This is a genomic window from Halarchaeum rubridurum, assembly GCF_014647115.1.
Lineage (GTDB): Archaea > Halobacteriota > Halobacteria > Halobacteriales > Halobacteriaceae > Halarchaeum > Halarchaeum rubridurum.
This window is the reverse complement of the sequence record NZ_BMOO01000002.1, coordinates 57,241-113,618: the sequence shown is the minus strand read 5'-3', so window position 1 is coordinate 113,618 and position 56,378 is coordinate 57,241. Positions and strand designations below refer to the sequence as shown.

General features: G+C 70.9%; 49 protein-coding genes (2 of these 49 only partly in view). 20 read left to right on the top strand and 29 right to left on the bottom strand.

Annotated elements, in window-relative coordinates:
- Positions 1-1,485, top strand: the 3' portion of a protein-coding gene (locus IEX84_RS04070; RefSeq protein ID WP_188870101.1) for a spermidine synthase. Its footprint begins 138 nt before the window's first position; only the last 1,485 of its 1,623 coding nucleotides appear in the window; the start codon falls outside the window, past its left edge; the stop codon is at positions 1,483-1,485.
- 15 nt (positions 1,486-1,500) lie between these two features.
- On the opposite strand, the gene IEX84_RS04065 is transcribed toward IEX84_RS04070, so the two are convergent.
- A complete protein-coding gene (locus IEX84_RS04065; RefSeq protein ID WP_188870099.1) occupies positions 1,501-2,391 on the bottom strand; it encodes a glycosyltransferase in 891 nt (296 codons plus the stop codon).
- 408 nt (positions 2,392-2,799) lie between these two features.
- On the opposite strand from IEX84_RS04065, the gene IEX84_RS04060 reads away from it, so the two are divergent.
- The 4 genes from IEX84_RS04060 to IEX84_RS04045 are packed head-to-tail and all read left to right on the top strand — an operon-like array spanning position 2,800 to position 5,376.
- A complete protein-coding gene (locus tag IEX84_RS04060; RefSeq protein ID WP_188870097.1) occupies positions 2,800-3,456 on the top strand; it encodes an energy-coupling factor ABC transporter permease in 657 nt (218 codons plus the stop codon).
- Positions 3,453-3,755, top strand: a complete 303-nt coding sequence (locus IEX84_RS04055) for a PDGLE domain-containing protein (RefSeq protein ID WP_188870095.1) — start codon at positions 3,453-3,455, stop codon at positions 3,753-3,755. The genes IEX84_RS04060 and IEX84_RS04055 overlap by 4 nt, the downstream gene beginning before the upstream one ends.
- Positions 3,752-4,564 carry a cobalt ECF transporter T component CbiQ gene (gene cbiQ / locus IEX84_RS04050; RefSeq protein ID WP_188870093.1) on the top strand — a complete coding sequence of 271 codons (813 nt, stop codon included), beginning with the start codon at positions 3,752-3,754 and terminating at the stop codon, positions 4,562-4,564. The genes IEX84_RS04055 and cbiQ overlap by 4 nt, the downstream gene beginning before the upstream one ends.
- A complete protein-coding gene (locus tag IEX84_RS04045; RefSeq protein WP_188870092.1) occupies positions 4,552-5,376 on the top strand; it encodes an energy-coupling factor ABC transporter ATP-binding protein in 825 nt (274 codons plus the stop codon). Before cbiQ ends, IEX84_RS04045 begins: the two co-directional genes overlap by 13 nt.
- Here the strand turns inward: IEX84_RS04045 and IEX84_RS04040 are convergent.
- Positions 5,361-6,236, bottom strand: a complete 876-nt coding sequence (locus tag IEX84_RS04040; protein WP_188870091.1) for a DUF3267 domain-containing protein — start codon at positions 6,234-6,236, stop codon at positions 5,361-5,363. The genes IEX84_RS04045 and IEX84_RS04040 overlap by 16 nt on opposite strands.
- An 85-nt stretch (positions 6,237-6,321) precedes the next feature.
- On the opposite strand from IEX84_RS04040, the gene IEX84_RS04035 reads away from it, so the two are divergent.
- From IEX84_RS04035 to IEX84_RS04020, 4 genes are all read left to right on the top strand, one after another.
- Positions 6,322-7,014, top strand: a complete 693-nt coding sequence (locus IEX84_RS04035; protein ID WP_188870089.1) for a PAS domain-containing protein — start codon at positions 6,322-6,324, stop codon at positions 7,012-7,014.
- Positions 6,998-7,768 carry a sensor histidine kinase gene (locus tag IEX84_RS04030; protein ID WP_188870087.1) on the top strand — a complete coding sequence of 257 codons (771 nt, stop codon included), beginning with the start codon at positions 6,998-7,000 and terminating at the stop codon, positions 7,766-7,768. The genes IEX84_RS04035 and IEX84_RS04030 overlap by 17 nt, the downstream gene beginning before the upstream one ends.
- An 85-nt stretch (positions 7,769-7,853) precedes the next feature.
- Positions 7,854-8,681: a histidine kinase gene (locus IEX84_RS04025; RefSeq protein WP_188870085.1), complete on the top strand. Its 828-nt coding sequence runs from the start codon at positions 7,854-7,856 to the stop codon at positions 8,679-8,681.
- 69 nt (positions 8,682-8,750) lie between these two features.
- A complete protein-coding gene (locus IEX84_RS04020; RefSeq protein ID WP_188870083.1) occupies positions 8,751-9,191 on the top strand; it encodes an HTH domain-containing protein in 441 nt (146 codons plus the stop codon).
- On the opposite strand, the gene malQ is transcribed toward IEX84_RS04020, so the two are convergent.
- The gene (gene malQ, locus IEX84_RS04015) at positions 9,188-10,693 is read right to left on the bottom strand and encodes a 4-alpha-glucanotransferase (protein ID WP_188870081.1); all 1,506 of its coding nucleotides are present in this window, start codon (positions 10,691-10,693) and stop codon (positions 9,188-9,190) included. The two genes, IEX84_RS04020 and malQ, sit on opposite strands and share 4 nt — an antisense overlap.
- A gap of 46 nt (positions 10,694-10,739) precedes the next feature.
- Here malQ and IEX84_RS04010 point away from each other — a divergent pair, with 46 nt between their 5' ends.
- Positions 10,740-11,786 (top strand): glycosyltransferase family 4 protein, encoded by a 1,047-nt coding sequence (locus IEX84_RS04010; protein WP_188870079.1) that lies wholly within the window; start codon positions 10,740-10,742, stop codon positions 11,784-11,786.
- Here the strand turns inward: IEX84_RS04010 and IEX84_RS04005 are convergent.
- Positions 11,783-12,265 (bottom strand): DUF7510 family protein, encoded by a 483-nt coding sequence (locus IEX84_RS04005; protein WP_188870077.1) that lies wholly within the window; start codon positions 12,263-12,265, stop codon positions 11,783-11,785. The two genes, IEX84_RS04010 and IEX84_RS04005, sit on opposite strands and share 4 nt — an antisense overlap.
- Before the next feature lie 100 nt (positions 12,266-12,365).
- On the opposite strand from IEX84_RS04005, the gene malA reads away from it, so the two are divergent.
- Positions 12,366-14,405, top strand: coding sequence for an alpha-amylase MalA (malA, locus tag IEX84_RS04000; RefSeq protein ID WP_188870075.1), 2,040 nt, complete (start codon positions 12,366-12,368; stop codon positions 14,403-14,405).
- A gap of 52 nt (positions 14,406-14,457) precedes the next feature.
- Complete coding sequence (locus tag IEX84_RS03995) at positions 14,458-18,993, top strand: glycoside hydrolase family 15 protein (protein WP_188870073.1); 4,536 nt, start codon at positions 14,458-14,460, stop codon at positions 18,991-18,993.
- Between the two features lie 46 nt (positions 18,994-19,039).
- Here the strand turns inward: IEX84_RS03995 and IEX84_RS03990 are convergent, their stop codons facing one another.
- From IEX84_RS03990 to IEX84_RS03960, 7 genes are all read right to left on the bottom strand, one after another.
- Positions 19,040-19,396, bottom strand: a complete 357-nt coding sequence (locus tag IEX84_RS03990; protein ID WP_188870071.1) for a DsrE family protein — start codon at positions 19,394-19,396, stop codon at positions 19,040-19,042.
- Between the two features lie 55 nt (positions 19,397-19,451).
- On the bottom strand, positions 19,452-19,604 hold the full coding sequence (locus IEX84_RS03985) for a hypothetical protein (protein ID WP_188870933.1): 153 nt from the start codon (positions 19,602-19,604) through the stop codon (positions 19,452-19,454).
- Positions 19,605-20,936, bottom strand: a complete 1,332-nt coding sequence (locus tag IEX84_RS03980; RefSeq protein WP_188870069.1) for an MFS transporter — start codon at positions 20,934-20,936, stop codon at positions 19,605-19,607. It lies immediately after the preceding gene.
- 3 nt (positions 20,937-20,939) lie between these two features.
- Positions 20,940-21,197 (bottom strand): hypothetical protein, encoded by a 258-nt coding sequence (locus IEX84_RS03975; RefSeq protein WP_188870067.1) that lies wholly within the window; start codon positions 21,195-21,197, stop codon positions 20,940-20,942.
- Positions 21,190-22,962 (bottom strand): nitrite/sulfite reductase, encoded by a 1,773-nt coding sequence (locus IEX84_RS03970; protein WP_188870065.1) that lies wholly within the window; start codon positions 22,960-22,962, stop codon positions 21,190-21,192. The genes IEX84_RS03975 and IEX84_RS03970 overlap by 8 nt, the downstream gene beginning before the upstream one ends.
- Positions 22,963-23,229: 267 nt before the next feature.
- Positions 23,230-25,305, bottom strand: coding sequence for an assimilatory nitrate reductase NasA (nasA, locus tag IEX84_RS03965; protein ID WP_188870063.1), 2,076 nt, complete (start codon positions 25,303-25,305; stop codon positions 23,230-23,232).
- A gap of 177 nt (positions 25,306-25,482) precedes the next feature.
- Positions 25,483-27,411, bottom strand: a complete 1,929-nt coding sequence (locus IEX84_RS03960) for a PAS domain S-box protein (RefSeq protein ID WP_188870061.1) — start codon at positions 27,409-27,411, stop codon at positions 25,483-25,485.
- Between the two features lie 323 nt (positions 27,412-27,734).
- On the opposite strand from IEX84_RS03960, the gene IEX84_RS03955 reads away from it, so the two are divergent.
- Entirely contained in the window at positions 27,735-28,514 is a 780-nt protein-coding gene (locus IEX84_RS03955; RefSeq protein WP_188870059.1) for a phytanoyl-CoA dioxygenase family protein, read from the top strand.
- A complete protein-coding gene (locus IEX84_RS03950; RefSeq protein WP_188870057.1) occupies positions 28,515-29,843 on the top strand; it encodes a divalent metal cation transporter in 1,329 nt (442 codons plus the stop codon).
- 4 nt (positions 29,844-29,847) lie between these two features.
- On the opposite strand, the gene IEX84_RS03945 is transcribed toward IEX84_RS03950, so the two are convergent.
- The gene (locus tag IEX84_RS03945; protein ID WP_188870055.1) at positions 29,848-30,354 is read right to left on the bottom strand and encodes a hypothetical protein; all 507 of its coding nucleotides are present in this window, start codon (positions 30,352-30,354) and stop codon (positions 29,848-29,850) included.
- 38 nt (positions 30,355-30,392) lie between these two features.
- Positions 30,393-31,496 carry a Gfo/Idh/MocA family protein gene (locus tag IEX84_RS03940; RefSeq protein WP_188870053.1) on the bottom strand — a complete coding sequence of 368 codons (1,104 nt, stop codon included), beginning with the start codon at positions 31,494-31,496 and terminating at the stop codon, positions 30,393-30,395.
- A 158-nt stretch (positions 31,497-31,654) separates the two neighbouring features.
- Here IEX84_RS03940 and IEX84_RS03935 point away from each other — a divergent pair, with 158 nt between their 5' ends.
- A complete protein-coding gene (locus IEX84_RS03935) occupies positions 31,655-32,659 on the top strand; it encodes a zinc-binding dehydrogenase (protein ID WP_188870051.1) in 1,005 nt (334 codons plus the stop codon).
- Positions 32,660-32,761: 102 nt separating this feature from the next.
- Here IEX84_RS03935 and IEX84_RS03930 read toward each other — a convergent pair whose 3' ends face one another.
- From IEX84_RS03930 to IEX84_RS03915, 4 genes are all read right to left on the bottom strand, one after another.
- Positions 32,762-33,379 (bottom strand): trimeric intracellular cation channel family protein, encoded by a 618-nt coding sequence (locus tag IEX84_RS03930; RefSeq protein WP_188870898.1) that lies wholly within the window; start codon positions 33,377-33,379, stop codon positions 32,762-32,764.
- 147 nt (positions 33,380-33,526) lie between these two features.
- Positions 33,527-34,642 (bottom strand): molybdopterin-guanine dinucleotide biosynthesis protein B, encoded by a 1,116-nt coding sequence (gene mobB, locus IEX84_RS03925; protein WP_188870049.1) that lies wholly within the window; start codon positions 34,640-34,642, stop codon positions 33,527-33,529.
- A 136-nt stretch (positions 34,643-34,778) separates the two neighbouring features.
- A complete protein-coding gene (locus IEX84_RS03920) occupies positions 34,779-35,717 on the bottom strand; it encodes a nucleoside hydrolase (RefSeq protein WP_188870047.1) in 939 nt (312 codons plus the stop codon).
- Between the two features lie 78 nt (positions 35,718-35,795).
- Positions 35,796-36,215 (bottom strand): CopG family ribbon-helix-helix protein, encoded by a 420-nt coding sequence (locus tag IEX84_RS03915; protein WP_188870045.1) that lies wholly within the window; start codon positions 36,213-36,215, stop codon positions 35,796-35,798.
- Positions 36,216-36,408: 193 nt separating this feature from the next.
- Between IEX84_RS03915 and IEX84_RS03910 the strand changes: the two genes are divergently transcribed.
- Positions 36,409-37,689, top strand: a complete 1,281-nt coding sequence (locus IEX84_RS03910) for an MFS transporter (RefSeq protein WP_188870043.1) — start codon at positions 36,409-36,411, stop codon at positions 37,687-37,689.
- A gap of 104 nt (positions 37,690-37,793) precedes the next feature.
- On the opposite strand, the gene IEX84_RS03905 is transcribed toward IEX84_RS03910, so the two are convergent.
- Both IEX84_RS03905 and aglF read right to left on the bottom strand, forming a co-directional pair.
- On the bottom strand, positions 37,794-38,003 hold the full coding sequence (locus IEX84_RS03905; protein ID WP_188870041.1) for a hypothetical protein: 210 nt from the start codon (positions 38,001-38,003) through the stop codon (positions 37,794-37,796).
- An 82-nt stretch (positions 38,004-38,085) separates the two neighbouring features.
- Entirely contained in the window at positions 38,086-38,820 is a 735-nt protein-coding gene (gene aglF / locus IEX84_RS03900) for a UTP--glucose-1-phosphate uridylyltransferase AglF (RefSeq protein ID WP_188870039.1), read from the bottom strand.
- Between the two features lie 118 nt (positions 38,821-38,938).
- Between aglF and aglM the strand changes: the two genes are divergently transcribed.
- Positions 38,939-40,246, top strand: coding sequence for a UDP-glucose 6-dehydrogenase AglM (aglM, locus tag IEX84_RS03895; RefSeq protein ID WP_188870037.1), 1,308 nt, complete (start codon positions 38,939-38,941; stop codon positions 40,244-40,246).
- 304 nt (positions 40,247-40,550) lie between these two features.
- Here aglM and IEX84_RS03890 read toward each other — a convergent pair whose 3' ends face one another.
- Both IEX84_RS03890 and IEX84_RS03885 read right to left on the bottom strand, forming a co-directional pair.
- The gene (locus tag IEX84_RS03890; RefSeq protein ID WP_188870035.1) at positions 40,551-40,901 is read right to left on the bottom strand and encodes a VOC family protein; all 351 of its coding nucleotides are present in this window, start codon (positions 40,899-40,901) and stop codon (positions 40,551-40,553) included.
- Positions 40,902-40,954: 53 nt separating this feature from the next.
- Positions 40,955-42,472 (bottom strand): aldehyde dehydrogenase family protein, encoded by a 1,518-nt coding sequence (locus IEX84_RS03885; protein WP_188870033.1) that lies wholly within the window; start codon positions 42,470-42,472, stop codon positions 40,955-40,957.
- 137 nt (positions 42,473-42,609) lie between these two features.
- Here IEX84_RS03885 and IEX84_RS03880 point away from each other — a divergent pair, with 137 nt between their 5' ends.
- The gene (locus IEX84_RS03880) at positions 42,610-44,133 is read left to right on the top strand and encodes a GMC family oxidoreductase (RefSeq protein ID WP_188870031.1); all 1,524 of its coding nucleotides are present in this window, start codon (positions 42,610-42,612) and stop codon (positions 44,131-44,133) included.
- A gap of 164 nt (positions 44,134-44,297) precedes the next feature.
- Here IEX84_RS03880 and IEX84_RS03875 read toward each other — a convergent pair whose 3' ends face one another.
- The 6 genes from IEX84_RS03875 to IEX84_RS03850 form a co-directional block, all read right to left on the bottom strand.
- Complete coding sequence (locus tag IEX84_RS03875; protein WP_188870029.1) at positions 44,298-45,281, bottom strand: ABC transporter permease; 984 nt, start codon at positions 45,279-45,281, stop codon at positions 44,298-44,300.
- A complete protein-coding gene (locus tag IEX84_RS03870) occupies positions 45,278-47,374 on the bottom strand; it encodes a dipeptide ABC transporter ATP-binding protein (RefSeq protein ID WP_188870026.1) in 2,097 nt (698 codons plus the stop codon). Before IEX84_RS03870 ends, IEX84_RS03875 begins: the two co-directional genes overlap by 4 nt.
- An 8-nt stretch (positions 47,375-47,382) precedes the next feature.
- The gene (locus IEX84_RS03865; protein ID WP_188870024.1) at positions 47,383-48,327 is read right to left on the bottom strand and encodes an ABC transporter permease; all 945 of its coding nucleotides are present in this window, start codon (positions 48,325-48,327) and stop codon (positions 47,383-47,385) included.
- A gap of 115 nt (positions 48,328-48,442) precedes the next feature.
- The gene (locus IEX84_RS03860) at positions 48,443-49,117 is read right to left on the bottom strand and encodes a YbbN family protein (RefSeq protein WP_188870022.1); all 675 of its coding nucleotides are present in this window, start codon (positions 49,115-49,117) and stop codon (positions 48,443-48,445) included.
- A 110-nt stretch (positions 49,118-49,227) separates the two neighbouring features.
- Positions 49,228-51,021 carry an ABC transporter substrate-binding protein gene (locus IEX84_RS03855; RefSeq protein ID WP_188870020.1) on the bottom strand — a complete coding sequence of 598 codons (1,794 nt, stop codon included), beginning with the start codon at positions 51,019-51,021 and terminating at the stop codon, positions 49,228-49,230.
- A gap of 342 nt (positions 51,022-51,363) precedes the next feature.
- The gene (locus tag IEX84_RS03850; protein ID WP_188870018.1) at positions 51,364-52,695 is read right to left on the bottom strand and encodes a phenylacetate--CoA ligase family protein; all 1,332 of its coding nucleotides are present in this window, start codon (positions 52,693-52,695) and stop codon (positions 51,364-51,366) included.
- A gap of 222 nt (positions 52,696-52,917) precedes the next feature.
- Between IEX84_RS03850 and IEX84_RS03845 the strand changes: the two genes are divergently transcribed.
- Both IEX84_RS03845 and IEX84_RS03840 read left to right on the top strand, forming a co-directional pair.
- Positions 52,918-53,709: an IclR family transcriptional regulator gene (locus IEX84_RS03845; protein ID WP_188870016.1), complete on the top strand. Its 792-nt coding sequence runs from the start codon at positions 52,918-52,920 to the stop codon at positions 53,707-53,709.
- A 276-nt stretch (positions 53,710-53,985) separates the two neighbouring features.
- Entirely contained in the window at positions 53,986-55,017 is a 1,032-nt protein-coding gene (locus IEX84_RS03840) for a zinc-dependent alcohol dehydrogenase (protein ID WP_188870014.1), read from the top strand.
- Positions 55,018-55,026: 9 nt separating this feature from the next.
- Here IEX84_RS03840 and IEX84_RS03835 read toward each other — a convergent pair whose 3' ends face one another.
- Together IEX84_RS03835 and IEX84_RS03830 are read right to left on the bottom strand one after the other, a co-directional pair.
- Positions 55,027-55,278: a hypothetical protein gene (locus tag IEX84_RS03835; protein ID WP_188870012.1), complete on the bottom strand. Its 252-nt coding sequence runs from the start codon at positions 55,276-55,278 to the stop codon at positions 55,027-55,029.
- 83 nt (positions 55,279-55,361) lie between these two features.
- Positions 55,362-56,378, bottom strand: the 3' portion of a protein-coding gene (locus tag IEX84_RS03830) for a hypothetical protein (protein WP_188870010.1). It continues 66 nt past the right edge of the window; 1,017 of the gene's 1,083 nt are visible here — the last part of the coding sequence; its start codon lies beyond the right edge, outside the window — the gene reads right to left on this strand; the stop codon is at positions 55,362-55,364.

The window sequence follows — 56,378 nt, the reverse complement described above, 5'->3', positions numbered from 1 at the left end:
ATCATCGCCGTCTTCCTCGCCGCGCTGAGCGTTGGGTACCACTACGGCGGGAAGCGGGCCGCGGAGGAGGCGACGACCGGGCGGCTCGTCCGTCTGCTGCTCGGCTCCGCGGTGTACGTCGCGATCCTCATCGTCTTCGCCGATCAGCTGTTGGCGTCGGCGGCGGCGCTCCCGCTCCCCGCGCGCTTCGCGTCCCTCCCCGCCGTCGTCCTCCTGTTCGGGCCGCCGACGTACCTGCTCGGCTTCATCAGCCCGTACGCCGCGGAGCTCACCGACCGAGAGGGGATTGGGGCGGCCTCCGGGCGCGTCTACGCCCTTGGGACCATCGGGAGCATCGTCGGGGCGTTCGGCACGACCTTCTTCCTCATCCCCGCACTCCCCGTGTCGCGGATCGCCTTCGTGCTCGGGGCGACGCTGGTCGCGACGGCCGGCGTCCTCGCGTGGCCCGCGGACCGGCGGGCGACGCTCTCGACGCTCGCCGTCGCGCTCCTCCTCGTCGCCGCGACCGCGAGTGGCGCGCTCGGCTACACCGCGCGCGGCGACGTCGTCTACGAGACGAACACGGCGTATCAGGACCTCGCGGTCGTCGACGACGGCGACACGCGGACGCTCTACCTCGACGGCCAGCGTCACAGCGCGATGGACAAGAGCAACCCGACGCGGCACGTCTTCGAGTACACCCGCTACTTCCACATGCCCTACCTGGTCGCCGAGAATCCCGACGACATCGACCGCGTGCTGTTCGTCGGCGGCGGCGGATTCACCGGCCCGAAGCGCTTCGCCGCCGAGTACGACGCGAGCGTCGACGTCGTCGAGATCGACCCCGAGGTCGTCCGCGTCGCCGAGGAGTACTTCCGCGCGGACGAGTACGACATCACCACCCACGTCGGGGGCGGCCGCCAGTACCTCCAGGAGACCGACCGGACCTACGACCTGATCGTCCTCGACGCCTACAAGAAGGACAAGGTGCCGTTCCAACTGACGACCCGGGAGTTCATGGCGCTCGCGTCCGACCGGCTCTCGCCGAACGGGATGGTCGTCGCCAACGTCATCTCCGCGCCCACCGGCCCCGCTTCGCAGTTCTACCGCGCCGAGTACCGGACGATGAACGAGGTGTTCGGGCAGGTGTACAGCTTCCCGACCACCGACACGAACGTCGTACAGAACGTCGAGCTCGTCGCCACGAAGCGGGCGACCCGCGTGACGCAGGCCGAATTGCGCGAGCGGAACGCGGCGCGCGACATCGGGATCGACCTCGGCGCCGCCGTCGACCAGTACACCGTCGACGTCCCGACGGACGACGTGCCGACGCTCCGCGACGACCGGGCACCGGTCGACGCGCTCCTCGACCCGATGGTCGGCCAGCGCTACGTCATCGAGGAGACGGGGACCGTGCGGAACGCGACGAACGCGACGAATACGGCCGACGCGACGGCGGAAACGACCGCCACCGGAGCGACGCTCGCCGCGCGCGTCGCCCGCTGACCACGCGCTCCTCGCTCAGTCGGCGTCGTACCCCTCGGCGTGGGGCGTCTCGGCCCGCCGCTGTGCGAACGTCCCCGCGGTCCGCGCCCACTTCTGCAGGCACGCGATTCCGTACCAGACGAGGAGGTCGCGGCGCCGCGCCGCGGGCGCGTCGAGCGAGTCGCGGAACCGTCCCGGGTGGACCGGGAGGACGTTCCGCGGGTCGGCCAGCGGGCGGACGTCGAAGCGCTCGCCGTGGTAGTGGCGCAGCTGCTCGCGCCCGCGGCCGATCCGGTAGTTCTGCGAGAGCACGTCCCGCAGCGTCGAGCGCGCCGGGTGGTACATCGTGACGTCCGGCTCGTAGGCGAGCGCGAAGCCGGCCCGGCGCGCCCGGCGGCCGAACTCCAGGTCCCCGTTCGACACGAGGCGCGCATCGAAGTCGCCGACCTCGTCGAGGAGACGGCGGGTGACGACGAGACAGCACGTCGGGGCGAACCCGTGTTCCTCGACGTACTGCTCGATGGGGAAGCCGCTCGCCCGCCGGTAGCGCGCGACCGTCCCGTCCTCGGCGACGAGCTCGACGCGACAGCCCACGTAGTCCCGCTCCGCCGTCGCCCGCGTCACCCCGCGGACGTAGTCGCGCTCGACCCACATGTCCGCGTCGACGAAGGCGACCACGTCGCCCTCCGCGGCCTCGATACCGGCGTTGCGCGCGGCGTAGGAGCCCTGCACGTCGTCCTCGACGACGCGGCGCACGCGCGGCTCCGTGTCCGCGAATTCCGCGGCGAGCGCCGCCGTCTCGTCCGTCGAGCCGTTGTCCGCGACGACGACCTCGTAGTCGTCCGTGTCCTGCGCGAGGAGCGACTCGACCGTCGTTGAGAGCCCGTCGGGGTCGTTGTAGACGGGGACGACGACGCTCGTCGTCACCGGCACGCGACACCTCCGCGCCGATCCGCGCGTGCCGGCGCTCGCTCGCGCGCCCTCGGCGACGTCGAGGCTGTCACGGCTCGTCCGCGTGTCGCTCCCGGTCCGTCGCTCCGGCGGTCCTGAACGTGGCGCACGGGTGGTCGCCGAGGTGGAGGGGGCGGAGGCGAATGACCGTTTCGATGGCGTCGCCGCGGCCCACCCGACGCGCGCGACCGTCGCGGCCGTGACGTCGGAGCCGAGACGTCGAGGTGTGCGGTGAACTATCGGTCGCTTCGCGGCTCGAAAAGCCAACGTGTCGCGGTCGGAGGACCGTGGAGGAGCCGATTCGAGCCCCGAGTCCGCCGGGAGCATCCGGTATTACGAACGGCACGAAAAGTATTATTGTGCCGCTCGCACGTGGGGACACGTATGCACATCCCCGACGGTTTCCTCGACCCGCGGGTCGCGGGGCTCTTCTGGCTCGGCTCCGGGGTCGCCATCGGTCTCGCGGTCCGACGCGCGCGCGGCGAACTCGGCGACGAGCGGACGCCGCTGCTCGGCGTCGTCGCCGCCGGTATCTTCGCCGCGCAGATGTTGAACTGGCCGATACCGGGCGGCACGAGCGCGCACTTCGTCGGCGGCGCGTTCGCCGGCATCCTGCTCGGTCCCTCGCTCGGCGTCCTCGCCATGACCGCCGTCGTGACGATTCAGGCGTTCGTCTTCGGCGACGGCGGCATCGTCGCGCTCGGCGCGAACCTCTTCGCCATGGCCGTCGTCGACGTCCTCGTCGGCTACGCGCTCTTTCGCGCCTGCCGCGGCGTCCACGAGACCGGCGCGGCCGCAATCGCCGGCTGGGGGGCGATCACCGTCTCCGCGCTCGTCGTCGGCCTCGGCGTCGGCTTCTCCTCCGCGTTCGCCTACGCCGTCGGGACCACGGTACCCATCATGGTCGTCGGCCACGCCCTCCTCGGCCTCGTCGAGGGCGCGATAACCGCCGCCGTCTACGGCTACGTCGCGGACGCCCGCCCCGACCTCGTCCTCGGGCGCTCGGCCGACGAGGCGGCCGCCCCGGAGGTGGGCGCGTGAGCGCGCGCGTCCTCCCGACGCGCCCGTGGGTCCGGCGCGCGCTCCTCTGTCTCCTCGTGCTCGTCCTCTTCGCGCCCGTCTTCGGGTGGGCGTCCGGTGTCGTCGGCTACGCCGAACCGCTCGAAAACGCCGCGCACGCCGCGGGTGCGTCGGGGGCCGCGAGCGCTCCGAGCGGCCTCCTCTCCGGCTACGGCGTGGCCGGCCTCGACGGCCCGGTCGGCACCCTCGCGGCCGCCGCGCTCGGGACGCTCCTCACGCTCGGCGTCGCGCTCGGCGCGGGTCGCCTGCTCGAACGGTGAGCGGCGTCCTCGCCCGCACGGTCGAGACGATCACCGGCGCGCTCCGCGCCGTCTTCGCGGCCGAGCGGATCGCCGACGCGGACGGCTTCCTCCAGCGCCGCGACCCCCGCGTCGCGCTGTGCGCGCTGGCCGCGCTCGCGCTCGGCGTCGTCCTCACGCGGACGCTCGGCGTCGCGCTCTGCTTCGCGGCCCTGACCGCCGCGCTCGCCCGTCTCTCAGCCGTCCCGCTCCGTCGCCTGTTCGCTCGCTCCGCGGTCGTCCCGCTCGTCTCCGCGCTCGTCGTCCTCCCACAGGCCGTCCTCCTGCCCGGCGACGCACTCCTCCGGGTCGCGGGGCTGGCGGTCACCGACGCCGGCGTCGCCTACGTCCTCCTCTTCACCGTCCGCGTCGGCGTCGGCGTCGCGCTCCTCTCCCTGCTCGTGTTGACGACGCCGTTCTCCGCCGTCGTCGCCGCGCTTCGCGACCTGCGCGTCCCCGTCGCGCTCGTCTGGGTCGTCGCCGTCACCTACCGCTACCTCTTCCTCTTCTTCGACGAACTCCAGCGCCTCGTGCTCGCGCGCAACAGCCGCACGACGGGCGAAACGGGCCTTCGCGGGGGGTGGCGGGACGCGCGACGAATCGCCGGGACGTTCTTCCTGCGCACGCTCGACCGGGGCGAACGCGTCGGTCGCGGGATGCGTGCGCGCGGCGGCGCGCGCCCACCCTCGCCGTACGGGCGCTCGCGCCGCCTCGACGCCGGGGACTGCGCGCTCCTCGCGCTCGCGGGCGTCGCCGTCGTCGCGTCGGGGGTGATGCGGTGGAGCCCGTAATCGACGCACGCGGGCTGACCCACGCCTACCCCGACGGTACGACCGCGCTCCGCGACGTCGACGTGACGATTCGGCGCGGCGAGCGCGTCGCCGTCGTCGGCGCGAACGGCTCCGGCAAGAGCACGCTCCAGCTCGCGCTCGGCGGTCTCGTCGCCCCGAGCGCGGGCGAGGTGACGTACTTCGGCGAGACGACCGACGCCGAGGCCGTCCGCGAGCGCCTCGGCGTCCTCCTCCAGGACCCCGACGACTACCTGTTCAACACGACCGTCCGCGAGGACATCGAGTACGGCCCGGCGCAACTCGGCCTCCCGCGCGAGCGTGCGGAGCGACGCGTCGCGGCGCTCGCCGACGAACTCGGGCTCACCGACCTGCTCGAACGGCCGCCGTTTCGCCTCTCCGGCGGCGAGAAACAGCGCGCGGCGGTGGCGAGCGTCCTCGCCTTCGACCCGGACGTCCTCCTCCTCGACGAACCCTTCGGGGCGGTCGACGCGCACTACCGGGCGCGCATCCGCGACCTCGTGACGGCCCACGACGGCACCGTCGTCCTCTTCACGCCGTCGCTCGACGCCGTCCCCGAAATCGCGGAGCGCGTGGTCGTCGTCGACCGCGACGGCACGCTCGCCGCCGACGCGCCCGCCCGCGACGTCCTCACCGACCGCGACCTCCTGAGCGACGTCGGGCTCCGACCGCCGACGACCGTCCGGTTGTTCGCGGGGCTCGTCGACGACGACGCGATACCGCTCACCGTCGCGGCGGCGCGCGACCTGCTCGACGACGCGCGCTCCGCTCTCGACCCTCAGCGCCGCCGGTAGCTCCGAACGAGCGCGTACGCCACCCCGACCGCGGCACCGAGGGAGAGGACGCCGGGGCCGGCCGAGAGCGAGATTTCGTCCGCGGTGGCCGTGTACGTGAACAGGTGGGTGAGCGTCCCGGGCGTCCCGACCGTCAGCGACGCGACACCGAGGGCGTCAAGGGCGAGCGGACCGACGACCGCGGTGCAGAGGAGGAGCGCGACGGCCGCGACGGCGGCCCCCGCGAGGGCGTCCCAGACGGCCGCGGTCACGGAGAGCCGCCGCGGCCGGTCTCGCTCCCGGCCGACGATTCGGACGCCGTCGGCGTGGTCGACGAGTCGGACGGTCGCGGGGAAGCCGAGGAGCGTGAGCGCCATCCAGACGTCCGCGACCGCGCCGGCGGCGTTCGCGGCGAGCGGGACGACGAGCCACCCCCAGTCGAGGGCGAGCATCGCCGGCACGCCGACGGCCGTCAGGACGACGAGCGGCGTCAGGAGCACGACGACGAACTGGTCGCGCGTGAACTCGTGGTCGGTCGTCGCGTACGCGTACGGGAGGACGAAGTGGGCGACGCCGACGCCGTATCTCGGCTCGCCGCCGTAGTACCGGATGGCGAGCCCGTGGAGCCACTCGTGGGGGACGACGAAGACGACGCCGAGACAGAGGACGACGAGGACGTCGAGCGCGCTCGTCCACCACCCGACCCCGGGGGCGAAGCGGAGCGACACCGGGTGGCTCGTGACGGACTGGTAGAGGGCGCTCAGCCCCGCGGCGGCGACGAACAACCCGAGCGTGCCGAGACACGCCATCTGGACCGCGAGCGCGCGTGTCAGTTCGAGGTCCCCGAGGACCGCCTCGTCGGCGTGTGCCGGCGTCTCCATGGGCGTGCGTCCACCGGCGCGCGTATATAGATGGGCGGCCGCGTCGGCAAGAGGTATTAAGCCCGGACGGCTGCTACCCGTGGGTATGACGACGCCGACTCCCGGGGGAGGGGGCGACGGCGGCGAGTACGCCGCTCGCGCGCTCGACTCGCTCTCGACCGGGATAACCATCGTCGACGCCGACGGGACGACCGTCGTCGCCAACGGGGCGTGGCGGACGTTCCTCGACGAGACGGACATCGACCCGGCGGTCACGCGGTCCGCGGCGAACTACGTCCGGACGCTCCGGGCCGACGCCGTGTCACTCGACGACGTCGCCGACCCGACGACCCCGCTCGACCTCACGCTGACGCTCCCGTACCAGGAGAGCGCCGACGCGCGCTCGCACCGGCTCCGACTCTCGCCGTTCGTCTACGACGGCGAGGTGTTCGCCAGCCTGAGCGTCGCGGAGGAGGCGCGTGACCGACTGCCGGCGACGCCGCTCAAGACCGGGGCGGTCGACGCCGCGCCCGTCGGGATAACGATTTCCGACTACACCCGCCCGGACAACCCCCTCATCTACGCGAACGCCGCCTTCGAGCGCATCACCGGCTACGACGTCCTGGAGACGCTCGGGCGGAACTGTCGGTTCCTCCAGTCCGACGCCACGGACGAGGCCGCGGTGCGCGAGTTCCGCGACGCGATGGCCGCGAACGAGTCGGCGACGGTCGAACTCCGCAACGAGCGCGCGGACGGCGAGGCGTTCTGGAACGCCGTGACGATTGCCCCCCCTCCGTGACGCGAACGGCGCGGTCACGAACTGGGTCGGCTTCCAGCAGGACGTCACCGCCCGCAAGCGCGCCGAGGAGGCGCTCAGCACCGAGCGCGACCAGTACGAGCTCCTGAACCAGATCATCCGACACGACATCCGCAACGACATGGCGGTGATTCGCGGATGGGGCGACCAGTTGCGCGCGGACCTCGACGACGACCAGCGCGAGACGCTGCGGCGCGTGATGGACGCCGCCGTCCACACCCAGGAGCTCACCGAGGAGGTGCGCGACCTCACCGAGATTCTCGGGAGCGACGACCCGGCGCTCGAACCCATCGACCTCGGGGCGGTGCTCACGCGCGAGATCGAGCAGGTGCGCTCGACGTTCGAGTATCAGGCGGACACGCTGAGCGTCGACGGGCCGGGCGACCTGCCCGCGGACCTCGCGGTGCGCGGGACGCCGCTGCTCTCCTCCGTCTTCACGAACCTCCTCGACAACGCCGTCCTCCACAGCGACGGCGGCGCGGTCCACATCGACGTCTCCGTCGCGGTCGGCGCGGAGACGTGTACGGTCCGCATCGCGGACAACGGGCCGGGCATCCCGGACGCGCAAAAGCGCGCGGTCTTCGACCACGGCGAACAGGGCGAGCGGAGTTCGGGCACCGGGCTCGGGCTCTACCTCGTGGACGAACTCGTCACGCAGTTCGGCGGGCGCGTGTGGGTCGAGGACAACGACCCGCGCGGGACGGTCGTCTGCGTCGACCTCCAGCGAGTCCGATGACCACCGTCACGCCAGCGGCCGTGCGTGGACGTCGACGCCCGCACGGCCACCGACGCCGCCGCGGCCGCGGGATGCGGGGTGGCCGATGTCGCTGACGCGGTTCCTCGACCGTGTCCCGGACCGGGACCGGTCGCTCGTCGTCGCCAACCGGACGGGGCCGGCCGTCCTCCAGCGGATGTTGGAGACCGCGTTCGCGGAGCAGCCGGTCGACGTCGAGGAGACGGACGTACCGGACGTGGACGACGACGTCGTGTTGCTCGTGGAGGGCGACGAGGTGGTGGCGACGTCGCCCTTCTCGGCGCTCCAGGAGACGCTCCTGTTCGTCAACTCCGACCTCTATCGGACGGGGACGCAGGGAATCGAGACGCTGGACCTCCCGGACGTGTTGACGGGACTCGACGGCGTTCGCTTCTCGCTGCGCTCGTACCCGCAGTCGGACACCGAGAAACTGCTGTTGATAGTCATCTCGCGGTACATCGAGCGCGTCTCGTGGCAGGCGGACGGCGGGCGTCACCGGGCCTCCTTCCAGTCGCTCTCGCGCATCCGGGACGAGCGGGGGACGCGGGAGGTGTACGGGACGCTCGGCGACACCGGGACGGACGTCCACGTCTACGGGGTCCCGAACTGGGTGCCGCCGGCGTCCCTCGGCGTCACGATCCACGGCGGCTACACGGAGGACTTCACGGACTCGTGGTTCGTGCTCTTCCGGCCCGACGAGGACGCGCGGGCGGTCGGGGACGGTGGCGAGAACGGGGCCGGGACCGGTCCGGCGTCGAACACCCGAGCCGGGTCGTCGGTCGACCCCGTCGCGCTGCTCGCCATCGAGCAGGAGCGCGGCCTCTGGGACGGCTTCTGGACGTTCGACCCCGACCTCGTCGACGACATCGCGTCGTACATCGCCACGCGACTGTAGCCCACGCGCGTGGCAATTATTGCCTCCTTCGGGTATACTTGATACCACATGGCATAGATAGCCCGACGTATGCCGAGTGACGCGGAGGGCGACGAGACGCCGGTCAGATTGGTGCTGTACGTCCGCCGGCCGGTCGCCGGCGAGCGCACCGTGGCCATCGACCGCCTCAGCGCGCTCGCGGCCGCCGGCGCGATCGACGAGTTCGAAATCGAGACCGTCCGCCGCGAAGTGATGCTCTCCGAGGCCGGCGACGACGACACCGCGGCCCTCCGGGCGCTCGCCACGTGGTCGGCCGGCGACGTCCGCTCGACCCTCGCCGTCGAGACCCGTGCCTCGCGGTTGGGGCGGAGCGTCCGCACGCTCGTGCTCCCGGAACTCACGCTCGCGGTGTACGAGGGCGACGACCTCGCGTGGGTGTTCCCCTGCACGGACGGGACGCGGACGTGGACCGTCTCGGACTGCTTCGACGGCTACGAGACGACCGGCGCGGTCCCCGAGGAAATCGCTTAGGCGCGCCCGCTCGCCGCCGTCGTCGCGCGCAGTCGCTCGGCGAGCGCGTCGTCGAGCGCCGCGGGGTCGAAACGCCAGCGCCAGTTGCCGGCCGTCGTCCCCGGCGTGTTCAGTCGCGCCTCGCTGCCCGCCCCGAGGAGGTCGGGCACGGTCGTCACCGCGAGCACCGCCTCGGACTCCCAGACGCCGTCGACGACGTCCCACGCGACGCCGTCGCCGCTGACGCCGAGCGCGTACTCCATGCAGGCGCGCTGGGTGTCGTCGAGTCCGTCGTAGTAGCCGGTGATCGTGTCGGTGTCGTGCGTCGACGTGTAGGCGACGCAGTCGCGGGGGTAATCGTGGGGTTTGTGGCGGTGGTGGTCGGCGCACCAGTCGGCGTACTGCGCGACGCGCATCCCCGGGAAGCCAAAGCGCTCGCGCAGCGACTCCAGTTCGGCGTCGAGGAAGCCGAGGTCCTCCACGACGAACGGGAGGCCGCCGACCGCGTCCCGAACCGTCTCGAAGAAGTCGACGCCGGGGCCCACACGCCACTCGCCCGCCGCGGGGTCCTCGGCGTCCGCGGGAATCGCCCAGAACGACTCGAAGGCCTTGAAGTGGTCGAGGCGCGCGACGTCGACGCGTTCGAGCAGGCGACCCAGGCGTGCGCGCCACCAGCCGTAGTCGTCGGCGGCGAGCGCGTCCCAGTCGTAGACCGGCATCCCCCAGCGTTGGCCGTCGTCACCGGGGTTCGGCGGGACGCCCGCGACCGCGCTCGGGCGGCCGTCCGCGAGCGCGAACGCCTCGGGGTTCGCCCAGACGTCCGCGGAGTCGAGCGCGGGGTACATCGGCACGTCGCCGAGGAGCGTCACGCCGCGGTCGTCCGCGGCGGCGCGGAGCGCGCGCCACTGCTCGTCGAAGCGCCACTGAACGAAGGCGTGATAGCGGACCGCCTCGGCGTGCTCGTCGCGGGCCCGCGCGAGGGCGTCGGGGTCGCGCTCGCGGAGGCCGGTCGGCCACGCGGTCCACGGCGCGCCGTCGTGTTCGGCCTTGAGCGCCGCGAAGAGCGCGTAGTCGGCGAGCCAGTCCGATTCGCGCTCGCGGAACGCGTCGAACCCCGGCGACCCCGCCTCGTCGAAGCGCTCGAACGCCCGTCGAAGGCGCTCGCGTTTGTACGGCGCGACGACGTCGTAGGCGACCGTCGCGTCGTCGCAGCCCTCGGGCGGTTCGACCTCCGCTGTGGTGAGCCAGCCGCGCTCGTGGAGCGCGTCGAGGTCGAGGAGCAGGGGGTTGCCGGCGAACGCCGAGGGCGAACTGTACGGCGAGTGGCCGTGCGCGCCCGACGTCGGCCCGACGGGGCAGAACTGCCAGACGGACTGGTCGGCCCGCTCCAGGAAGGCGAGGAAGTCGCGCGCACCGGCCCCGAGGTCGCCGATTCCGTGTCGTCCCGGGAGCGAGGTGACGTGACAGAACACGCCGCTCGCCCGCTCGAAATCCATGCGAACGTTTTTGCGGCCCCCCCGCATCAACGTTACCGACCGTGACGAAACGAGAGCCGAGGGGCGAGCCGCCGTGGCGCTGACGGTCGCGATGCTCGGGTGGGGGTTCCCGCCGCGCGTCACCGGCGGACTCGACACCGTCGTCGGGGAGTTGTACGGGGAGTTCGCGGCGCGCGACGATGTCGACGTCGAACTCGTCCTCCCCGCGGAGTACGCCCCGGACGACGACCCGCACGTCCACGGCGTCCCGACGGGCGACGGCGACATCATCACCCGTATCGGCCGCCTCTCGGCGGCGTTCGTCGACGTCGCGGCCGACGCGGACGTCGTCCACACGCACGACTGGTTCGGCTACAGCCCGGGCGCGCGCGCCAGCGCGGCCCACGACGTCCCGTGGATGACGACGTTCCACTCGCTCTCCGCGGACCGGAACCTGAACCCGCCGACCCGCGAGGTCCGCACGGAACAGCGGATCGCCGACACGGCCGACCGACTCGTGGCCGTGAGCGAACTGACCGCGCGGCGGCTCGTCGAGCGCTACGGCGGCGACCCCGCGGTCGTCCACAACGGCTTCAAGCGCGTCCACCCGACGGGCCGCGACGTGACGGCCGAACTCGGTATCGACGGCGAGATGCTCTTCTTCGTCGGCCGCCACACCCACCAGAAGGGAATCGCGTACCTCCTCTACGCGACCGCGAAACTCCGACGACCCGACCTGACGCTCGTCGTCGGCGGGAGCGGCCACCTCACCGCCCAGCTCGAACGGTTCGCCGAACTGCTCGGCATCAAGGACCGCGTCGAGTTCGTCGGCTACGTCCCCGACGAGGAGCTCGCGGACTACTACGCGAGCGCGGACCTGTTCGTCTCGGCGTCGCTCGCGGAGCCGTTCGGGATGACGGTCGTCGAGGCGCTCTCCGTCGGGACGCGGGTCGTGACGACGGAGTGCGGGGCGGCGGAGCTCCTGCCGGACGACTGCCTCGTCGTCGTCGAACCGGAGTCCGACTCCATCGCGGACGGCGTGGACCGCGCGCTGGCGATGACGGGCGAGCCGACGTACGAGAACCGTCCGTGGACGGCGGTCGCGGACGAGTACGCCGCCCTCTACCGCGACCTCGTCTAGTCGCGCGCGCCGAGGACGCGCACGTCGTGGACGGGTTCGGGGTGGACGACGCGGAACCCCGTCGGCGTCGAGGTGACGCCGAGCACGCGCGTGTCCGACTCCGGGCCGTGCGGGTCGGTGGTGTCCCCGTCGCCCCCGTCGGCGTCCGCGCCGCCCCCGCCGTAGGCGCTCGTTTCGCTCCCGCCACCGTAGGCGCTTTCTCCGCGTCCGGACGCGTCGCTCCGTCCGTCGCCCGTGTCGCCACCGCCGCCGTACGCCGTCGGCTCCGCCCCCGCGTCGCGCCCGCCGTCGTACGGGCTGGCGACGGACGGCGACTCGCTCCGGGGCGCGTCCGCGAAGTCCTCCGGCGGGAGATAGATGCGCTCGCCCGACGCGGAGACGACGATGACGGCCGCGTCGCGCGTCCCCGTGACGGTTACGGTCGTCCGGTCGTCCGCGACCGCGACGTCGATGGCCGTCTCCCCGCTCTCGTCTGCCATACGATACCACGGGCGGCCGCGGGCTAAGGCGTTGCGGTGGTCGCGGGGCCGAATCGACACCTCCCTTCAAAAGGGTCGGCGTCGTACGCACGACCCAGCGATGCATCATCCGGGCCCTCCGCGGTTCGTGTCCGTCGGCGACCGCGTGGAACTGGCGCCGCGCGACCCCGACCCCGCGGCGACGTACGCGTGGCGGGTCGAGCGCGCGCCGCCGGGGGCCGAGGCGACCGTCGACGACCGGCCGGTCCAATGGTTCCGCCCGGACGTCCCGGGGCGATACGTGCTAGCACTCAGCGCACCAGACGGCGTCCACCGACAGACCGTCCGCTGCTTCGACGCCGGGTCGAGTGGTGACGGCGAGCGCGACCGCGACGCCGGCGCGAGCGGCGGCGTCCTCGACGTCGCGGGCGACGACGGGGGAACGAGCGGCTACGGGCACGACGCGGCCGGCGCGAGCGGCGGTGGCGAGCACGGCGACGGCCACGGCCGGCCCCGCATCCGTCTCGACGGGCGCGTCACGGACGACGCCGTCGTCATCGAGGCGGACGCGCGCCCGCACCCGGGGGACGACGCGCCGCCGTCGTCGCTCGACGTCACCTTCGCGTTCGACGACCGCGACGACCTCCGGGCGGCCGACACGAGCGTCGCGGGCCACCGGCTCCGCGTCCCGCGCGAGCGTCTCCCGGAGCGCGCGCGCATCCACGCGGTCGCGGTCTCCCCGGAGAGGTACAGCGTCCCGGACGCGGTCGAAATCGTGCGTGACGGCGCGGGCGGCGTCGCGGTCCGCCGGCCGTACGACCCGCCCGCGTGGGCGACCGACGCGGTCTACTACGAGGTGTACCTGCGGACGTTCGCGCCGGAGGCCGAACACGGCGGGACGTTCCGCGCGCTCGCGGACCGACTCGACCACCTCGACTCGCTCGGCGTCGACGTGCTGTGGCTGACGCCGGTGCTCGCCGCAGACCACGCCCCCCACGGCTACAACATCACGGACTTCTTCTCGCTCGCCGCGGACCTCGGTGACCGCGCGGACTACCGCCGGCTCGTCGAGGCCGCGCACGAGCGGGGGATGCGCGTGCTCTTCGACCTCGTGTTGAACCACTCGGCGCGCGCCCACCCCTACTTCCGGGACGCCTACCGGAACCCCGCGAGCGACTACCGGGACTGGTACGAGTGGCAGCCCTCGGGCGAACCCGGGACGTACTTCGACTGGGAGCACATCGCCAACTTCGACTTCGAGACGCTCGACGTCCGGCGGCACCTCCTCGACGCCGTGGACGCGTGGGCGCCGCTCGTCGACGGCTTCCGCTGCGACATGGCGTGGGCGGTCCCGGACGGCTTCTGGCGCGAGGTCCACGACCGCGTGAAGGCCCGGGACGCCGACTTCCTCCTGCTCGACGAGACCATCCCGTACATCCCGGAGTTCCAGGCGGGGCTCTTCGACGTCCACTTCGACTCGACGACGTACGCGGCGCTGCGGAGCGTCGGCACCGGGTGGGCCCCCGCGGAGGCGCTCCTCGACGCCGTCGCCGAGCGCGCGGACGTCGGCTTCCCCGACCACGCGCGCTTCCTCCTCTACGCGGAGAACCACGACGAGACGCGCTACCTGGTCGAGTGCGGCCGCCCGGCGGCGCTCGCGGCCGCGGGCGCGCTCTGCACGCTCCCGGGCGCGCCGCTCGTCTACGCCGGCCAGGAGCTCGGCCAGCTCGGCCGCCGGGACGCCCTCGTCTGGGCGGCCGCGGACGACGCGCTCGCCGACCACTACCGGCGGCTCCTCGCCCTCCGGCGGGCGATGCCGGCGCTCGCGGCCGACGCGGCCCTCGAACGGATCGACTACGCGGTGCGCGAGGGCGAGCCGGAGCGCGTCGTCGCCTACGGCCGGGTGAACCGAGATGGGGACGGAGACGGGGCCGGGGCCGGGGACGGGAGTTCCGGTCCGTCCGGCGACGACCCGGGCGATGCGAGCGCGGCCGTCGTCGTCTGCAACTTCGCGGAGGGGTCGGCGACGGTCGACCTCGGCGTCTCGGCGGGAACGCGCGACGCCGCGACGGGCGAGTCGGTGGCGGCCGACGGCGGCGTCCGCGTCGACTCGGTCGCGGTCCTCCCGGCGCCACCGGCCGCGTTCGACGACGGGGCCTGACGCCCCACCGAACGGGAGAACTATTTAGGTCGGACGCGTGGGTGATAGTCACATGCGGTTGACAACGGCGCTGAACGAGTACAAGCGCCACCACGACGGGCGGTTCCCCGAGGAGGCGCGGACGACGACGGGGGCGTTCTCCGGACACGGGGACCGGCTCGTCCACGTCTCGCCGTCGGGTGCGCTCCGGGACTACTCGGAGGCGCTCTCCGGGCTCCACGGTATCGACCGCTCCCGGTTCGGAATCGAGACGGCCGACCGGACGTACTGGTTCGACGACCTCGACGTCCTGCGCCAGCACTACTACCGCGGGACGCGACTCGTCGAGACGGAGTTCGACGCGGACGGATTCACCGTCCACCAGTTCGACCTCACGCTCGGCCGGGCGCACGTCACGCACGTCGAACTCCGCGGCGTCGTGCCCGCCGAGAGCCGCCTCGTCGCCTTCCTGACCGCGGCTCCCGAGGGCCGCGAGGGCCGCGTCGGCGCGCTCGTCCACGAGGCGGGCGGCCCCGACGACTCGCAGGCGCTCGAAGTGTTCCACCGGCGCGAACACGACTACGTGACGGCCTCGACGGGGCTCCAGGACGTCCGCGGGCAGCGCCCGGAGCGCTTCGCGGAGATACTCGACGACGCGCCCGTCTCCTTCCCCCGGGGCGGCGTCGAGCCGTACGACGAGACGCGTTTGAGCGGCAGCTTCGTCGTCACCGCGCCCTTCGAGCGCGAGGGCCGGGGCGTCCGGACGACGCTCGTCACGCAGCTTTCCGACCACGACGACATCGACCGGGAGACGGCGCTCGCGGACCTGCGGGCGTGCGCGACGAACCACGAGAGCGCGTCGAGCCTCCGCGAGGCCGCGCTCGCCCGGACGCCGATCACGGTCCCCGAACACGTCCCGCGCGCGGCGTCGGTGCGCGCGGACCTGCGCGTCGTCGACCTCCTCGAAGGGCCCTCGGGCGGCCGCATCGCCGGCCCCGAGTTCGACCCCTTCTACGCGAACAGCGGCGGATACGGCTACGTCTGGTTCCGCGACGACGCGGAGGTGTCGCGTCGTCTGCTCGACGCGGGTGACCGCCTCGACATCGAGACGGGCGCGGACCCCGTCCAGTCCGCGCTCCTCTACTGCGAGACGCAACTCGACGACGGCACGTGGCCCCATCGCGTGTGGGCGACCGACGGCTCGCTCGCGCCCGGGTGGGCGAACGCGAAGGTCGAACGCAAGCGCCGCTCGCACGAGTACCAGGCCGACCAGACGGCGACCGTGGCGGCGTTCCTGGCGACGGTGCTCACCGAGCGCGGCGACGCGCTCGACGGGCCGGTGGCGGCGGCGATCCGCGAGTCGCTCGCGGCCGCGCTCGACGCGCTCGACGCGGGGCTCGCCGACAACGGGCTGCCGGAGCGCTGTCAGAACGCGTGGGAGAACGCCGTCGGGCAGTTCGCACACACCGCGGCGACGTTCGCGGAGGCGTACGCGGCCATCGCGGCCGCGCCCGTCCCGGACGACGTGGCGGCGCGCGCCCGCGAGGGGGCGACGACGGTCCTCGACGGCCTCGACCTGCTGTGGGACCCAGAGCGCGAGCGCTACGGGATGCGACTCGTCGACGGCGACCTCGACGAGCGACTCGACGCGGCCTCCCTCGCGCTCGTCGAGGCGCACGTCGCCTGCGAGGCCGCCGCGGGCGTCGCGGTGTCCGAGCGACGGCTCGACCGGCTCGCGCGCCACGTCGACGGGGCGCTGAGCGGGCTGTTCCGCGACCCGTCGGGGAGCGACGTCGCGGGGCTGGTGCGCTACGAGGACGACCGCTGGCGGTCGGCGGACCAGTCGACGCCGAAGGTGTGGTCGGTGGCGACCGGCCTCGGCGTGGTCGCGGCGGCGCGCCTCGGCGTCCTGCTCGACGACCGCGGGCGCAACGGCGCGGGGTTCCTCGAACGCGCGGGCGGGCTCTACGAGCTGCTCGCGCCGGACGGCCCGTTCGCCACCGACGCCGGCTACCTCGCCGAGCAGGTGTACGACGACGGCGCGCCGGACAGCGCGACGCCGCTCGGCTGGTCGCACGCGCTTCGGCTGCACGCGACGGCGCTCCTCGACGACGCGGACGCGCTCCCCGCGCCGGCGACCGAGGCCGTCACGCCGCCCGAGCGCCCGCGGTGGACGACCGGCGAGAAGCACGGCCTCTGCACGACGGCGGACCACGACGCGGCCGAGCCCACCCCGGTGTGGTTCACGCTCACCGAGGGGGCGCTGACGGAGGCGCGCTTCCCGCGGATCGACGTGATGAACCTCCGGACGATGGACTTCCTCGTCCGCTGTCGGGACGACGGCTACACGGTGCGGACGCACACGCGCCGGGGCGAGGAGACGGACGCCGTGTTGCGACGGGTCGAACCCGTCGCGGACGACGCCCTCCTCTACCGGCACGTCTTCGTCGCGGACGACGTCGGCGACGCGCACGAGTGGACGCTGACCGTCGAGTACGCGGTCGACACGGACCACGACGCCGTCGTCGCGGACGTGACCTTCGAGGCGGCGGACGGTGCGGCGTACGACGTGTTCGCGGTCGCGGACCTCTCGCTCGGCGACGTCGGGGCGGACGCCCAGGGCCTCCGCGTCGGGGAGTCGGGGAGCTACAACCTCCTCGCGCGCGAACCCGCGAGCTACACGGCGGACGCGACCGACCCGCTCCTCGTCGACGAGGACGGCGAGGCGTACTCGGTGGCGCTCGCGCTGGCGACGACCGGGCGCTTCGACTGGGCGACCGTCGACGCCGCCGGCAGCGACCGGCTCGCCGACCTCTTCGACGGCGCGATCCCCGACGCGCGCTCGTCCGTCACCGACCGGAACGTCGTGCTCGTCGGGCAGGTCGGCTCGGGGGCGTCGGTCGCGGAGACGGTCGCGCTCGGGTTCGCCGAGCAGGCCAACACCGCGGCCGCGCTCGGCGAGGCGAACGGCGCGCTCGAACGCGGCTTCGAGACGGTGCGCGAGTCGTACGTCGGGACGTGGCGCTCCGCGCTCGCGGACGTGTCGCTCCCCGCGTCCGTGCGCGGCGACTACGAGCTCGAAGCGCAGTACCGCGCGGCGCTGATGTGTCTGCTCGCGGTCGAGGACAAGACGTACGCCGGCGCGTCCATCGCCTCGCCCTCCGTCCCGTGGGGGCAGGCGGTGGTCGCGGACGAGCCGAAGGGGTACGGCTACAACTTCGTCTGGTCGCGCGACCTCTATCAGGTGTTCACGGTCTTCCGCGCCGTCGGCTTCCACGACGTCGCGGTCGACCAGCTCGCCTACATCTACGAGTACCAGCAGGACGAGGCGGGGTTCATCCCGCAGAACACCTACGTGAACGGGACGACGCGCTGGGGCGGCGAGCAGATGGACAACATCTCCTTCCCGCAGGTGATGGCGTACCAGCTCCGCGAGGCCGGCTTCGGCTTCGACGACGTCCCCTACGGCTACGAGAACGTCCGGCGCTCTGCGGACTACGTCGCGCGCAACGGCCCCTCGACGGCCCAGGAGCGCTGGGAGGAGGAGTCGGGCTACTCGCCGTCCTCCATCGCCACGGAGGTCGCAGGGCTGGCGTGCGCGGCGTCGCTCGCCGACGAGGAGGGGCACGCGGCCGACGCGCTCTGCTGGCTGGCGCTCGCGGACGACTGGGCCGCGACCGTCGAGTCGTGGACCGCGACCGAGACGGGCACCGCGCGCCACCCCGAGACGCCGTACTACGTTCGCGTGACGCGCGACGGCGATCCGGACGCCGGCCACTACCGGACGCTGGCGAACGGCGGCCCGACGCTCGACGAACGCGACGTCATCGACGCCGGCTTCCTCGAACTCGTCCGCCTCGGTATCGTCCCCGCCGACGACCCGACCGTGGCGAACTCGCTCGCGGTGGTCGACCGCGCCATCCGGGTCGAAGCCGGGTCCGCGCCCGGCTTCTACCGGTACAACGGCGACGGCTACGGCGAGCGCGCGACCGGCGATCAGGGCGGGCCGTGGTCGGCAGAGCACGCCGGCAAGGGCCGCCTCTGGCCGCTCCTCACGGGCGAGCGCGGCGAGTACGAACTGCTCGCGGACGCGCTGGGCGCGGGCACCGACGTCGACCCCGCGGGCTGTCTGCGCGCGATGCAGGAGTTCGCCAACTCCGGCCGGATGCTCGCCGAGCAGGTGTGGGACCGGGAGTACGGCACGGCGTACGACTGGGCGTTCGGCGAGGGGACGGGGTCGGCGACGCCGCTCGCGTGGGCGATGGCGCAGTACGTCCGGCTGGCGCACGGTATCGACGCCGGCGAGCCAATCGAGACGCCGGCGGTCGTCGCGCGCCGCTACCGCGAGCGCGGCCGCCACGAGGAAACGGGGCCGACGCTCGACGTCACCACGCACGTGCGGGGCGACGAACTCCGCGTCTCCGGGACGACGACGGGTGCGCGCGTGGCGATACGCACGCCCGAGGACGCGGCCGTCGTCACGCCGCAGGACGGGGCGTTCGAGGCGACGGTCCGCGTCACCCACGACGGCGGGTCCGTCACCGTCGCGGCCGCGGACGACACCGAGTTGGAGACGGCGGCGACGACGGTCCGCCGGCTGCCCCTCTGAGGGCCCCGTCGGTGGCGGGACGGACCCGCGCCGGCACGCCCGGCGTTCAGAAGGTGATGACTTCGTAGTCGTCGGCGACGAGCGAGCGGATGCTCGGATGGCCGTCGTGTTCGCCCCACGTGACGAGGCCGGCGTCGTCGACGTCGTCCTCGACGCCGAACGCGCCCGCGCAGTACTCGCAGACCGAGACGTGCTCCTTCACGGAGTTGTAGAGAGCGTGGTAGTCGTGGTCCTCGTCTTCAAGTTCGGGAATCCACTCGGTGCCCGCGCCGTCGAAGATCAGTTCGAGGTCGTCCGCGTCGTTCTCCGCGAACTCCCGCGCGGCCTCCAGCCCGTTGACGAGCCGTCCGAGGTCGCTGTGCGATTCCGTGCCGGCCAGGATGACGATTGCGGCGTTCACCATCGCTTGGGGATACGGACGACGTGCGAAAAGGTCCCGTGGTAGCGGCGCGGCGTTCCTACGCGATGTAGCCCGCCTGTCCCATGAAGGCGAGCGAGAGCGAGAAGACGGTGACGAGCACCGCGATGAGCATCTCGGCGTAGAGGACGCGCCGGCCCCAGCGGTACCAGGGCTCGCGCGCGGTGTCGGCGTCGGCGTCGATGTCGGCCATTCAGTCGTCACCCCCGGGGGCGGCCTCGGGTTCGGGGCCGAGCCAGCGTTCGCGCGAGCCGATGCCGTACTGCGCGAGCGAGCGGTCCGAGCGCATCACCCAGACGAAGAACAGGGTGAAGGGGACGAAGAGCGCGATGGCGACGAGCGCGTACCCGCTGTGGATGTTCGGCACCCAGCCGAACGCGAGCGGGTAGACGATGCCGCCGGCGGTCGAGACGCCGCCGACGAACCCCGCGGCGACGCCGGGACGCTCCTCGAACATCACGGGGACGATGGCGAAGACGCCGCCCGTCCCGAAGCTCACGCAGATGCCGAAGCCCGCGAGGATGACGACGGAGAGCGGGAGGACGCCGAGGTAGCCGGCGACGCTGAGCGCGCAGAGGGAGGCGATGATGAGACAGAGCGCGGTGAACAGCCAGTGGACCCGCGGGGCGTACCCCTGCTCGGCCGAGAGGAAGGGGTACGGCGTCCACCCCTTGCGCTGCCAGAGGTCGGACATGTATCCCGAGAACGGCCGGAAGAGCGACGCGTTGAACGACTGGACGGCGGCGAACGTCCCCGCGGCGGTCTGGATGGCCGCGACGCTCGTGAAGCCGAGGTCGCCGATGGCGTCCCCGAACCCGGTCGCGTAGTAGGTCGGGAGCCACGAGTTCATCGCGATTTCGAGGCCGAACGACATCGCGTACGCGAGCATGAGGCCGATGGCAGCGAAGCGCGTCCAGACGTAGAGCGTCGACTTGAGGTTCGAGTTCGCGCGCGCCGTCTCCGCGGTCGCGCGGTCCTTCGCGGCCTTCCCGCGCCACTTGTAGACGGCGGCGATGCCGAGCGCGACGATCCCGAGGTGGAGGAACGCCTGATCGAAGTTCGTCCCGTAGAGCCGCGGGAGGACGAGCGCGCCGACGCCCGCGCCGGCGTTCCCGGTGCCCGCGTAGATGCCCTCCGCGGTCCCGATCTCGTGGGACTCGAACCACTGCGAGACGTGCTGGATGCCGACGACGAAGCTGATGCCCGCGGAGGCGACGATCAGCCGCTCGACGAAGAGGACGTCGTAGTTCACGGCGAACGCGGAGGCGACGCTCATCAGCCCCGAGTAGGCGAGGATGAACGCGAAGATGTTGTGCGCGCCGAAGCGGTCGGCCGCCCACCCGGCGGCGACGCGCCCGGGCGGCGCGAGCCAGAGCGCGCTCGACGCGAGCAGCGCCAATCCACCGGTCGTGAGGGTGAACGCGCTCGAAATCGAGGTGCTGAACGCCGCCGTCGAGAACCACATCAGGAACGCCCAGAAGAACCCGACGGTGGCGATGAGCAGTTGCTCGGTCTTCTCTTGCACGCGCTAGTGCACCTCCGTGTCCCCCGGGTCGGTGACGTAGTAGGCGTCGTGCGCCTCGGGCGCCTCGGGGGTAGGCTCGGCGCCACACCGCGCCGTCGGGCCGGTGCGTGCGTCGTCGCCACCGCCGAGCGCCGCCTCGTCGACCGGGCGGTCGTCGCGGTCGCAGTCGCGGTCCGCGTCCGTGCCGCGAAGGACGTCGCGCGTCGCCGCCGCGCCGCGGTCGTCCCGCCGGCCGGCGCGCTCGCGTTCGGTCTCAGTCATCGCTCTCCACCCCCAGCGGGGTGCCGTCGGCGTCCGTCGGCGCGGGCCCGTCGCCCTCCGCGAAGGGGTACCACGCCTGCTTGGCGTCGGTGAGACACGGGTCGACGTAGTCCGTCTCCTCGGGCTCGGCGAGCTCCGCGATGGTCTCGTGACCCGTCGCCTCCACCCACTCGCGGAACGTCTGGCCGTCGTTGCGCATCTCGGCGTACGTCTCCACGATGTTCTTGAGGAGACCGGGCACCTCGTCGGCGGGGACGCGCTGGTGAACCCAGTCGATGAACGTCGGCTCCTGGCCGATGCCGCCGCCGACGCCGACGTCCATCGCCTCCACCATCTCGCCGTCCTTGCGCGCGCGCATCCCCTGGAGGCCGATGTCGGCGCTCATCGCCTGCCCGCAGTCCGCCGTACAGCCCGAGCAGTGAATCTTCAGCTGGCTGACGTCGTCCGGCACCTCGACGTTGCGCTGGAGCCAGCCGAGCGTCTCCGCCATCCGTGTCTTCGTCTCGGCGAGCGCGATGGAGCAGAACTCCGTGCCAGTACAGGCCATCCCGCCGCGCGTGAAGACGCTCGGGTTCGGCGAGTAGGTCTCCAGGAGGGGGGCGTCCAGCAGGTCGTCGACGCGCTCGTCCGGGACGTCCATCACGAGGGGGTTCTGCCGGCGCGAGAGCCGAATCTCGCCGCTCCCGTACTCGTCGGCGAGGTCCGCGAGCGCGAGCGCGTCGTCGGCGGGCATCCGGCCGACCGGCACGCTCAGACCGACGTAGCTCAGGTCCTCGGTCTGGTCGTGGACGCCGACGTGGTCGTGCTCGCCGTCGGCGTCCTCCCGCCCGGCGTTGTACGTGTACTCGCCGCGGAAGTCCGTGCCGGCGTGCAGCAACTCGAAGTCGAGGCGCTCGTCGAGCTCCTCGCGAATCGCCTCGGTCCCCCACTCGTCGACGAAGAACCGCGCCCGGTTCTTGTTCCGGTTCTGTCTGTTCCCCTCCTCGCAGTAGAGTTCGACGAACGCCCGGACGGTCTCGTAGGCGTGCTCGGGCGTGACGAAGAGGTCGAGGGAGCGCGCCTTCCGGGGTTCGCGCCCGCCGAGGCCGCCGCCGACGCGGACGTTGAAGCCCCTCACCTGCTCGGCCTCGACCGGCCGGTGGGCGGGTTCGAGCGCGACGTCGTTGATGGAGTCCTGCGCGCACCCCTGCTTGCAGCCCGTCACGGAGATGTTGAACTTCCGCGGGAGGTTCGCGAGGTCGTCGTCGCCCCGGATACCCGCCTCGATCTCGTCGAGGAGCTCGCGCGACGGGACGTACTCGGCGGCGCTCTTGCCGGCGACGGGACACCCCGAGATGTTCCGCATCGTGTCGCCGCCCGCGGAGCGACTGGAGACGCCGACGGCCTCCAGTTTCTCCCAGATTTCGGGGATGTCCGCCAGTTTCAGCCAGTGGAGTTGGATCGACTGACGCGTCGTGTAGTCCACCCAGCCGTTCCCCCACCGGGGGTTCTCCGCGGGGCCCCGGGCGTACTCGTCCGCGACCTCCGCGATGGCGCGCAGCTGGTCGGGTTCGAGGACGCCCCCGCAGTTGTTCAACCGCATCATGAAGTAGCTCTCCTGGCCGTCGCGCTGGTGGAACACCCCCCAGAACTTGAAGCGCGTGAACCACTCCTCGCGCTCGTCCTCGGGAATCGACTCCCAGCCCGACTCGGCGAACTCCTCTATCTTCTCCCGCACCGCGTCACCGTACATCTCCGCCTTGACGTCTTCCTTCTTGTTTGCCATCGTTTGCTGAATATGACCACTTCGTCTCGGTGGAAGTGGACGTGTTTGGACTGCGTTCGATTACCGTGTGACGACTCGGAAGCCAAAAGCCTTGTGAGCGAATTACATCAATACCCTAAATGAGACTAAGGACGTCAACCGTATCGCGCATTACGATGCCCAACCAAAATGCAAAATCGTCGGATGCTCGTCACTCGTCACGTTTTGATGTGGCCGAGAGGGCTCGGGGTGGGGCCGTCGAGCCCCGGCGGTCGCTTGGGCGTCGCGTCAGTCGGAGGCCTCGCCCGTCGACCTCGTCGCGCTCGTCTCGGGGACGTCCGCGCCGTCCGTCCGCGGGACGAGGCGGGCCGCGCACTGCTTGTAGTTCGGCTCCGCGGAGCGCGGGTCGACCGCGGGGAGCGTGAGGCGGTTCGTCGCGGGGTGGTGGATGGAGAGCCAGAGGACGCCGGACGGGACCGCGGGGTCGGCCGCGACGACCGCCGCCACCGACCCGCGTCTGGTCTCGACGGTCACGCGGTCGCCGTCCGCGGCGTCCGCGGGGTTCGCCCGGACCGTCGGCACCGCCGTCTCGCCGCCGCGCGAGCGGACGCCCGTGTTGTAGCCGTCGCTCTCCCGGCCGGTCGTGAGCGTCAGGGGGTACGACTCGCTCGTCGGCTCCGGGAGGTCGTCGTCGGGCGCGCCCGTCGAGAAGCGCGCGTCCCCGCTCTGCGTCTCGAACGCCCAGCCGTCGCCGTCGCGGTAGCGGTAGGCGACCGACGTCTCCGCGTCCGGGGCGGGCCAACGCACCGCGCCCGCGTCGTCGAGGCGGTCGTAGGAGAGCCCGGAGCAATCCGCGGGCGTGCCGGCCGTCAGCGCGGTCATCTCGTCGAAGACGGCCGCCGGCTCGGGGTGACGCTCGAACGTCCCCGGCCGGACGCCGTTGGCGACCGCCGCGATGATGTCGAGGTCCGTCCGCACGCCCGCCGGGAGGTCCGTGACGGCGCGCACGCGCGAGACCGTCCGCTCCATGTTCGTCGTCGTCCCCTCGCTCTCGCCCCACGTCGCCGCGGGGAGGACGACGTCCGCGTGCTCGACCGTCTCCGTGTGGAAGGCGTCCTGCGCGACGAGGAAGACGTCGTCGAGTCGCTCGGCGGCGTCCGCGGCGTCCGGCATCCCCGCGGCGGGGTTCGTCGCCACCGTCCACAGCACCTCGATGTCGTCGCCGACGGCCTCGAACATCCCGACGGGGCCCGGCCCGGTGTCGTCCGGGAGGCGCGCGACGTCGACCCCCCACGCCTCGGCGACGCGCGCGCGGGCGTCCAGGTCGTCGTAGTCGCACATCCCCGGCCACCCGCCCTTCGACGAGCAGACCCGCGTCCCCATCGAGTTCGCCTGCCCCGTGAGCGAGAAGGGGCCGGTCCCCTCCCCGAGGTTCCCCGTGGCGAGACAGAGGTCTATCAGCGCGCCCGCGGTCGCCGTCCCGCGCGTGCTCTGATTGACGCCCATCCCCCAGTAGAGGAGCGTCCGCGCGTCGAGGGCCGACGCGAGCGCCTCGACGTCGGCGCGCTCGACGCCCGCCGCCTCGCAGGCGGCCTCGGCGTCCGGGAGGTCGGCGCACGCGTCGTCGAACCCCTCGGTGTGGGCCTCGACGAACGCCTCGTCCACCCGACCCGTCTCGACGACGTGCGCGAGCACGGCGCGGGCGAGCGTCAGGTCCGCCCCCGGCTCCGGTTGGACGTGGACGTCGGCGGCCTCGGCGCTCTCCGTCTCGACGGGGTCGACCACGACGAGCTCGCCGTCGCGCGCGCTGTCCGTCACCCACCGGAAGAGCACGGGGTGCGCGACGGCCGGATTCGCCCCCCAGACGACGTGGCTCTCCGCCTTGGGGACGTCCTCGTAGCTACACGGCGGCGCGTCGCTCCCGAACGCGTCGTAGTAGGCGTTCACGGCCGAGGCCATGCAGAGCGTCGTGTTCGCGTCGTAGTGTCGCGTCCCGAGCGCGCCGCGCGCGGCCTTTCCGAGCGCGTACGCCGCCTCGTTCGTCTGCTGGCCGCTCCCGAGCACCCCGACGGCGTCGGGGTCGCGCTCGTGTGCCACCCGCATCGCCTCCGTCACCTTCCCGAGCGCGACGTCCCACGTCGTCGGGACGAGTTCGCCGTCGCGCCGGACGAGCGGCCGCGAGAGGAACGTCGCCGCCGGGTCCGCCGTCTCGCTCACGCCGCGCTGGCAGGCGAGCCCCCGGTTCGTCGGATGCGACGCGTCGCCGCGCACGGAGTCGACGCCGTTGCCGAGGTCCGCGCCGCGCTGGAGGTGTCCACACCCGACCGCACACCGCATACACGTCGTCGGCACCCACCCGGTCATCGCTGCACCCCGGTATCCGGAACACCACCGGCCAGTTTACCCCTCGATTCGATGACGACTGTACTGTTTCGCATTTATCGACGCATAGTGTTTCCACCACAAGAAACTACGCGTTGATGAACGTCCAATTCTGTCGGCAGAGCCGTGGTCGTCGTCACCGCGTCGCCGTCGCGGGCGTCAGAAGGAGAGTATCGTCGGCCCGCGCGCCACCGCCTCGACGGATTCGTCGTCCGCGATGGCGGGGACGTGGACCAGGGCGGCGGTACCGCCGGTTTCGGCGTCCCGCGCCTCTATCTGGAACGAGCCGCCGTAGCGCGTGACGATCCAGTCGACGACCCAGAGGCCGAGCCCGGAGGCGTGTTCGAGCGCCGTCTCGCGGCCGGTGGCGATGACCTCGGCCTCCATCTCGTCGATTCCCGGTCCGTCGTCCGCGACGACGAGTTCGAGCCACTCGCCCGCATCCTCGACCGTCACCGACACCGACGGCGTCTCGCCGGCGTGTTTCAGCGCGTTCTCGACGAGCTCGGAAACCGCCCGCCGGAGCTCGGGACCGGCGCAGAACGAGCGGTCGGTCCGCACGGACACCTCGACGTCCGCGTCCGGGTACGCCCCCCGGTGGTCGGCGACGGCGTCCGCGACGACCTCGTCGGGGGCCAGTCGTCGCGGGTCTCGCTCGCGGCTGGCGTGGCGTTCGAGCTCCGCCGCGTGGTCGCTCAATCCGACGAGCTCCTGGGAGATGCGCCGGATACGCTCGCTCAGCGCGTCGCGCTCGCTGGCGTCCGCGTCGGTCAGCAGGTCGGCCTGCCCGAGCAGGACCGTCATCTCGTTGCGGAGGTTGTGCCGGAGGACGCGGTTGAGGAGTCGAACGAGCTGTTCGGTGCGCTTGCGGTCGGTCACGTCCGTCTGGAAGCCGAGGTAGTGCGTGAGCTCGCCCGCGTCGTCGAAGACCGGGTCGAGACGGACGCGGTTCCAGAACGGCATCCCGTTGCGCCGGTAGTTGACGAGGTCGAGGGAGACGGACTCCTCGTGCGTTATGGCCTCGCGGAGCCGCCGGACCGCGTCGTCGTCGGTGCGTTCGCCCTGGAGGAGCCGACAGTTGCGCCCGAGGAGTTCCGACTCGTCGTACCCCGTTATCTCCTCGAACCCCGCGTTGACGTAGACGAGCGGCGTGTCGGGCTGGTTCGGGTCGGCGATGGAGATACCGACGTTGGCCCCGTCTATCGCCCGGGTCTTCATCCGGAGCTCGCGTTCGCGTTCCTTGCGTGCGGTGACGTCGCGGCCGACGCCCTGCGCGCCGACCACCTCGTCGCCCTCGCGTATCGGCGTGGCGTTCACCTCGATGACGACGACGTCGTCGTCGGCGTCGATGAACTCCAATTCGAGGTTCTCGACCGGCTCGCCGGCGAACAGCCGCCCGTACGCCGCGAGCGCGTCCTCGACGGACTCGTCGGTCATCACGGTCGCGAACGACTCGCCGGTCAGCTCCGAGGGCTCGTAGCCGAGGACGCGCTCGACGGCCGCGGAGACGTACGTGAAGCGCGCGTCCGCGTCGACGCGAAAGAGGATGTCGAAGCTGTTCTCCGCGATACCCTCGAAGAGCCGCTTCTCGCGTTCGAGGCGACCGCTCTGCTGGCGGCGTTCGAGCTCGCCGCCGAGGAGGCGACCGAGGAGCTCGACGAACAGCTCGTCGGCCTCGGTGAACGCGCGTTCGCGGGGTTCGGGGTCGGCGAAGCAGACGGTCCCGTAGCGTTCGTCGGAGACGGTGACGCTCACGCCGATGTAGGTCCCGAACGTGCTCGCCCCGACCGTGGGCCGCTCGGTCGAGGTGACGGCCGCGTCCTGCACCGTGAGCGCTCCCTCGGCGTCGAGCGTCCGGCGGCAGTACGCCTCCTCGAGCGGGAGCGTCGCCCCCGAGCGCACGACGTCCGTGTCGCCGACGGCGTGGACGATTTCCAGCTCGTCCCCGTCGATCCGCGCGAAGTAGCCGACCGGGAGGTCGAGGTGCGCTGCGCCGATCTCCAGCGCGCGCCGGATTTCGGTTTCGACGTCTTGGTCGGTCCCGGTGAAGAGTCGATAGAGACGCTCCCGGGGCGCGTCGACGGGCATCGTCCGGCCGTTCTCGGCGCACGGGCTTAAGTCGGCTGACTACCGATTCCGCTCGACCCGTGACATAGGCACAAGATTTTTCACCATCGTTTGACGAGAACGAACGAGAGCCAGCACGGGCGGATACGGTGAGACTCCGGGTGTCCGCGGTCGGACACCGGGCCGTGCACCACACGTGTTACCCATCGAGGGTCGAGGGCCCCACCACCGCTCGACCCTCACCGCGCCACCCGCCGAGCGACGGCCATCGGCGGACGGCGCGCCCGACCGTCACGTCGTGCCAATCCCGCGCGCTTTATTACTTGGAAGTAAAACGGAGTGGTATGCCGATATCCGACGAGCAGTTCGCGCAGTACCAACGCGAGGGGTACGTCGTCGCCGACGGGCTCCTCGACGAGGAAACGGTCGAGCGCGTCCGCGAGCGACTCCGCGCGTACGTCACGGGCGAGCGGGAAGCCGGGGCGTTCGAGCGGATGCTCGAACCCGCCGCCGAATCGGGCGACGCGACGTTCGAGCGCGCCGGCGACCCCGTGCGGAAGTTCGAGGGCGTCGGGATGGTCCGGGAGGACGACGTCTTCGCCGACCTCGCGCACCACGACGGTATCCTCGACGTCGTCGAGCGCCTGCAGGGCCCGAACCTCTCCCTGCTTCGCAGCGCCGCGATGCTGAAGCCGCCGGGGATCGGCAGCGAGAAGAAGTTCCACCAGGACGCCGCCTACTACCCGATTCGGCCGATGGACCACGTCACGGTCTGGGTCGCGCTCGACGACGCCACCCGCACAAACGGCTGTATGCGCGTCGTCCCGGGCGCGCACACGGACGGGCTGCTCGGCCACGAGGCCGTCGAGTACGACACGGACATCGCCATCGGCGAACGCGACTACGACGTCTCGGACACCGTCGCGCTCCCGATGGACGCCGGGGACGTCCTCTTCCAGCACTGCCTGTTGCCCCACTACACGGCCCCGAACGAGAGCGACGACTGGCGGCGCGCGTTCATCCTCGCGTACATGCGCTCGCGCTCGCGCTTCACGGACGACGACCCGCCCGCGTGGGTCGACAGCCTCGACGTCGCCGGCGAGCGCTTCCCGGGGTGCGTCTGAATGGGCGACCGACACGGTATCGCGGACGTCTCGCTCGGGAACGCGAGCGACTACCTCGACGAGATGGGGCCCTCGTGGGTCGCGGGCGCGATTGCGGCGGGCCCGGCGTCGCTGGCGAGCCTCATCACCGCGGGCGCGAGCTACGACTACGCGCTCCTCTGGGTCGTCGTCCTCTCGGCGCTCGCGGGCGCGCTCTCCCAGTATCTGGCGATGCGCCTCGGCCTCCTTACGGAGCGCGGCATCGTCGGCGTCGTCGAGGACCACCTCGGCGAGACCTGGGCGTGGATACTCGTCGCGGACGTCGTCATCGCCTCCGGCGTCGCCCAGCTCGTCATCATGAAGACGGTCGCGGGCGTCTCCGCGACCATCACGGGCCTCCCCGCGACCGCGTGGGGCGTCGTCTGGGCGCTCGTCCTCGCGCTCGGCCTCGCCGGCCGGGGGTATCGCTTCCTCGAACTCGCGGCGAAGGGCCTCGTCGCGTTCGTCGTCGTCGCGTTCGTCGCGTCGCTCGCCGTCGTCCCCATCGACGCGGGCGCGGCCGCCGCCGGCCTCGTCCCGTCGCTGCCCGCGAACAGCGCGCTCGTCGCCGCCGGCATCCTCGGCGGTGCCGTCCACATCACGCTCGTCACGATGCACTCCTACACGATGCGCGCCCGCGGGTGGACGAGCGACGACTACGGCCTCGCCACCTTCGACGTCGGCGTCTCGATGCTCGGCGCGTTCGGCGTCTTCAGCGTCGCCACCTTCCTCGTCGCCGCGAGCGTCCTCTCCGACCCGAGCCTCGGCACCATCGGGGCCGCCCAAGCCCTCGGGCCGCTCGTCGGCGCGAACGCCCAGTGGCTCTTCCTCCTCGGCCTCGGCGGGGCCGCCGTCTCGACCCTCGGCGCGAACACCATCGTCCCGCCGTTCGTGGTCGCTGACAAACTCGGCTGGGGGACGGACGTCGGCGACCCGCGCTATCGCGGTCTCCTCGCCGCCGTCGCGTTGCTCTCCGCGCCCGGCGCCTTCATCGGCGGGCAGGTCCTGGGCCAGCTCGTCCTCGTGCTCGCGCTCGGCACCGTCGGCACGCCGTTCGCCATCGCGGTCGTCCTCTACCTTCTCAACTCGGGGGCCGTCCCCGAGGCGAACTCGACGCTCGCCAACCTCGGCGGCCTCGCCCTCCTCGCCGTCACGGGGACGCTCGCCGCGAACTTCGTCGCCAGCCTCTTCGCGGGCGGCCTCGCGCCGCTCGCCGCCGTCGTCCTCGTCTTCGCCGTCCTCGTCGCGCTCGCCACGCTCGGCTTGCTCGTTGCGTTCGTCCGCGACGGGAACGCGGGCGCGAGCGTCTGAGGGATCACTCGACGGTGATCGCCGACGCGTTCGCCATCCCGTTTGCCGACGCGTTCGTCGTCCCGTTCGCGCTCGCCTCCGACCCGAGACGGACGAACGCCACGTCGGTGTCGTCGCCCGTCGTTGCCTCGACGCGGTAGACGCCGGGCGGCACGCCGTCGAGGTCGAACGCCGCGGACCACTCGCCGTCCCACCCCCACGAGTCGGCCGTCGCCAGCCGCGTCGTCGTCCCGTTCGTCGCGCGAAGCGAGAGCAACACCGCCGTTTCGTCCGGCTGTCGGTTCGTCACACCGCGGACGACGAGGGAGGCGTTCGTCGCCGTATCATTCGTCGTCACGGTACCGTTCGTCGCCGTGGCGTTGACCGCGACACCGTCGATCCCCACGGACTCGGTGGGGCCGTTCGCGGGGATCGCGGCGCTCGCAGCCGGTGCGAAGGCGCAGGACGCGAGCACGCAGAGGGCGAGCGTCGCGGCGATCCGCGCGGATCGTCCGTTCGTCGGCGTCGACATCGATCACCCGTTGGGACCGCGGTAGCGTAAGCGTCCCGCTAGAGCGACACCCACTCGCGGCGCTCGTCGCTCCGCTGGATCGCGTCGACGACGCGCTGGACGTCCCGGCCGGTGTCGAAGCCCGGGTCGTAGTCCTCGCCGTCGGCCGCGGCGCGGAGGAAGGCCGCGTTCTCGTGGACGAACGTGTGCTCCCAGCCGATGGTGTGGCCGGGCGGCCACCAGTGTTCGACGTAGGGGTCCTCGGGGTCGGTGACGAGCACCGTCTCGAACCCGCGGTCGTCGCCGCGGAGCACGTCGAGTTCGTTGAGCCGTTCGAGGTCGAAGCGAACCGCGCCCTCGGTCCCCTCGACCTCGATTGCGTTCGTGTTCTTGTGGCCGGTGGCACAGCGCGTCGCCTCGAACGTTGCCGTCGCGCCGTTCGCGAGCTCCGCCTGCGCGCTGAACGCGTCGTCGACCGTGACGGGCCGGGACGTACCGTCGTCGTCCGGGCGCTCGTCGACGAACGTCGTCCGGTGGCCGCTGACGGCCGTCACGTCGTCCACGAGGAACTGGACGAGGTCGATGCTGTGCGCGCCGAGGTCGCCGAGCGCGCCCGTCCCCGCGCTCTCGGCGTCGAGCCGCCACGACCACGGTGCGTCCGGGTCGACCAGCCAGTCCTGGAGGTAGCGCGCGCGGACGTGCCGAACGTCGCCGAGGACGCCGTCGGCGATCAGCCGCCGGGCGTACTCGATGGCGGGGACGTAACGGTAGTTGAACCCCGTCGCGGCGACGGCGTCGCTCTCCGCCGCGGCGTCGGCCATCCGCTCCGCGCCGTCGAGCGTCGGCGCGAGCGGCTTCTCGCAGAGGACGTGGACGCCGGCTTCGAGCGCGTGAATCGACGGCTCGACGTGGACGTCGTTCGGTCCGAGGTCGTAGAAGACGTCGACGCGCTCGATGGCGTCGCGCCAGTCGGTCTCGACGTCCGCGAAGCCGAAGCGGTCCGCGGCCTCGCGCGCCGCCTCGGCGTCGCGCCCGCAGAGGACGTCGAGCGAGACGTCGGGCGCGTCCGGGAAGAACAGCGGGAGCCGCCCGAGCGCGTTCGCGTGCGCCTTCCCCATGAAGCCGTAGCCGAGGACGCCGACCGAGAGCGTGTCGGTGCTCATACGTCTCCCCACCGGGCGGGGGAGCCTCAAGGTGGCGAACGCGCGCACCGAACGCGGGGCGAACGCGGAGAGCGTCGAAAACGCCGAGCGAACACGGAGAACGCGCATCGACCGCCGCGACCGCCACGTATTCCGAACGCGAGGCCGAAGCGACGCGTATGTCCACGGAGATGACGGCACACCGCATCGAAGCGTACGGCGACGCGGACGCCTTCGAGGCCGAGACGGTCCCCGTCCCCGAACCCGACCCCGGCGAGATTCGCGTCGAGGTCGCGGCCTCCAGCGTCAACCCCGTCGATTACAAGATACGCCGGGGCGACATCCCGGACTTCGCGCCCGAACTCCCCGCGACGCTCGGCTGCGACGTCTCCGGCGTCGTGGACGCGGTCGGCGAGGACGTGGAGGCGTTCGACGTCGGCGACGAGGTGTACGGGATGCCGGGCGGCGCGGGTCGACAGGGGACGCTCGCGGACTACGTCGTCGGCCACGCGGGGACGTTCGCGCACGCGCCGTCGTCGATTCCGCTCGCGGACGCCGCCGCGCTCCCCGTCGTCGCCCTGACCGCGTGGGAGATGCTGACCGACAAGGCCGACGCCGGCCTCGGCGACGAGGTGCTCGTCTACGGCGCGAGCGGCGGCGTCGGACACGTCGGCGTCCAGCTCGCCGACTGGCTCGGCTGCGAGGTGACGGCGACCGGCTCGACCGCGGCGAAACGCGACTTCGCGGCGACGCTCGGCGCGGACGCCACCGTCGACTACACAACGACTGACGTCGAGTCGTACACCGCCGAGCACGCGAGCGGCGGCGGCTTCGACGTCGTCTTCGACCCCGTCGGCGACGACCACCTCGCAACCGCCTTCGAGGCCGTGCGCCCCTACGGCGCGGTCGTAACGACGGAGTCCAGCGCCGCCGAATCGCTCTCGCTCGCGCCGATGCACGCGAAGTCGCTCGAACTCGGCGTCGTGCTCGTCATCCTCCCCGTCCTCCTCGGTGACGGGCAAGAGCGCATCGGCGAGGAGCTCGCGGACATCGCGGCGCTCGTCGACGACGGCGCGCTCGCGCCGCACATCCACGAGCGCTTCGCGTTCGACGACGTCGCGGAAGCGCACCGTCGCGCCGAAGCGGGGGACTTCCGCGGAAAGCTCCTTCTCGTGAACGAGTAGCGACCCCACACCGGTCCGTCCGCAGTATCACGGTCCGAAAACCGGTGTCGCGTGCGGATACGGCCCCTCGGTTAGCGGCGGACGCGACGGCTCAGCTCGCCCTCAGCGCCGCCGCCGCCAGCGACGTCCGAGGCGTTGGGCCGTCGGGAGGTGCCAGTCGAGCGAGACGGCGAGGAGCCGCGTGCAGACGGTGACGCCGGCGCAGACCGCGGCCGCGGGGCCGGGGTGGCCGCCGATGCCCGCGGTCAGCCAGTACGCGAGGCCGCCGAGGAGCGCGCAGCTCGCGTAGAAGTCGTCGAAGAGGACGAACGGCTGGCGGCCGAGGAGGATGTCGGCGAGCGCGCCGCCGCCGACGGCGTTGATCGTGGCGACGGCGACGACGCCGAACCCCGAGACGCCCGCGTTCGTGGCGACGATTGCGCCCGTGGTGGCGAACGCCGCGAGGCCGACGCCGTCCGCGGCGAGCGTCGCGGGGTGTTCGTCGGCGGCGTCGAGCGCGACGTGCGCGCAGACGGCGAGCGCGACGCCGACCAGCGCGAGCGATATCTCGCCGAACGACCGGAGGACGAGCGGGACGCGCCCGACGAGGACGTCGCGGGTCGCCCCGCCGGCGAAGGCCGTGGCGAGGCCGACGACCGTGACGCCGAAGAGGTCGAACTGTTCGCGGATGGCCTTCGTCGCGCCGACGAGCGCGAACGCGACGAGGCCGACGGCGTTCATCACGGCGAAGGGGCGGACGGGCAGGGCGGCGAGGACGTCCGGCAGCACGCCCGGAGGGTGCGGGCGCGCGGTATTGAGCCCACCGCTCCGCGCTCGCCGTCGCGGACCTCAGTCACGCCCGCCGAGGACGTGGCTGGCCCGCCGGTCTCACTCCGTCGTCTCGGCGACGGCGCGGACCGGCGCGCCGTCCGCGTCGACCTTCAGGGGGTACGCCCGGAACGCGAAGCGCTCGCCGAGGGCGCCGAGGTTCGTGAGGTTCTCGAAGACGAGGCGGCCCGCGCCGAGCAGGCGCTCGTGGGCGGGGACGCCGGTCGGCTCCGCGGGGTCGGCGTTCGCCGTCGGCGTCGGGTCCGGACCGAAGGTGTCGAGGGCGAGGTGGTAGTCGTGCTCGACGCACCACGACGCGGCGGCGGCCGTGAGGTACGGGTGGTCGGCGTACGCGGGCGTCCCCCACCGCTTTGCCCACCCCGTGTCGACGACGAGGAGGTCGGCGTCGTCCGGGTCGGGGAAGCGCTCGGGACCGATGGGTTCGCGGGCGTCGGCGTCGAGCGAGACGCGCCGCGCGTCGAGGCGGAAGTCCGCGAGGTCGTACGCGCCGAGCGTCGCGCCCTCGGGGTCGACGTGGCGCGGCGCGTCGACGTGCGTGCCCGCGTGCGTCCCGAGCGAGAGCGCCGAGACCCGATAGCCGTCGTCGTCGTGCGTCGCCGCGGGGGTGACCGATACCGCGGGGTCGCCCGGGTAGACCGGCGTCTCCGCCGTGAGGTCGTGCGTGAGGTCGGTGAGCGTCGTCGCGTCGGTTCCTCGCTCCGCGCCGTCGGCGAGCACGCGGGCGGCGAGCGCGTCCACGGCCGCGTCGTCGGGCGCCGGGACGCGTTCGAGCTCGGGGCCGGCGTAGTCGCTCGCGCCGGGGTCGCCGACGACGACCTTCGGGAGCGCCGACCCGGAGAACCCCTCGACGAGCACGACGTCGACGTCGTCGCCGAACTCGGCGAGCGCGCGGTCGAGCGCCGCGTCCGGCCCGCCGTCGGCCTTCCCGACGGGGCGGAACGACGCCGTGAGGTCCGGCGTGACGCCGACGACGCGCGCCGCGCCCGCGCTCCGGTGGCGGTGGGTGTCCTTCCCGGGGTCGTCGAGTTCGACCGCGTGGTGGATGCCCTTCACCGTGCCGACGGTCGCGCCCGCACGCTCCAGCGCCGCGACGAGGCGCTCGACGAGCGTGGTCTTCCCCGCGTCGCTCTCGCCGACGATGCTCACGACCTTCATACGTCGCCTACGCCGCGCCGACAGGTAAGGCGTTCGTCACGCGTGACGGCGCGGGGGGCGCGGACCGCGCACCGCGGACTACCTCGTCGGGCGCACCGTACCCGCCATCGCCAACCACCGCGCGTGCCGCTCAGTCTCAATCGGCCGACTCGGCGTGTTCCGCGTAGCCGGCGAGGCCCTCGGTGACGACGGCACGATAGCGCTCGACGTCGATGTCGGTCGCGACCGCGGTGTTCGGCGGTTCGTCGTAGATCCCGTGCTGGTCGCAGACGACGGAGCCGTGCGAGGGGCCGCCGGTGGTGTCGATTTCGCAGTAGTAGTCCGCGAAGTCGAGCGTGTCGGGGTCGGCGAGGTCCGCGAGGACGGCGGCGTCGTGTATCGACGGGCCGCTCTCGCGGACGTCGAGGGCGTCCGCGGGGTAGCGCAGCCACTCGGCGACCGTCCCGAGGACGCCACCGCGTTCCTCGTACGACTCGATGCGCTCGTAGGGGACGGTCGCGTCGTTCGTCACGTCGAGACCGACCATCCGGGCGGCGGCGTCCTGCACGACGCGGCTCGCGGCCGCGGGGTCGTTGTGGAAGTTCGCCTCGGCGACCGGCGTCACGTTCCCGGCGGCGAGCGCCGCCCCGCCCATCACGTAGACCTCGTCGACCATCTCGGGGAGGTCGGGCTCCATCGCGAGCGCGAGCGCGAGGTTCGTGAGCGGGCCGACCGCCGCAATCGTCAGGTCGTCGCCGTGCTCGCGGGCGTACCGAACGATGGCGTCCGCGGCGTGCTCGTCGCCGACGTCGCCGCCCGGGTACGGGAGGTCGCCGCGAATCCCGCCCTCGCCGTGGACCCACTCCGCCGTCGTCAGCTCGTCGACGAGCGGCCGGGCGCACCCGCGGGCGACCGGGACGTCGTACCCGCCGAGTTCGAGAATCGCGCGGGCGTTGCGCGTCGTGTTCTCGACGGTCGTGTTCCCGCAGACCGTCGTGAGGCCGACGACGTCGATGGCGTCGTGACCGAGCGCGGCCGCGAGCATCACCGCGTCGTCGCAGCCGGGGTCGGTGTCGAAGAGCACCTTCCGTGCCATACCGTGTGGGGCGTGCGGAGCGCCAAGAGCGTGCCGGCGTCGCGGCCGCGGCCGCGATGCGGCGTCGGCCGCCGGCCCTCAGGCGAGCGGGCCGACGTCGTCGACGGGCGTCACGGAGTAATCGACGGTGAGCGTGTCCTTCGTCGCGCGTATCTTCCCGACGAACGTCGAGATGGTGTCGAGGCGGCCCTCGAGGATGAACAGCTCCATGCAGTGGTGGTCGCCGACGTGGCTGTGGAAGTTCGCGGCGACGATGTCCTCGTTCTCGTGGCGCAGGTGCATCATCTTCTCCTCGACGTTCGTCGTCTCGTAGTCGAAGAGGACGGTGACGACGGCCATCAGGTCGCGGTCCTCCAGGCGTTTGTCCTCGAACTCGCCGAGGAGGTTGCGCGCGGCCTCGCGGACGACCTCCGAGCGGCCCGTGTAGCCGTGTTCGTCCGCGAACTCGTCGATGCGGTCGGCGAGTTCGTCCGGCATCGAGATGGAAACGACGGTCATGGTTAGTAACTCAGACGCCATCGAGTAATAAGGATTTGCGGTGCGGGGGTGGACACCGCGGGTCGGGCGAGGGACGGAGACACCGGCGGGCGCGACGACACGCGTCACGGACGAGCGGTCGTCGCGCGTCGCGGCCGTGCGGCCCGTATCCGGGGGCTTATCCGCCGGCCGGTCGAAGCGAGCGGCGACGCGAATGGACCGGAATCACGGGGCGCGGGCGCGGGAGGTACTCGGGTTCTCGCGGTGGTGGCTCGTCGCCGCCGCCGCGGGGATGATGGCCGTCGTCGGCCCCTATCAGTACGTCTGGTCGAGCCTGCGCTCGCCGGTCGCGCGCCACCTCGGCGTCGACGCCGCGATGCTCTCGACGGTGTTCACGCTCTTCGTCGTCTTCCAGGCCGGCTCGCAGTTCCCCGTCGGCTGGTGGCGCGACAGACACGGCCCGCGCGGCATCTGCGCGCTCGCCGCGGCGCTCGCCGGCGGCGGCTACGTCGCGCTCGCGTCCGCGAGCACCGTCTGGCAGGTCTACCTCGCGTACTCGCTCGGCGCGGTCGGCGTCGGCATCGTCTACACCGTCGCCGTCAACACCGCGCTCAAGTGGTTCCCCGACCGCCGCGGCCTCACGTCCGGCGTCGGGACGATGGCGTTCGCCGCGGGGCCCGCCGCGCTCGTGCCGGTCGTCCGCGCGGTCACCGGCCCCACGGCGCCCGACGGCGCGTACGTCTCGCTCCTCCGGGCCGTCGGCCTCGGCATCTTCGTCGTCGTCCTCGCCGGCGCGTTCGTCATCCGCGACCCCCCCGAGGGGTGGCTCGACGGCGGCGACGGCGAGGCGTCGCTCCGCGAGGAGGGCCGCCAGTACACGTGGCGCGAGATGCTCCGAACCTGGCAGTTCTGGCTCATGTACGCGATGTTCGTCGCCGTCTCCGGGTCGGGGTTGATGCTCACCGAGAAGATAGTCGACTACGCGGACCACCTCGGGCTCGCCGCGGTCGTCGCCACGCTCGCCGCGACGCTCCTCCCGCTCTCCAGCGCCGTCGGCCGCCTCGTCCTCGGCGAGGCCGCCGACCGGCTCGACCCCGTACACACGATGGCGTCGTCGTTCGTCCTCTGCGGGCTCGGCCTCTTCGCCGTCGTCCACTTCGGAATCCGCGGCACGCCCGCGGTCTTCGTGACCGCCGTCGTCGTCGCCACGTTCTTCTGGAGCCCGAAGTACACGCTCTTCCCGAGCGTCGTCGCCGAGTACTACGGCACCGACCACTCCTCGGCGAACTACGCCCTCCTCTACTCCGGGAAGATTTGGGGTGGCGTCCTCGGCGGCACCGTCACCGGCGTTCTCGTCACGTCCCTCGGCTGGAACCGGACGTTCCTCCTCGGCGGCGCGCTCGCCGTCGTCGCCGGCGTCGCCGCGCTCTTTCTCCGACCGCCCGAAGACGCGACGGTGTCGGAAGACGGGCGGCCGGCCGACGCGGGGCCGTAGCCCGCCGGACGGAACGACCGTTCGAGGCGTCGCTACGCGAGGCAGTAGCGGGGAGAAGCGGGTGCGAGACGGCGGTTCGTGTGTCGTCGGTGCCTCGGGACGTCTCAGTGCGTCGTCTCGTGCGACGACGTCGGGTGTCGCCACGCCTCCAGCGTGTAGAGACCGAGCGCGCCGAGCGCGACGACCGCGGCGCCGGCGATCACGTAGAAGAGCGCCATCGACTGGACGCCGCGGAAGACGATGAGGGCGAGCGCGACGATCTCCACGAGCGCCGCGACGCCGAACAACCCGAATCCGAGCTCCTTCCTGTCCATACGAGACGGTATTACGGTAGCCCGCTTATTCGTGTCGGTCGCGCGCCGGGGGACGGGGACGCGACCCGCTCGTCGGCCGCGGCTACGCCCCGGGGTCCGCCTCCGCGCCCTCGGCGAGTCGCGCCTCCGCCCGCTCGCGGTCCTCGGGGTAGCCGACGTCGACGCGCCACCCCTCGATACCGATGGCGTCGATGGTCCGCCCCGACTCGATCAGGAGGTCGACCGCCTCGCTGAGTTCGTACTCGCCGCGATTCGAGGGCTGGACGAGGTGGCAGGCGTGGAAGATGGCGGGCGTGAAGGTGTAAAAGCCCGTCATCACGAGGTTCGAGGGCGGGTCCTCGGGCTTCTCGACGACGTCCGTGATCTCGCCGTACTGGTTCGTGTCGCAGACGCCGTACCTGCTCGCCTCCGCCCAGTCGACCGCCTCGACGAGGAAGGCGGCGTCCGCGCGGTCCTCGCGCTGTCGGCGCACGACGTCGCCGAGGTTCGCGTCGAAGACGTTGTCGCCGAGCATGAGCATGAAGTCGTCGTCGACGTGCTCCTCGACGCAGAGCAGGGCGTGCGCCAATCCCTGCTGCTCGCGCTGGTGTTCGTACGTGATCGGGACGCCGTCGAACGCGTCGCCGTAGCGCTCGATGATCCGCTCTTTCAGATAGCCGACGACGACGACGAGCTCGTCCGCGCCGAGGTCGACGAGCTGCTCGAAGCAGTGCGTCAGGAGCGGGCGGCCCGCGACCTCGACCATCCCCTTCGGTTTGTCCTCGGTCAGCGGTCGGAGCCGCGTCCCCTCGCCGGCGGCCAGTACGACGGCTTGCATCGGATGTGTCCGTCTACGCCGACGCGCCGGGATATACGTATCGGGGCGAGACGAGAGCGCGGCCCCGGCGACGTGCCGCCGACCGAATCCTCATCAGCGTCCGCGCCCACCGTCGGGTATGGACGTGAGCATCATCGGCTCGGGGTACGTCGGGACGACGGTCGCGGCGTGCTTCGCCGACCTCGGCCACGACGTCGTGAACGTCGACGTCGACGAGGCGACCGTCGAGGCGCTCAATACGGGCGACGCGCCGATTCACGAGGAGGGGCTCGCCGACCTCGTCGCGGCACACGCGGGGCCGGACGGCACCGGCCGCCTCCGCGCCACGACAGACTACGGGGCCGTGCTCGACACCGACGTCACCTTCCTCTGCCTGCCGACGCCGCAGCGCGACGACGGGAGCATCGACCGCTCCGTCGTGGAGGCGGGCGCGAAGACGCTCGGCGAGACGCTCGCCGAGAAGGACGGCTGGCACACCGTCGTCGTGAAGAGCACGGTCGTCCCGGGCACGACGGCGGAGACCATCACGCCGTTGCTCGAATCGGCCGCCGGAAAGACCGCCGGCGAGGCGTTCGGTGTGGGGATGAACCCCGAGTTCCTCCGCGAGGGGAGCGCCGTCGCGGACTTCCGCGACCCGGACAAAGTCGTCCTCGGCGCGGACGACGAGCGCGCCCGCGAGGACATGGCCGCCGTCTTCGCCCCGCTGCGCGAGCGCGCCGACGACCCGCCCGTCGTGGAGACGGACACGAAGACGGCGGAGATGGTCAAGTACGCGAACAACGGCTTCCTCGCCGCGAAGGTCTCGCTCATCAACGACATCGGGAACGTCTGCAAGGAGTTCGGCGTCGACGCCTACGAGGTCGCGGAGGCGATCGCCCTCGACGACCGCATCGGCGCGCAGTTCCTCCGCTCCGGCCTCGGGTGGGGCGGGAGTTGCTTCCCGAAGGACACCCACGCCATCACCGCCGCCGCGACGGACGCGGGGTACGACCCGGCGATGCTCGAAGCCGCGATAGCGGTGAACGACCGCCAACCCGAGCGCCTGCTCGACCTCCTCGACGAGCACGCCGACGTCACGGGCGAGCGCGTCGCCGTCCTCGGCCTCGCGTTCAAGCCCGGGACGGACGACGTCCGGAACGCCCGGGCGCTCGACGTCATCGCCGGCCTCCGCGAGCGCGACGCGGACGTCGTCGCGTACGACCCCGTCGCCACCGAGAACGCCCGCGAACACTACCCGGATGTCGAGTACGTGGACGCCGCCGCCGCCGCCCTCGACGGCGCGGTCGCCGCGCTCGTCACCACCGACTGGGACGAGTTCGCGGCCCTCGACACCGAGTTCGACGCGATGGACCGCCGCGTGGTCGTCGACGGCCGCCGTGTCGTCGAGCGCCGCGACGGCATCACCTACGAGGGACTTACCTGGTAGAAATATACTGAGTAAGTGTACTGCGCAGACATACTGAGTAGTAATACTACTCCCTTTCAGCGCGGCGGTGAGCCGGGAGCCGAATCGTCCACGAATGAAAACTAGCTATTAGAAGAACAGAAAGGTGCTATTTTCTATATTTTTGTACTCTTCCCTAATATGGCACAGAAAAAGCATACACTCCCTCAGATACCGTTTTGGAATCCGATTCTACTATCTATACCCTCTCAGTAGCATATATTCTGTCTTATGAATACTGTGGCTCCGGACCGAGCGAGGGCGTCACGGAACGACCCCGCGGTCGTCACTCCTCGATGAGTTCGACGCGGTGGCCTTCGGGGTCCGTAACCACCGCGACGCGGTCCCCGCCGTCGAGGCGCTTCGGGTGGTGGACGACCGTGGCGTCCCACTCCGCGACGGCGGCGTCGATGGTCGCGTCGAGGTCCGCGACGCCGACCGCGACGTGGTTCACGCCCCGGTTCGGGTCGTCGACCTCGACGAACTGGAGCTCGCCGCCGCCGCCACCGCCGACGCAGTAGCTCCGCTCGCCGTCGATTTCGAACTCGCGGGTCTTGTCGAGGCCCAACACGTCCTCGTAGAAGGCGCTCGTCGTCTCGACGTCGGCGACGTCCAAGGCGACGTGGTGTACGCGCATACGTGAGGAGGGACGCGCGGAGAGAAGAACGCTTCGCCGCCGCGTTCGGGCCGTTATTCCAGCCCGTACTTGACGGACTTCGCCTGCGTGTAGTAGTCGAGCGTCTCGACGGAAAGTTCGCGGCCGATACCGGACTGCTTGTACCCGCCGTAGGGGAGGCCGGGCGACATCTCGTGCCAGGTGTTCACCCAGATGTAGCCGGCCTCGATGTCGCGGGCCGTCCGGTCGGCGAGTTCGAGGTCGTTCGTGATGACGCCACCCGCGAGGCCGTAGTCGACGTCGTTCGCGAGTTCCATCATCTCGTCGTAGTCGTCCCAGCGGAAGACTTCGAGGACCGGGCCGAAGATTTCCTCCTGGACGGCCTCGTGGTCGTGGTCGAGTCCCTCGACGAGCGTCGGCGTCACGAAACAACCGCCGGCGAGCGCCTCGTCGTCGGGCGCGTCGCCGCCCGCGAGGAAGGTCGCACCGCCCTCCTTCGCGCTCTCCAGGTAGCGCATCGTCCGCTCGACCTGCTCCTGGGAGACCTTCGGGCCGACGTCCGTCTCCTCCTTGAGGGGGTCCCCGACGGTCATCCCCTCGGCGGCACCAATCAGTCCCTCCAGAATCGGCTCGGCGACGTCCTCGTGGACGAAGAGCCGCGAACCGGCCTCACAGCACTCGCCGGTGTTGGCGAAGATGGCCATGGCGATGACGCCGACGGCCTCCTCGGGGTCGGCGTCCGCGTGGACGACGATGGGGCTCTTCCCGCCGAGTTCGAGCGTGACGTCCGTGACGTTCTCCGCGGCGTTGCGCATTATCTGTTTGCCGACGGCCGTCGAGCCCGTGAACGCGAGCTTGCGGACGCCCTCGTGGCGCGAGAGGGGGTCACCGGCCTCCTCGCCGTAGCCCGTGACGACGTTCACGACGCCGTCCGGGACGACGTCGTCGACGATTTCGAGGAAGCGGAGGACGGAGAGCGGCGTCTGCTCGGCGGGCTTGAGCACGGAGCAGTTGCCGGCGGCGAGCGCGGGCGCGAGCTTCCACGACGCCATCGCCAGCGGGAAGTTCCACGGGATTATCTGGCCGACGACGCCGTACGGCTCGCGGATCACCTCGCCGTGGACGCCGGGTTCGTCGCGGGTGTGGCCGCTCCGGGAGTTCGTCGCGCCCGCGAAGAAGCGGAACTGCTCGGCGACGCCCTCCACGTCGATGCGCGCCTCCATGAGCGTCTTGCCGTTGTCGAGTGTTTCGAGCGTCGCCAGCTCCTCCTGGTGCTCCTCGACGCGGTCCGCTATCTCCGTGAGAATCGCCTGTCGCTCGGCGCGGCTCGTCTCGGACCACTCCTCGTCGTAGGCGTCCCGCGCGGCCTCGACGGCGCGGTCGACGTCCGCCTCGCCGCCGCGCGCGACCGACGCGAGCACCTCGCCGGTCGTCGGGTTCAGCGTGTCGAACGTCTCGCCGCTCGCGGCGTCCTGCCACTCGCCGCCGATGTACAACTGCGTGTGCTCGGGGACGACGTCGTCCGCCGCCTCGCGGTGTCGCGAGCGGATCGACTCGGCCGTCTCCGCGCCGTCGTCGCTGGTAGTGGACATCACCCCGATTGTCGGTATCACACACAATAATAGTGAGGTATTGCGGCGAGGACGGCCCCCTCGATGCACCCCGATAGCCGGCGCTACTTGAAACATGGCGAACGTTCATTATTGATTAGTCCGTGACCTGAATTGACATGGCAGACGGATACGATTACGTCATCGTCGGAGCCGGCTCCGCGGGCTGCGTGCTGGCGAATCGGCTGAGCGAGTCGGGCAAAAACGAAGTGCTGCTCCTGGAAGCGGGCGAGCCCGACGAGAAGGAGGAGATACACGACCCCACGTCGTTCCCGCTCCTCATGCGCTCCGAGGTGGACTGGGACTACTCGACCGTCCCGCAATCCGGCCTCGGGGGGCGCGAGGAGTACTGGCCGCGCGGGAAGACCCTCGGCGGGTCGAGCGCCATCAACGCGATGATGTACGTCCGCGGGAACCCCGCCGACTACGACCGCTGGGCCGAGCTCGGCAACGACGGCTGGGGGTACGACGAGATGCGCACCTACTTCAAGCGCATGGAGGACTGGGAGGGCGGCGCGTCCGAACACCACGGCGAGGGCGGCCCGCTCCGCGTCGAGCAGGAACACCCCTACGGCGACGTGACGAACGCGCTCATCGACGCCGCCGTCGAGGTCGGCTTCGAGCGCAACGAGGACGTCAACGCCGGCCGGCAGTCCGGGATGGGGCCCCTCCCGCTCACCGTGAAGGACGGCGAACGACAGAGCACCGCCACCGCGTACCTCCACCCCGCCCTCAACCGCGACAACCTCAGCGCCGCGACCGGCGCGCAGGTGACGCGCGTCACCTTCGACGGCGACACCGCGACCGGCGTCGAGTACGTCCAGGACGGCACGAAGCGCAGCGTCGAGGCCGGCGAAGTCGTCATCTCCGCGGGCGCCATCGACTCCCCGAAGCTCCTCATGCTCTCCGGGGTCGGCCCCGCGGAGCACCTCGACGAGCACGACATCGACGTCCGCCACGACCTCCCGGGGGTCGGGCAGAACCTCCAGGACCACCTCGTCGCCTCCTCGGCCTACGAGTGCACGCAAGACCCCGAAATCGAACCCGGCGAGGTGCTCTGTCAGGTCACGGGCTTCGAGCGCAGCGACCCCAACCTCGACGTTCCCGACCTCCAGTACTTCCTCGCGCGCGTCTACTTCATGAACCACGGCTTCGACAACCCCGCGGAGGGCAACGGGATGACGCCGAGCACGACGCTCCTCCACCCGGAGAGCCGCGGGGAGATCGCGCTCGCCTCCGACGACCCCTTCGAGGACCCCCGTATCGACCCGAACTACCTCGACGCCGAGGCGGACATGGAGCGCCTCGTCCACGGCGTGAAACGCACCCGCGAGATCGCCAACGCGAGCGCGCTCGACGGCATGCGCGGCGAGGAGGTCTGGCCCGAAGGCGAAGCCGAGACGGACGAGGCCATCCGCGAGCACGTTCGGGACACCGTCCAGACGATCTACCACCCCGTCGGGACGTGCAAGATGGGCGACGACGACATGGCCGTCGTCGACGACGACCTCCGCGTCCACGGCCTGAACGACCTCCGGGTCGTCGACGCCTCGGTCATGCCCCGCATCACGACCGGGAACACGAACGCGCCCACCATCGCCATCGCCGAGAAGGCCTCCGACCTCATCCGCGCGGACGCCTGAGACGGACGGCGACGCGCGACGAATCACTTTTTTCCAGGGAAACGGACACGAGCGCGCGACGCTCGAAGCGCACGAGGAGCGTGACCGCGGGGACGGCGGGAGCGCCGGTCGAGGAAGAGCGAGACGGCGTCGGAAGAACAGTGAGACGACGTGGGGGTGCGGCGTTACTCGCCCTCGATGGTGATGCGCGGGTCGATTATCGTGTACGCGATGTCCACGATGAAGTTCCCGATGACGATCCACGCCGCGATGAGCAGGAACATGAACTGGATGACCGGCGTGTCACGGGCGAACACGGACGTCAACAGCAGCTGCCCGATGCCCGGCCAGTTGAAGACGATTTCGATGAGCACGAGGCCGCTGATCGACGTCGCCGTCACGGCGGGGAGGACGGTGACGACGGGCAGCGAGGCGTGCTTCATGATGTGGCGGAAGCGCCGCCACTTGCCGAGGCCGAGGAGGCGCTGGTAGGTGGCGAACTCCTGGTTGCGGACCTCGACGACGCTCCCGCGCATCACGAGCGTCGGGTAGTACATGTACTTGATGACGACCGTGAGGAACGGGAGCGTGTAGTGGTACCAGAAGTCCGTGGTGAGGTAGAGCCCCCACCCGGAGGTGCTGGTCAGCGTGTCGATGGTGGCGATGCTCCCGGAGGGGAACCACCCGAGCCACGCCGAGAAGACGGTGAGGAGCAGGATGCCGATGAAGAAGTCCGGCGTCGTGCCGACGACGTTCGGCGGGATGATGCCGTACCGCTCGAGGAACGAGTTCGGCCGGCTCCCCATCAGGGCCCCGTAGAGCGACCCGAGGACGAACGCGACGAGCACGCCCGGGAGCGCGACGATGAGCGAGTTGCGCAGCGCCGGCAGGACGACCTCGAGGACCGGTTTGTTGAACTGCCGCGACATCCCGGCGTTCCCCTGGAGCATGTTGCCGAGCCACTTGAAGTACTGGACGTACAGCGGCTGGTCGAGCCCCCACATCTGGCGGACCTTCGCCACCTGCTCCGGCGAGGCGCCCTGCTGGAGCAGTAGCGTCGCGTAGTCGCCCGGCATGAACCGGAAGGCGAAGAACAGGAACGTGGCGATGGCGAAGATGAGCAGGACCGACACCACCGTCCGGCGCGCGTAGTAGTAGAGTTGGCTCATCGTTCACCCCCGTCGGTCGCGGCCGTCGGAGCGGTCTCGCCGCCGGAGCCGTGTTCGTAGTGGAGGTGGCAGGCCGCCCGGTGGCCGTCGCCGACGTCCGCCTGCCGGGGCATCTGGTCGCAGACGTCCATCCGGTCCGGACACCGGTCCCGGAAGCGACAGCCCGTCCCGAGGTCGCTCGCGTCGCCGGGCGTCCCGGGGAGCTCCGCCCACTCGCGCTCGTGGTGCGGGTCGGGGACCGGAATCGCCTGCAGGAGCGAGCGCGTGTAGGGGTGTTTGGGGTCGTCGAGGAGGTCCATCGTCGCCGCGCTCTCCACGAGCCGCCCGAGGTACATGACGTTCACCCGGTCGCAGACGTACGAGACGGTCGAGAGGTCGTGCGAGATGTAGAGCATCGAGACGCCGTACTCGTCGGTCAGCTCGTTCAGCATGTCGAGGACCGACGCCTGCGTCGAGACGTCGAGCATCGACACCGGCTCGTCGGCGAGGATGACGTCGGGTTCGAGGATCAGCGCGCGCGCGATGGAGACGCGCTGTTTCTCGCCGCCCGAGAGCTGCGACTCGTTGCGGTCGATGTACTCCTCGGCGGGCGTCAGCCGGACCTGTTCGAGCACGTCGAGCACGCGCTCCTCGCTGCGCTCCATGTCGTGGATGCGCAGCGGCTCCATCAGCGTCTCCCGGACGGAGAAGTGCGGATTGAGGGTGTTGAACGGGTCCTGGAGGATTATCTGGACGCGACGCCTGTACTCCTTCCAGTCGGACTTGTCGAACTCGGAGACGGGCGTGCCGTCGAAGACGATTTCGCCGTCCGTCGGCTCGTACTTGCCCATGACCGTCTGGAGGAGCGTGCTCTTGCCACAGCCGCTCTCGCCGATGACGCCCTGTATCTGGTTCTCCTTCAGGTCGAGGTCGACGCCGTCGACGGCGCGCACGGCGTCCTGCTCGCCGCCGAAGATGCTCGCGCGAATCGTGTCGATCACGTTCGTCGACTGGCTGAAGTGCTTGTTGAGCCCGCGGAGCTCGAGGATCGACTCGTCGCTCCCGCGGTCCGCGTCGGCGTCCGCGCCGACCGGCTCGCCGTCGCCGTCGTCGATGTCGTCGAGGTCGCGCGCCGCGAGCTCCGCCACCTCGTCGCTGCGGACGCAGGCGGAGGCGTGTTCGGCGTCGCCGGGGACGGCCTCCGTCGGCGGCGCGCGCTCGCGGCACTCGGGTTCGGCCCACGGACAGCGGTCCGCGAACGTGCAGTAGTCCACCTCGCTCTCGAGCGCCGGCGGCGTCCCGTCGATACCCTCCAGTTTTCGGTTCGGGTAGCGGATGTCCGGGAAGGCCCGCTGCAAGAGGAGCGTGTAGGGGTGGTGGGGGTCGTCGAAGAGCGCCGTCGTGTCGCCGCGCTCCGCGACCTGCCCGCCGTGCATCACCGCCATCGAGTCGCACATCTCGAAGACGACCGCGATGTCGTGCGTGATGAAGAGGAGGCTGAAGTCCCGGATTTCTCGCAGCTCGTCGAGGTGCTTGAGGAACTGGTCCTGCATTATCACGTCGAGCGCCGTCGTCGGCTCGTCCGCGATAATCATGGAGGGGTCGAGGAGGAGGGAGAAGGCGATTATCGCGCGCTGTTTCATCCCGCCGGAGAACTGGTGGGGGTAGTCGTGGACGCGCGACGCCGGGAGGCCGACGACGCCGAAGAGCTCCTCCAGTTTCTCGACGGCCGTCTCGTCCGACCAGTCCGTGTGGGCCTCCGCGACCTCGATGGCCTGCTCGCTGATGCGCGAGAGGGGGTTGAGGCTGTTCATCGCCGACTGGGGGATGACGGCGATCTCCTTCCAGCGGATTTTCTCGTTGTACTCCTTCTCCGAGTAGTCCTGAATCTCCTCGCCGCGGTACGTCACGGTGCCGCCGGTGATGTCGCCGTTCTGGTCGAGGGAGTTGGTGACCGCGCCGGCGAGCGTGCTCTTCCCACAGCCGCTCTCGCCGACGAGGCCGTAGTACTCGTTCGCGTCGATGGAGACGGAGGCGTCCGTGACGGCCTGGAGGTCGCCGGAACTCGTACGGTACGTGATGTCGAGGTCGTCGATTTCGAGTAGGGGTTCCATGGTGTCGATCAGAACTCCGAGACGTTGGTTTCGTGCACGCGCTCGTAGCCGCGCCCGAGCATGAAGATGCACAGGACGGTGAGGGAGATGGCGAACCCGGAGGTGAGCGACCACCACCAGGCGTCCGCCATGTAGCCCGAGTTGTACGCGTTCCGCAGCATGAGCCCCCACGAGGGCAGCGCCAGATCGGCGAACCCGAGGAACGACAGCGAGGCGCTGATGATGATGGTGAGCCCCGTCCCGAGCGCGAAGAACAGGACGATCATCCCGCCGAGGTTCGGGAGGATGTGGCGCGTGATGACGTATCGGTCGCTCGCGCCGAGCATCTGGGCGGCCCGGACGTGTTCGCGCTCGCGGATTTGGAGGACCTGCGAGCGGAAGACGCGGGCGTTGTTCCGCCACAGCAGACAGCCGATGACGAGAATCGTGCTCCACGTGCCGACGCCGAAGTACGCCGCGAGCACGATGGCCGTCGGGATGAGCGGGATGCCGAAGACGAAGTCGGTCAGGCGCATGAGGGCGTTGTCGACGCGGCCGCCGTAGTAGCCGGCGGAGACGCCGATGGTGACGCCGATGAGGACGACGAGGAACCCGCCGAGGAGCCCGGTGAACAGCGTCGGTCGCGCGCCGATCAACAGCCTGCTGAACACGTCCTGTCCACGCGCCGTGGTCCCGAGGAGGTGTTGTCCGGAGGGCGGGGCGAGCTTGAGAATCTCCCCGCTGCTGGTGATGAACACCTTATCAGGCGGGTAGGGGGCGATCATCGGGCCGAAGACGGCCGCCAGGAGGACGAGGACGAACCCCGCGAGGAACGCGACGGTGAGTCGATCCGAGAGGTAGAGCCTCAGCGACGCGCTGAGGTTCCGAAACAGGTAGTGGTCCCGGAGCCGCTCGGGGCGGAGCGCACCGAGCAGGCCGGAGTCGGTCGACCCGCTCGAATCGTTAATCTGCATGAACCCTCATGAGACCTTCATCATTGTTACGTCACTATAATACTTTCCACTATCCGGACCGTATCGCCGATGAACCGCGGTCGTCGGGCGGCGAACGCGCCCCGAGTGACGGTCGTCAGGCCTCCTCGACGAGGAGCTCTAGCTCCCGGCGGAGCGCCTCGCGGCCCGGGTTCCCGACGAAGCGCGACGCGACGGTGTCGCCGGCGCAGAAGAGGACGGTCGGGGCCGCGCCAACCTCGTAGCCGTCGCGGAGTTCGTCGACGTTGTCCGGTCCGTAGACGGCACCGAGTCCGACCGCGTCGGGAACTACGCCCTCGTCCCGGAGCGCGTCGAGGTCCGCGCGCACCGCGTCACACGGCTCGCAGTCCTCCCGCCAGCAGTAGACGACGGCGGCCGCGTGCGCGTCGAGGAACCGCCCTATCTCGTCGCCGTCGAGCGACACGAACCCGTCCGGGACGTGCGGGTCGGTGCCGTCGAGACCGTCGCGCGCGAGCGAACGCGCGACGTGCAGACTCGTGAGTGGGTCGACGCTCTCACACGTCTCGTGGACGGCGACGGCGTCCGCGAGGGTGCGCTCGTCGACGCCATCGGGCTCGACGTCGCCGTCCGCGGTGTACGTCTCCCGGAGTGCCGCGATGGCGTCGTCGTCGCGCGCGGCGAGCGCCGCGCGTTCACGTTCGCGGGCCGCCGCGAACGCGTCGCTCAGTCGTACCTCCTCGTCCGATTCCTCGAAGAGCCCCTCGTCGCGGAGCCGCTCGTAGAGGGCCGCGGGGTCGGTATGAGCACTCATACCGCAGTAATGACGATGATCGAATAAACATCTTTCCCGGCCGCCCATCGCGGTCCGACGCGGGCCGACGCCGACCGGGACCGGTGGGCGGGGGCCGAATCAGGCCGCGCTCACTCGCAGATGTCGGGGACGCAGGGGAAGGCGTCGGGCTGCTCGCAGGGGGTCGAACCCTCCGGCCAGCGCGGCGTGAGGTCCTTCTCCGGCGGGTAATGCAGCCGACCGTTGCCGTCCCAGCCCCAGCCCGCGTCGCGCAGCACCTGCTTCGCCGCCTCCGGGTTCGGCTGCGGCGAGTCGGCGATTTCGGTCAGCACGCCGTCGTCGTCCGGCCGCCACGGGTGGTTCTTCCCCGCGAACGACGAGTGGAGTTCGGGGGTACCCGACCCGCCGTTGAAGTACGCGTTCAGCCGGGCGCGGTTGAGCGTCTGTGAGACGGCGAGGCGGAACTCCCGGAACATCGACGGCGCGAACGAGTGTTGCGCCCGCAGCTCGTAGGACACGAACGTGTCCGACGTCACCACCGTCGCCTTGTCCCCGAGGGCGTTCTGTATCTGTTCGTTCGTGTCGTTGGTGCTGTTGAGGAGGATGTTGAGGCTGCCGGATTCGAGGGCCCGGCGGGCGCTCTGCCGGTCGGAGTAGCCCCGGAAGATGAGGTCGCCGTTGACGTCGAGGTAGTGGTCCTCGTAGGGCTCCATGGCGAGAATCTGGCGGGTCTGGAAGTCCCGGACCTGGTAGGGGCCCGAGCCGATTATCTCGTCGAACTCGACGTTCATCGGGTCCTCCTCGGCACCCGCCGCCTGCCAGACGTCCTTCGGCAGGATGCCCGACCAGATCGGGACGAACGCCGACAGCCACGACGGCGCCGACCGCGACATCTCGACGCGGAGGGTCGTGTCGTCGACGGCGGTAATCGTGTCGTAGGGGTATTCGCTGATGACGGCGAAGGTGTCGGCGTTGTCGTTGAGGAACTCCAGCGTCCACTTGGCGTCCTCGGCGGTGAGCGGACTGCCGTCGTGGAAGGTCATGCCCTCGCGGAGGTCGAAGGTGAACGTCTGGTAGCTGTCCTCGACGGTCCAATCCTGGGCCGCGCCCGCCGCGAGCTCGTAGTTCTTGTCGCGGTAGAGGAGGGGCATGTAGACCGTCCCCACCCACGGCGTCGAAGGCCGATTGTTCATGTAGACGACGTTCGGGATGTTCCCCGGCGTCACGTTCGACTTCATCGCGTCCGCGCCGTTGATGGGTTCGGTGTTCCAGAGGAACTCCGGGTTCCGGTCGACCGGCCCCGCGCGCCCGATGTCGCGCGCGTTCAACTGGTCGTTCCGGTAGATGGACGACCCCGTGTTCGTACAGAGCGTGGTTGGCGTGACCTCCTCGGAGGCGGTCGAGAGGGCGTCCGTGACGTACTCCCGGCGCTGCTCCGTCGAGGACGCGGTGCGCTGTTCGTCGAGGAGTTCGGAGAACTCGCAGTTCGCGTAGTTGATGACGTTCGGGCCGCCGTTCGCGCCCGCGTTCGTGATGTGGTAGGAGTAGAGGAGGTTGTCCGGGTCGAGGTTGCTCGGGAACTGCGGGGAGAGGTCCACGTGGAAGCTGAACGTTCGGGAGTCGCTGTACGCCTCGTTCCACAGCGTCGTCAGCTCCTTGATGGTCACCTCCGCCGGGACGCCGAGCACCTCGTCGATCTGCTTGGCGACGTGTTGGTTCGCCTGCTCGATGGAGGACGCCCCCGCGACGCCGCCCAGCGACGCCACCGTCAGCGCCGGCACTCGCTCGCCCAGGTCCTCGCTACTCGACCCGCCGCCACCGCCGCCACCGTTGCAGCCGGCGAGGCCCGCCGCCCCCGCTGCGCCCAGCGCGCCCAAGTACGTTCGTCGGTCCATCCCGTCGCGTTCCGATGAATCATCAGCCATGGTTGAATCTGTCTCGTGTGACGTCGACTCCGCGACCCGACGCGCTCGTCGGGCGGCCGGAGCCATGACGGCCATCCACACACAATCGCTCATCATCGAACATAATAAATATACCGACAATCGCCGGTTCGTCGCCCTCGGCCGCCGAGCGACCCGTTCGTGAGCGAATCGGGTCGCGTCACTCCCGGATGTCGGGGGGAACGCGGAGCGGTGAGCGGTTCCTCCGGGACGAGACCGTCGGCTCGGTGGGGCGTGAGACGTCGGAAAGCGGTGTTTGGAGAGGGGAGGCCGACGTACCACCATCGGACATCGAGGCGGAGCGGGAGAAGAGAAGGAGACGCGTTAGGCGCGGACTTCGATGAGGTCCGTCTTGTACTCGGACGGCGGGAGGTCCTCGACGTCGACGATGGTCGGGTCGACGCGGACCTTGAGCTGTCCGCGGACCTCGGAGACGACGTCCTCGATTATCGCGTCGTCGGCGCGGTCGGTGCCGGCCTCGCGCGCGATCTCGATCTCGATGGGGTCCTCGAAGTGGACCTTGTCGGCGTCGGGCGTGAGCACGCGAATGCGCGGGGCCGCGCCCTCGACCTCGGAGACGACGTCGCGGACCGCGGACGGGAAGACGTTCATGCCCTTGTAGATGAGCATGTCGTCGGCGCGGCCGATACACTGCATCTTCGGCGCGGTGCGCCCGCAAGCGCACTCGGTGCCGGTCACCTTCGCGTAGTCGCCGGAGCGGAAGCGGACGAGCGGCGTCGCCTCGCGCCGGAGGTGCGTGTAGACGAGTTCGCCCTCCGCGCCGTCCTCGAACGGCCTCGCCTCGCCCGTCTCCGGATCGATGAGCTCGACGTGGACGTGTCCCTGCGCGTGGAAGTGCATCCCGTCCTCCTCCTCGCACTCCGCCCACATGCAACCGAGGATGTCGCCGAGGCCCATCCCCTCGCGGACGAGCGAGGCGTCCCACGTGTCGTAGAACTCCTGACGGATTTCGGGGTTGGCGATGCCGGGGCCGGCGCCGCCGATGACCTTGTGCATCGAGAGGTCCTCGGGAGCGACGCCGCAGACGTCCTCCGCGTTCTCGCCGAGATAGCGGATGTGCGACGTCGTCGTCCAGAGGACGTCCGCGTTGATGTCCTTGCCGACGGAGAGGAGGCGTTCGGTGCTCTCCCCGCCCGCGGGCACGACGTTCGCGCCGAGTTTCGTCAGGGACTCGAAGTAGGGCGTCCCGCCGGTGACCATCGTCTGGCCGGCACCGAAGAGGACGGTGTCCTCGGGGCGGACGCCGGCGGTGTAGAACGCCCGGGTCTGGACCTCGTTCCAGTCGCGCCGGTCCTGCGCGGTGAGCCCGAAGTACGTCGGTTTCCCGGTCGTCCCAGAGGAGGAAATCGTGCGGTTGAGCGCGGACTTCGGTGCCGTCTGGTGCTTCCCGAGCGGTTTCGCGGCCGTCTGGACCTCCTGGCAGTCCCGCTCGTCCTGCTTCGTCATGAAGGGGAGCTCGCGCAGGTCCTCAAAGGAGGTGACGTCGCCGGGGTCGACACCCCACTCGTCGAACCTGCGTCGGTAGTAGTCCGAGTGTTCGACGAGGTAGTCGAACTGTTTCGGCAGGAGACGTTCGTGCTCGGCGAGCACGTCGTCCCACGGTTGGACCTCTATCTCGTCATAGACGTCAGCCATGTTGCGACGACTCACAGTCTACCATGATTAACCTATCGGTTACTCCGATCCGCGTACCCCATCACGTGGTCAAACGACCGATGGCGGGCGAGAGCGGCGCGATACGGTGTCCGGTCGACCCCCTCGTGTGTGCGCGTGTCGGTTTGCTGCCCGAGACGCCGCGGCGACCGACCGATTTGACCACCACAAACGTTTATGATGTTTGGGTGGCTCCAGAACGGTATGAGCGAGAACACGGGTGGACGGAAGATTCAGTCCGTCGACCGGACGTGCGACATCCTGCAGGAGCTCGGCGAACGGGGCGCGAGCACCGTCTCGGAGCTCGCGGCGGGGACGGACCTCTCGCCGGGGACGGTCCACACGCACCTCTCGACGCTCGCGTCGAACGGCTTCGTCCAACAGGTCGACGGCGAGTACAAACTTGGAATGGAGTTCGTCCCGTTCGGCGAGTGGGTGCGGCGACAGAGCCCGCTCTACCGGGCGGCGAAGACCGAGGTCGACGACCTCGCGCACGAGTACGACGCCGTCGCTCACCTCGTCACGGAGTACCGCGGGAAGACCCTCACCCTCTACGAGATGTCCGGCGAGGAGGCGGTCGGCAAGGAGGTCCACACGGCCAAACGCGGCCGTCCGCAGACGCACATCCACTGTACGGCCGGCGGGAAGGCGATTCTCGCTCACCTCCCCGAGGAGCGAACGCGGGAGATCGTCGAGCGACACGGGCTCCCCGCGTACACGAGCCACACGGTCACGGACGAGGAGGCGCTCTACGAGGAGCTCGCGGAGATTCGGGAGCAGGAGTACGCCATCAACCACGAGGAGGTCGTACACGGGAACCGCGCGATCGGCGCGCCGGTCCTCGACGACGACGGGACGGTCCTCGGGTCGGTTAGCATGTCCGGCCCGGCGAGCAAGTGGCGCGAGGAGCGCTTTCAGGACGAACTCGCGGACGCGGTCGTGCGCGCGGCGAACAGCGTGGAGATAAACATCCACACCGCCGACCGACACGACTGATTCGGCGTCGTCAAAGGTAGTGGGCCGGCGACCCAATTCTACAGACAGCGATATTAGTGTAAAACGAGGGGGCTGATACCGCGTTCCGCGCTCGGTCTCGGCGGCGCGTACGACGCAGTATCCTCGGGACTATGTCACACACCCGGCCAGAACAGCCAAATAGGGGTTTCGGCAGTTTGGTTTGACCATCCCAAAAGTCCGTTCGGTGTGCCGCCGCGTCGGGCGACGCGGCACCGAGCACATAGATTTATTAATGAATAATGTGAGGGTACGGGCATGAGAGCCGCACTCTTCTACGGACCGGAGGACATGCGCGTCGAAGACGTCGACGAACCGAGCCCGAGCGACGGCGAGATACTCGTCGACGTCGCCGCGTGCGGGATATGCGGGTCCGACCTCCACTTCTACACCGACGGGCTCCACGGCGACACGGGGTACCCGACGACGCTCGGTCACGAAATCGGCGGCACCGTCGTCGAGACCGGCGACGGCGTCGACATCGAGGTCGGGACCGACGTCGTCCTCAGCCCCCACACGCCCTGCATGGACTGCTGGTGCTGCGAGAACGCGATGTACAACCTCTGTCGGAACCTCGACGCGACGTCGGCGCGACCGGGCGGCTACGCCGAGACGGTCGTCGAACACGCCGACAACGCGCTCGTGCTTCCCGACGGCGTCTCGCCGGCGGACGCCGCCATCGCCCAGCCGATAAGCGTCGGCCTCCACGCCGTCCGCCAATCGCCCGTCGGCGTCGGTGACAGCGCCGTCGTCGTCGGCGCGGGCCCCATCGGCCTCGGCGCGGTGCGGTTCGCCGCCTCCGCCGGCGCGGGCCCCATCTACGTCTCCGAACCCCAGGCGTCGCGTCGAGAGGTCGCCGCGGACTTCGGCGCGGACGTGGTCATCGACCCCGAGGAGGAGGACCCCGTCGAACGAATCCACGAGGAGACCGGGACGGGCGCCGACGTCGCCTTCGAGGCCGTCGGCCACGAGGCGACGCTCGACCAGGCCGTCAGCGCCACGCGCGCCGGCGGGCACACCACGGTCATCGGCGTCTTCGGCGGCGAAGCCGCCTTCGAACCGCAGAAGCTCGTCCGCCACCAGCGCACGGTCGCCGGCTCGACGTCCCACCAGCTCGGCCCCCGCGTCGCCAAGGAGTACAACGTCGTACTCCGCCAGCTCGCCAGCGGCGACCTCGACGCCAACGACTACGTCACGTCACGCATCGACCTCGAAGACGTCGTCGAGGAGGGCTTCGAGACGCTGCTCGACGGCGAGAGCGAGGAGCGCAAGATCCTCGTCTGCCCGTAGGGCGCGGTTTCAGTCGAGCGCCCCGTCGTGCGTGGCGACGATGTGCGCCGGGAGGTCGTCCGCGTCGACGCGCTCCTCGCAGTCCGCGACCGGACACGTCGCCGGGTCGTCGAGCGCGGTCCGCTCGACGCCCGTCCGCGTCTCCGCGAAGACGAACCAGCCGTCGCAGTCGGGACACTGGCGGAGGTGTCGCTCCTCGTCCTGCAGGAAGAACTCGTGGGTCGCCTCACACCGCGGACACTCGACCGTCGTGGCGCGCATGCTCGTCACCGACGCCCCGTGCGCTCAAAACAGTTTGGTCGCGGTCCCGCGAAGCCGCGGGGACCGGCGCTCGACGCGCGCGTTCAGTCGTAGAAGCCCTCGGTCGGGACCCAGTTCTCTTCGAGCGCGTACTCGTCGAGGAGCGCGTCCCAGTTGTCGGGGAACTCGATCTTCTTCGTGACGGGACCGCCGATGGAGGTGCCGGCGATGGCGTTCACGCGACCCGGGCCGCCGACGGCGATGATGTTGATGGCGTCCGTGTCGGCGTACTGCTGGGTCTGCCGGGGCGGAACCTTCCCCGTGTCGTCGCGGGGCTCCTCGTAGCCGTCCAGGGTCCGATAGGAGTTCTCGACGAGGTACTCCTTGACCTCCTGCTTGCTCAGGTCCTCCTTCTCCAGCTCCTCGGCGTTGTAGGGGTTGAAGAAGTGCGTGATCGTCGCGTTGAGGTCCTCGCCGGAGCTCGCGCGCATCGAGGTCGGCGTGTTCTCGATCATGTTGCGCAGGACGTTCTCGGCGTTGTTCTCGTCGGGGAACCACTGCACCCAGCCGTTCGGCCCGGAGAGCGAGATGGTGCTGTCCTCCTCGTCGTAGCCGTTCGTGACGTGATAGGGCTCCCACGGGCTCGCGTCCTGGTTCTCGCCGGCGAGGAAGCTGAACTTGAAGGGGTTGCCCATGACGCCCATGTCCTTCTCGCCGGGGTAGATCTTCGCGGTGTTCCGGTAGGCGATCCCGAGCGCGCGGGGGATCGTCTGGTTCGCGTGGAAGCTCGGGCCGAACGCGCCGGAGCTCGTCTCGATGTCGAGCGCCTCGCGGACGGGGCCGTTGACGACCCACTGGTACGCCCACGACCCGGTGCTGACGGAGAACTGGATGGAGTTCGAGTCCGGGTCGGCGAGCGCGCGGATGCCGGCCTCCAGTACCGGCATGTAGGTCGGGAGACAGCCCGCCATCACGGCGTTCGACGCGAGCTGTTCGACCGTGATGACGTTCTCGTTGTTGCCGAGGTCGCCGAGGACGTGGTCGCGGGGCTTGTCGGTGCCGCGCAGCATCTCGTCGACCCGCTCGTCCGTCGGCGGGATCACGGGGAGGCCGTCCGTCAG

What these genes read in the sequence shown, in the direction of transcription:
- IEX84_RS04025 (WP_188870085.1), top strand. Translation starts at nt 7,854, where the DNA reads ATGTCGCTGACGCGGTTCCTCGACCGTGTCCCGGACCGGGACCGGTCG.
- IEX84_RS03880 (WP_188870031.1), top strand. Translation starts at nt 42,610, where the DNA reads ATGGCAGACGGATACGATTACGTCATCGTCGGAGCCGGCTCCGCGGGC.
- IEX84_RS03840 (WP_188870014.1), top strand. Translation starts at nt 53,986, where the DNA reads ATGAGAGCCGCACTCTTCTACGGACCGGAGGACATGCGCGTCGAAGAC.
- IEX84_RS03915 (WP_188870045.1), bottom strand. Translation starts at nt 36,215, where the DNA reads ATGACCGTCGTTTCCATCTCGATGCCGGACGAACTCGCCGACCGCATC.
- IEX84_RS03990 (WP_188870071.1), bottom strand. Translation starts at nt 19,396, where the DNA reads ATGGTGAACGCCGCAATCGTCATCCTGGCCGGCACGGAATCGCACAGC.
- IEX84_RS03845 (WP_188870016.1), top strand. Translation starts at nt 52,918, where the DNA reads ATGAGCGAGAACACGGGTGGACGGAAGATTCAGTCCGTCGACCGGACG.
- IEX84_RS03975 (WP_188870067.1), bottom strand. Translation starts at nt 21,197, where the DNA reads ATGACTGAGACCGAACGCGAGCGCGCCGGCCGGCGGGACGACCGCGGC.
- IEX84_RS03870 (WP_188870026.1), bottom strand. Translation starts at nt 47,374, where the DNA reads ATGGAACCCCTACTCGAAATCGACGACCTCGACATCACGTACCGTACG.
- IEX84_RS03835 (WP_188870012.1), bottom strand. Translation starts at nt 55,278, where the DNA reads ATGCGCGCCACGACGGTCGAGTGTCCGCGGTGTGAGGCGACCCACGAG.
- malA (WP_188870075.1), top strand. Translation starts at nt 12,366, where the DNA reads ATGCATCATCCGGGCCCTCCGCGGTTCGTGTCCGTCGGCGACCGCGTG.
- nasA (WP_188870063.1), bottom strand. Translation starts at nt 25,305, where the DNA reads ATGACCGGGTGGGTGCCGACGACGTGTATGCGGTGTGCGGTCGGGTGT.
- aglF (WP_188870039.1), bottom strand. Translation starts at nt 38,820, where the DNA reads ATGCAAGCCGTCGTACTGGCCGCCGGCGAGGGGACGCGGCTCCGACCG.
- IEX84_RS03935 (WP_188870051.1), top strand. Translation starts at nt 31,655, where the DNA reads ATGTCCACGGAGATGACGGCACACCGCATCGAAGCGTACGGCGACGCG.
- malQ (WP_188870081.1), bottom strand. Translation starts at nt 10,693, where the DNA reads ATGCGGGGGGGCCGCAAAAACGTTCGCATGGATTTCGAGCGGGCGAGC.
- IEX84_RS03875 (WP_188870029.1), bottom strand. Translation starts at nt 45,281, where the DNA reads ATGAGCCAACTCTACTACTACGCGCGCCGGACGGTGGTGTCGGTCCTG.
- IEX84_RS03850 (WP_188870018.1), bottom strand. Translation starts at nt 52,695, where the DNA reads ATGGCTGACGTCTATGACGAGATAGAGGTCCAACCGTGGGACGACGTG.
- IEX84_RS03955 (WP_188870059.1), top strand. Translation starts at nt 27,735, where the DNA reads ATGCCGATATCCGACGAGCAGTTCGCGCAGTACCAACGCGAGGGGTAC.
- IEX84_RS04040 (WP_188870091.1), bottom strand. Translation starts at nt 6,236, where the DNA reads ATGGAGACGCCGGCACACGCCGACGAGGCGGTCCTCGGGGACCTCGAA.
- IEX84_RS03995 (WP_188870073.1), top strand. Translation starts at nt 14,458, where the DNA reads ATGCGGTTGACAACGGCGCTGAACGAGTACAAGCGCCACCACGACGGG.
- IEX84_RS03860 (WP_188870022.1), bottom strand. Translation starts at nt 49,117, where the DNA reads ATGAGTGCTCATACCGACCCCGCGGCCCTCTACGAGCGGCTCCGCGAC.
- IEX84_RS04035 (WP_188870089.1), top strand. Translation starts at nt 6,322, where the DNA reads ATGACGACGCCGACTCCCGGGGGAGGGGGCGACGGCGGCGAGTACGCC.
- IEX84_RS03985 (WP_188870933.1), bottom strand. Translation starts at nt 19,604, where the DNA reads ATGGCCGACATCGACGCCGACGCCGACACCGCGCGCGAGCCCTGGTAC.
- IEX84_RS03885 (WP_188870033.1), bottom strand. Translation starts at nt 42,472, where the DNA reads ATGTCCACTACCAGCGACGACGGCGCGGAGACGGCCGAGTCGATCCGC.
- IEX84_RS04005 (WP_188870077.1), bottom strand. Translation starts at nt 12,265, where the DNA reads ATGGCAGACGAGAGCGGGGAGACGGCCATCGACGTCGCGGTCGCGGAC.
- IEX84_RS03905 (WP_188870041.1), bottom strand. Translation starts at nt 38,003, where the DNA reads ATGGACAGGAAGGAGCTCGGATTCGGGTTGTTCGGCGTCGCGGCGCTC.
- mobB (WP_188870049.1), bottom strand. Translation starts at nt 34,642, where the DNA reads ATGAAGGTCGTGAGCATCGTCGGCGAGAGCGACGCGGGGAAGACCACG.
- IEX84_RS04060 (WP_188870097.1), top strand. Translation starts at nt 2,800, where the DNA reads ATGCACATCCCCGACGGTTTCCTCGACCCGCGGGTCGCGGGGCTCTTC.
- IEX84_RS03920 (WP_188870047.1), bottom strand. Translation starts at nt 35,717, where the DNA reads ATGGCACGGAAGGTGCTCTTCGACACCGACCCCGGCTGCGACGACGCG.
- IEX84_RS03910 (WP_188870043.1), top strand. Translation starts at nt 36,409, where the DNA reads ATGGACCGGAATCACGGGGCGCGGGCGCGGGAGGTACTCGGGTTCTCG.
- IEX84_RS03930 (WP_188870898.1), bottom strand. Translation starts at nt 33,379, where the DNA reads ATGAACGCCGTCGGCCTCGTCGCGTTCGCGCTCGTCGGCGCGACGAAG.
- IEX84_RS03855 (WP_188870020.1), bottom strand. Translation starts at nt 51,021, where the DNA reads ATGGCTGATGATTCATCGGAACGCGACGGGATGGACCGACGAACGTAC.
- IEX84_RS03950 (WP_188870057.1), top strand. Translation starts at nt 28,515, where the DNA reads ATGGGCGACCGACACGGTATCGCGGACGTCTCGCTCGGGAACGCGAGC.
- IEX84_RS03940 (WP_188870053.1), bottom strand. Translation starts at nt 31,496, where the DNA reads ATGAGCACCGACACGCTCTCGGTCGGCGTCCTCGGCTACGGCTTCATG.
- IEX84_RS03890 (WP_188870035.1), bottom strand. Translation starts at nt 40,901, where the DNA reads ATGCGCGTACACCACGTCGCCTTGGACGTCGCCGACGTCGAGACGACG.
- IEX84_RS03960 (WP_188870061.1), bottom strand. Translation starts at nt 27,411, where the DNA reads ATGCCCGTCGACGCGCCCCGGGAGCGTCTCTATCGACTCTTCACCGGG.
- IEX84_RS04020 (WP_188870083.1), top strand. Translation starts at nt 8,751, where the DNA reads ATGCCGAGTGACGCGGAGGGCGACGAGACGCCGGTCAGATTGGTGCTG.
- aglM (WP_188870037.1), top strand. Translation starts at nt 38,939, where the DNA reads ATGGACGTGAGCATCATCGGCTCGGGGTACGTCGGGACGACGGTCGCG.
- IEX84_RS03970 (WP_188870065.1), bottom strand. Translation starts at nt 22,962, where the DNA reads ATGGCAAACAAGAAGGAAGACGTCAAGGCGGAGATGTACGGTGACGCG.
- IEX84_RS03865 (WP_188870024.1), bottom strand. Translation starts at nt 48,327, where the DNA reads ATGCAGATTAACGATTCGAGCGGGTCGACCGACTCCGGCCTGCTCGGT.
- IEX84_RS03945 (WP_188870055.1), bottom strand. Translation starts at nt 30,354, where the DNA reads ATGTCGACGCCGACGAACGGACGATCCGCGCGGATCGCCGCGACGCTC.